The sequence below is a fragment of the Acidianus brierleyi genome, from assembly GCF_003201835.2.
GTDB lineage: Archaea > Thermoproteota > Thermoprotei_A > Sulfolobales > Sulfolobaceae > Aramenus > Aramenus brierleyi.
Window position 1 is genome coordinate 1,992,501 of sequence record NZ_CP029289.2, and the last position, 54,600, is coordinate 2,047,100.

General features: G+C 31.4%; 71 protein-coding genes, 4 tRNA genes, 1 rRNA gene and 1 pseudogene (2 of these 77 running past the window's edge). 33 read left to right on the forward strand and 44 right to left on the reverse strand.

Going from position 1 to position 54,600, the window contains the following annotated elements:
* Nucleotides 1–819, forward strand: a 23S ribosomal RNA gene (locus DFR85_RS26875); it begins 2,230 nt to the left of the window's first position.
* A 278-nt stretch (nucleotides 820–1,097) separates the two neighbouring features.
* On the opposite strand, the gene DFR85_RS26880 is transcribed toward DFR85_RS26875, so the two are convergent.
* Complete coding sequence (locus DFR85_RS26880) at nucleotides 1,098–1,415, reverse strand: winged helix-turn-helix transcriptional regulator (protein WP_246253074.1); 318 nt, start codon at nucleotides 1,413–1,415, stop codon at nucleotides 1,098–1,100.
* A gap of 58 nt (nucleotides 1,416–1,473) precedes the next feature.
* Between DFR85_RS26880 and DFR85_RS26885 the strand changes: the two genes are divergently transcribed.
* Entirely contained in the window at nucleotides 1,474–1,677 is a 204-nt protein-coding gene (locus tag DFR85_RS26885) for a CDGSH iron-sulfur domain-containing protein (protein ID WP_168367203.1), read from the forward strand.
* 479 nt (nucleotides 1,678–2,156) lie between these two features.
* On the opposite strand, the gene DFR85_RS26890 is transcribed toward DFR85_RS26885, so the two are convergent.
* Nucleotides 2,157–2,684 carry an FAD-binding protein gene (locus DFR85_RS26890; RefSeq protein ID WP_110270935.1) on the reverse strand — a complete coding sequence of 176 codons (528 nt, stop codon included), beginning with the start codon at nucleotides 2,682–2,684 and terminating at the stop codon, nucleotides 2,157–2,159.
* Between the two features lie 22 nt (nucleotides 2,685–2,706).
* On the reverse strand, nucleotides 2,707–2,985 hold the full coding sequence (locus tag DFR85_RS26895; RefSeq protein WP_110270936.1) for an FAD-binding protein: 279 nt from the start codon (nucleotides 2,983–2,985) through the stop codon (nucleotides 2,707–2,709).
* A 290-nt stretch (nucleotides 2,986–3,275) separates the two neighbouring features.
* On the opposite strand from DFR85_RS26895, the gene DFR85_RS26900 reads away from it, so the two are divergent.
* On the forward strand, nucleotides 3,276–3,785 hold the full coding sequence (locus tag DFR85_RS26900) for a DUF84 family protein (RefSeq protein ID WP_110270937.1): 510 nt from the start codon (nucleotides 3,276–3,278) through the stop codon (nucleotides 3,783–3,785).
* Between the two features lies 1 nt (nucleotide 3,786).
* Here DFR85_RS26900 and DFR85_RS26905 read toward each other — a convergent pair whose 3' ends face one another.
* Nucleotides 3,787–4,494, reverse strand: a complete 708-nt coding sequence (locus DFR85_RS26905; RefSeq protein WP_210433960.1) for a hypothetical protein — start codon at nucleotides 4,492–4,494, stop codon at nucleotides 3,787–3,789.
* A gap of 652 nt (nucleotides 4,495–5,146) precedes the next feature.
* Here DFR85_RS26905 and DFR85_RS26910 point away from each other — a divergent pair.
* Nucleotides 5,147–6,184, forward strand: a complete 1,038-nt coding sequence (locus tag DFR85_RS26910; protein WP_110270939.1) for an encapsulin — start codon at nucleotides 5,147–5,149, stop codon at nucleotides 6,182–6,184.
* Here DFR85_RS26910 and DFR85_RS26915 read toward each other — a convergent pair.
* The 9 genes from DFR85_RS26915 to DFR85_RS26955 form a co-directional block, all read right to left on the reverse strand.
* Nucleotides 6,176–6,832 (reverse strand): HAD family hydrolase, encoded by a 657-nt coding sequence (locus DFR85_RS26915; RefSeq protein WP_168367205.1) that lies wholly within the window; start codon nucleotides 6,830–6,832, stop codon nucleotides 6,176–6,178. The two genes, DFR85_RS26910 and DFR85_RS26915, sit on opposite strands and share 9 nt — an antisense overlap.
* 29 nt (nucleotides 6,833–6,861) lie before the next feature.
* Nucleotides 6,862–8,241, reverse strand: coding sequence for an MFS transporter (locus DFR85_RS26920; protein WP_168367206.1), 1,380 nt, complete (start codon nucleotides 8,239–8,241; stop codon nucleotides 6,862–6,864).
* 79 nt (nucleotides 8,242–8,320) lie between these two features.
* Entirely contained in the window at nucleotides 8,321–8,998 is a 678-nt protein-coding gene (locus DFR85_RS26925) for a TatD family hydrolase (RefSeq protein WP_110270942.1), read from the reverse strand.
* Nucleotides 8,999–9,006: 8 nt separating this feature from the next.
* On the reverse strand, nucleotides 9,007–9,537 hold the full coding sequence (locus tag DFR85_RS26930) for a hypothetical protein (RefSeq protein ID WP_110270943.1): 531 nt from the start codon (nucleotides 9,535–9,537) through the stop codon (nucleotides 9,007–9,009).
* A gap of 75 nt (nucleotides 9,538–9,612) precedes the next feature.
* Nucleotides 9,613–10,053, reverse strand: coding sequence for a universal stress protein (locus DFR85_RS26935; protein ID WP_110270944.1), 441 nt, complete (start codon nucleotides 10,051–10,053; stop codon nucleotides 9,613–9,615).
* Nucleotides 10,054–10,097: 44 nt separating this feature from the next.
* Nucleotides 10,098–10,631 (reverse strand): hypothetical protein, encoded by a 534-nt coding sequence (locus DFR85_RS26940; protein WP_168367207.1) that lies wholly within the window; start codon nucleotides 10,629–10,631, stop codon nucleotides 10,098–10,100.
* A complete protein-coding gene (gene treH2 / locus DFR85_RS26945) occupies nucleotides 10,631–12,364 on the reverse strand; it encodes an alpha,alpha-trehalase TreH2 (protein ID WP_110270946.1) in 1,734 nt (577 codons plus the stop codon). Before treH2 ends, DFR85_RS26940 begins: the two co-directional genes overlap by 1 nt.
* A complete protein-coding gene (locus tag DFR85_RS26950; RefSeq protein ID WP_110270947.1) occupies nucleotides 12,361–13,683 on the reverse strand; it encodes a glycosyltransferase family 4 protein in 1,323 nt (440 codons plus the stop codon). The genes treH2 and DFR85_RS26950 overlap by 4 nt, the downstream gene beginning before the upstream one ends.
* A 71-nt stretch (nucleotides 13,684–13,754) precedes the next feature.
* Nucleotides 13,755–14,024: a hypothetical protein gene (locus DFR85_RS26955; RefSeq protein WP_110270948.1), complete on the reverse strand. Its 270-nt coding sequence runs from the start codon at nucleotides 14,022–14,024 to the stop codon at nucleotides 13,755–13,757.
* Between the two features lie 237 nt (nucleotides 14,025–14,261).
* Between DFR85_RS26955 and DFR85_RS26960 the strand changes: the two genes are divergently transcribed.
* The 4 genes and pseudogenes from DFR85_RS26960 to DFR85_RS31950 form a co-directional block, all read left to right on the forward strand.
* A complete protein-coding gene (locus tag DFR85_RS26960; protein WP_110270949.1) occupies nucleotides 14,262–14,915 on the forward strand; it encodes a ParA family protein in 654 nt (217 codons plus the stop codon).
* A 35-nt stretch (nucleotides 14,916–14,950) separates the two neighbouring features.
* Nucleotides 14,951–16,201 carry an arginine deiminase family protein gene (locus DFR85_RS26965; protein ID WP_110270950.1) on the forward strand — a complete coding sequence of 417 codons (1,251 nt, stop codon included), beginning with the start codon at nucleotides 14,951–14,953 and terminating at the stop codon, nucleotides 16,199–16,201.
* A gap of 95 nt (nucleotides 16,202–16,296) precedes the next feature.
* The gene (locus tag DFR85_RS26970) at nucleotides 16,297–16,659 is read left to right on the forward strand and encodes a DsrE family protein (RefSeq protein ID WP_110270951.1); all 363 of its coding nucleotides are present in this window, start codon (nucleotides 16,297–16,299) and stop codon (nucleotides 16,657–16,659) included.
* A 65-nt stretch (nucleotides 16,660–16,724) separates the two neighbouring features.
* Nucleotides 16,725–16,832: pseudogene (locus DFR85_RS31950) on the forward strand (putative integrase); the annotation flags it as partial.
* A gap of 31 nt (nucleotides 16,833–16,863) precedes the next feature.
* Here DFR85_RS31950 and DFR85_RS26980 read toward each other — a convergent pair.
* Together DFR85_RS26980 and DFR85_RS26985 are read right to left on the reverse strand one after the other, a co-directional pair.
* A tRNA-Ala gene (locus DFR85_RS26980) sits at nucleotides 16,864–16,936 on the reverse strand.
* Nucleotides 16,937–17,029: 93 nt separating this feature from the next.
* A complete protein-coding gene (locus tag DFR85_RS26985) occupies nucleotides 17,030–18,532 on the reverse strand; it encodes an ammonium transporter (protein ID WP_110270952.1) in 1,503 nt (500 codons plus the stop codon).
* A gap of 407 nt (nucleotides 18,533–18,939) precedes the next feature.
* Between DFR85_RS26985 and DFR85_RS26990 the strand changes: the two genes are divergently transcribed.
* Nucleotides 18,940–19,027, forward strand: a tRNA-Ile gene (locus DFR85_RS26990).
* A 47-nt stretch (nucleotides 19,028–19,074) separates the two neighbouring features.
* A complete protein-coding gene (locus tag DFR85_RS26995; RefSeq protein WP_110271874.1) occupies nucleotides 19,075–21,336 on the forward strand; it encodes an STT3 domain-containing protein in 2,262 nt (753 codons plus the stop codon).
* On the opposite strand, the gene DFR85_RS27000 is transcribed toward DFR85_RS26995, so the two are convergent.
* From DFR85_RS27000 to DFR85_RS27035, 8 genes are all read right to left on the reverse strand, one after another.
* Nucleotides 21,326–21,496, reverse strand: coding sequence for an RNA-protein complex protein Nop10 (locus DFR85_RS27000; RefSeq protein WP_110270953.1), 171 nt, complete (start codon nucleotides 21,494–21,496; stop codon nucleotides 21,326–21,328). The genes DFR85_RS26995 and DFR85_RS27000 overlap by 11 nt on opposite strands.
* A 365-nt stretch (nucleotides 21,497–21,861) precedes the next feature.
* The gene (locus tag DFR85_RS27005) at nucleotides 21,862–22,644 is read right to left on the reverse strand and encodes a translation initiation factor IF-2 subunit alpha (protein ID WP_110270954.1); all 783 of its coding nucleotides are present in this window, start codon (nucleotides 22,642–22,644) and stop codon (nucleotides 21,862–21,864) included.
* Nucleotides 22,645–22,646: 2 nt separating this feature from the next.
* Nucleotides 22,647–22,844, reverse strand: coding sequence for a 30S ribosomal protein S27e (locus DFR85_RS27010; RefSeq protein WP_110270955.1), 198 nt, complete (start codon nucleotides 22,842–22,844; stop codon nucleotides 22,647–22,649).
* Nucleotides 22,841–23,128, reverse strand: a complete 288-nt coding sequence (locus tag DFR85_RS27015; RefSeq protein ID WP_110270956.1) for a 50S ribosomal protein L44e — start codon at nucleotides 23,126–23,128, stop codon at nucleotides 22,841–22,843. The genes DFR85_RS27010 and DFR85_RS27015 overlap by 4 nt, the downstream gene beginning before the upstream one ends.
* A 1-nt stretch (nucleotide 23,129) precedes the next feature.
* Nucleotides 23,130–23,579, reverse strand: coding sequence for a DNA replication protein Gins15 (gene gins15, locus DFR85_RS27020; protein WP_110270957.1), 450 nt, complete (start codon nucleotides 23,577–23,579; stop codon nucleotides 23,130–23,132).
* Nucleotides 23,569–24,555, reverse strand: a complete 987-nt coding sequence (gene priS / locus DFR85_RS27025; protein ID WP_110270958.1) for a DNA primase small subunit PriS — start codon at nucleotides 24,553–24,555, stop codon at nucleotides 23,569–23,571. The genes gins15 and priS overlap by 11 nt, the downstream gene beginning before the upstream one ends.
* Nucleotides 24,521–25,255 carry a DNA polymerase sliding clamp gene (locus DFR85_RS27030; protein ID WP_110270959.1) on the reverse strand — a complete coding sequence of 245 codons (735 nt, stop codon included), beginning with the start codon at nucleotides 25,253–25,255 and terminating at the stop codon, nucleotides 24,521–24,523. Before DFR85_RS27030 ends, priS begins: the two co-directional genes overlap by 35 nt.
* Before the next feature lie 43 nt (nucleotides 25,256–25,298).
* Nucleotides 25,299–26,063 (reverse strand): ATP/GTP-binding protein, encoded by a 765-nt coding sequence (locus tag DFR85_RS27035; RefSeq protein WP_110270960.1) that lies wholly within the window; start codon nucleotides 26,061–26,063, stop codon nucleotides 25,299–25,301.
* Between the two features lie 52 nt (nucleotides 26,064–26,115).
* Between DFR85_RS27035 and prs the strand changes: the two genes are divergently transcribed.
* The 3 genes from prs to DFR85_RS27050 are packed head-to-tail and all read left to right on the forward strand — an operon-like array spanning nucleotide 26,116 to nucleotide 28,780.
* Complete coding sequence (prs, locus tag DFR85_RS27040; RefSeq protein ID WP_110270961.1) at nucleotides 26,116–26,988, forward strand: ribose-phosphate diphosphokinase; 873 nt, start codon at nucleotides 26,116–26,118, stop codon at nucleotides 26,986–26,988.
* Nucleotides 26,985–27,911 carry a TRM11 family SAM-dependent methyltransferase gene (locus DFR85_RS27045; RefSeq protein ID WP_110270962.1) on the forward strand — a complete coding sequence of 309 codons (927 nt, stop codon included), beginning with the start codon at nucleotides 26,985–26,987 and terminating at the stop codon, nucleotides 27,909–27,911. Before prs ends, DFR85_RS27045 begins: the two co-directional genes overlap by 4 nt.
* Complete coding sequence (locus DFR85_RS27050; RefSeq protein WP_110270963.1) at nucleotides 27,908–28,780, forward strand: ribonuclease Z; 873 nt, start codon at nucleotides 27,908–27,910, stop codon at nucleotides 28,778–28,780. Before DFR85_RS27045 ends, DFR85_RS27050 begins: the two co-directional genes overlap by 4 nt.
* Here the strand turns inward: DFR85_RS27050 and DFR85_RS27055 are convergent.
* Both DFR85_RS27055 and DFR85_RS27060 read right to left on the reverse strand, forming a co-directional pair.
* Nucleotides 28,749–29,204: an RNA-binding domain-containing protein gene (locus DFR85_RS27055; protein WP_110270964.1), complete on the reverse strand. Its 456-nt coding sequence runs from the start codon at nucleotides 29,202–29,204 to the stop codon at nucleotides 28,749–28,751. The two genes, DFR85_RS27050 and DFR85_RS27055, sit on opposite strands and share 32 nt — an antisense overlap.
* A complete protein-coding gene (locus DFR85_RS27060; RefSeq protein ID WP_281351090.1) occupies nucleotides 29,201–29,746 on the reverse strand; it encodes an AAA family ATPase in 546 nt (181 codons plus the stop codon). The genes DFR85_RS27055 and DFR85_RS27060 overlap by 4 nt, the downstream gene beginning before the upstream one ends.
* Nucleotides 29,747–29,770: 24 nt before the next feature.
* On the opposite strand from DFR85_RS27060, the gene thpR reads away from it, so the two are divergent.
* From thpR to DFR85_RS27075, 3 genes are read left to right on the forward strand one after another with little or no spacing between them, the layout of a single operon-like run.
* The gene (thpR, locus tag DFR85_RS27065; protein WP_110270966.1) at nucleotides 29,771–30,322 is read left to right on the forward strand and encodes an RNA 2',3'-cyclic phosphodiesterase; all 552 of its coding nucleotides are present in this window, start codon (nucleotides 29,771–29,773) and stop codon (nucleotides 30,320–30,322) included.
* Complete coding sequence (cca, locus tag DFR85_RS27070) at nucleotides 30,288–31,556, forward strand: CCA tRNA nucleotidyltransferase (RefSeq protein ID WP_110270967.1); 1,269 nt, start codon at nucleotides 30,288–30,290, stop codon at nucleotides 31,554–31,556. The genes thpR and cca overlap by 35 nt, the downstream gene beginning before the upstream one ends.
* Complete coding sequence (locus tag DFR85_RS27075) at nucleotides 31,544–32,134, forward strand: serine/threonine protein kinase (RefSeq protein ID WP_110271875.1); 591 nt, start codon at nucleotides 31,544–31,546, stop codon at nucleotides 32,132–32,134. Before cca ends, DFR85_RS27075 begins: the two co-directional genes overlap by 13 nt.
* Here the strand turns inward: DFR85_RS27075 and DFR85_RS27080 are convergent.
* A complete protein-coding gene (locus DFR85_RS27080) occupies nucleotides 32,121–32,330 on the reverse strand; it encodes a glycine--tRNA ligase (protein WP_110271876.1) in 210 nt (69 codons plus the stop codon). The two genes, DFR85_RS27075 and DFR85_RS27080, sit on opposite strands and share 14 nt — an antisense overlap.
* 183 nt (nucleotides 32,331–32,513) lie before the next feature.
* On the opposite strand from DFR85_RS27080, the gene DFR85_RS27085 reads away from it, so the two are divergent.
* Nucleotides 32,514–32,611 (forward strand) — tRNA-Pro (locus DFR85_RS27085).
* Here the strand turns inward: DFR85_RS27085 and DFR85_RS27090 are convergent.
* Nucleotides 32,593–33,267 (reverse strand): ABC transporter permease, encoded by a 675-nt coding sequence (locus tag DFR85_RS27090; protein ID WP_246253075.1) that lies wholly within the window; start codon nucleotides 33,265–33,267, stop codon nucleotides 32,593–32,595. The two genes, DFR85_RS27085 and DFR85_RS27090, sit on opposite strands and share 19 nt — an antisense overlap.
* Between DFR85_RS27090 and DFR85_RS31955 the strand changes: the two genes are divergently transcribed.
* The gene (locus DFR85_RS31955; RefSeq protein WP_246252872.1) at nucleotides 33,200–33,397 is read left to right on the forward strand and encodes a hypothetical protein; all 198 of its coding nucleotides are present in this window, start codon (nucleotides 33,200–33,202) and stop codon (nucleotides 33,395–33,397) included. The genes DFR85_RS27090 and DFR85_RS31955 overlap by 68 nt on opposite strands.
* Here the strand turns inward: DFR85_RS31955 and DFR85_RS27095 are convergent.
* The 4 genes from DFR85_RS27095 to DFR85_RS27110 form a co-directional block, all read right to left on the reverse strand.
* Nucleotides 33,375–34,388 carry an extracellular solute-binding protein gene (locus DFR85_RS27095; RefSeq protein ID WP_110270968.1) on the reverse strand — a complete coding sequence of 338 codons (1,014 nt, stop codon included), beginning with the start codon at nucleotides 34,386–34,388 and terminating at the stop codon, nucleotides 33,375–33,377. The two genes, DFR85_RS31955 and DFR85_RS27095, sit on opposite strands and share 23 nt — an antisense overlap.
* Before the next feature lie 67 nt (nucleotides 34,389–34,455).
* Entirely contained in the window at nucleotides 34,456–35,190 is a 735-nt protein-coding gene (locus tag DFR85_RS27100) for an SDR family NAD(P)-dependent oxidoreductase (protein WP_110270969.1), read from the reverse strand.
* Nucleotides 35,191–35,214: 24 nt separating this feature from the next.
* Nucleotides 35,215–35,505, reverse strand: coding sequence for a hypothetical protein (locus DFR85_RS27105; protein ID WP_110270970.1), 291 nt, complete (start codon nucleotides 35,503–35,505; stop codon nucleotides 35,215–35,217).
* A gap of 15 nt (nucleotides 35,506–35,520) precedes the next feature.
* Nucleotides 35,521–35,606 (reverse strand) — tRNA-Thr (locus DFR85_RS27110).
* Between the two features lie 214 nt (nucleotides 35,607–35,820).
* Here DFR85_RS27110 and DFR85_RS27115 point away from each other — a divergent pair.
* Complete coding sequence (locus tag DFR85_RS27115) at nucleotides 35,821–36,006, forward strand: hypothetical protein (RefSeq protein WP_110270971.1); 186 nt, start codon at nucleotides 35,821–35,823, stop codon at nucleotides 36,004–36,006.
* On the opposite strand, the gene DFR85_RS27120 is transcribed toward DFR85_RS27115, so the two are convergent.
* From DFR85_RS27120 to thrS, 3 genes are read right to left on the reverse strand one after another with little or no spacing between them, the layout of a single operon-like run.
* A complete protein-coding gene (locus tag DFR85_RS27120; RefSeq protein WP_110270972.1) occupies nucleotides 35,992–36,681 on the reverse strand; it encodes a nucleotidyltransferase family protein in 690 nt (229 codons plus the stop codon). The two genes, DFR85_RS27115 and DFR85_RS27120, sit on opposite strands and share 15 nt — an antisense overlap.
* A gap of 25 nt (nucleotides 36,682–36,706) precedes the next feature.
* On the reverse strand, nucleotides 36,707–37,168 hold the full coding sequence (locus tag DFR85_RS27125) for a methylated-DNA--[protein]-cysteine S-methyltransferase (protein ID WP_110270973.1): 462 nt from the start codon (nucleotides 37,166–37,168) through the stop codon (nucleotides 36,707–36,709).
* Nucleotides 37,165–38,787 (reverse strand): threonine--tRNA ligase, encoded by a 1,623-nt coding sequence (thrS, locus tag DFR85_RS27130; RefSeq protein ID WP_110270974.1) that lies wholly within the window; start codon nucleotides 38,785–38,787, stop codon nucleotides 37,165–37,167. Before thrS ends, DFR85_RS27125 begins: the two co-directional genes overlap by 4 nt.
* A 40-nt stretch (nucleotides 38,788–38,827) precedes the next feature.
* Between thrS and DFR85_RS27135 the strand changes: the two genes are divergently transcribed.
* From DFR85_RS27135 to sucD, 4 genes are read left to right on the forward strand one after another with little or no spacing between them, the layout of a single operon-like run.
* A complete protein-coding gene (locus tag DFR85_RS27135) occupies nucleotides 38,828–39,781 on the forward strand; it encodes a UDP-N-acetylglucosamine--N-acetylmuramyl-(pentapeptide) pyrophosphoryl-undecaprenol N-acetylglucosamine transferase (RefSeq protein ID WP_110270975.1) in 954 nt (317 codons plus the stop codon).
* A complete protein-coding gene (locus DFR85_RS27140) occupies nucleotides 39,768–40,424 on the forward strand; it encodes an endonuclease III domain-containing protein (RefSeq protein ID WP_246252873.1) in 657 nt (218 codons plus the stop codon). Before DFR85_RS27135 ends, DFR85_RS27140 begins: the two co-directional genes overlap by 14 nt.
* 2 nt (nucleotides 40,425–40,426) lie before the next feature.
* Nucleotides 40,427–41,434 (forward strand): succinate--CoA ligase subunit beta, encoded by a 1,008-nt coding sequence (locus DFR85_RS27145; protein ID WP_110271878.1) that lies wholly within the window; start codon nucleotides 40,427–40,429, stop codon nucleotides 41,432–41,434.
* Complete coding sequence (gene sucD, locus DFR85_RS27150) at nucleotides 41,434–42,276, forward strand: succinate--CoA ligase subunit alpha (protein WP_110270976.1); 843 nt, start codon at nucleotides 41,434–41,436, stop codon at nucleotides 42,274–42,276. Before DFR85_RS27145 ends, sucD begins: the two co-directional genes overlap by 1 nt.
* Nucleotides 42,277–42,284: 8 nt before the next feature.
* Here the strand turns inward: sucD and DFR85_RS27155 are convergent, their stop codons facing one another.
* Entirely contained in the window at nucleotides 42,285–42,485 is a 201-nt protein-coding gene (locus DFR85_RS27155) for a hypothetical protein (protein ID WP_110270977.1), read from the reverse strand.
* Between the two features lie 243 nt (nucleotides 42,486–42,728).
* Between DFR85_RS27155 and DFR85_RS27160 the strand changes: the two genes are divergently transcribed.
* Together DFR85_RS27160 and DFR85_RS27165 are read left to right on the forward strand one after the other, a co-directional pair.
* On the forward strand, nucleotides 42,729–43,448 hold the full coding sequence (locus tag DFR85_RS27160; RefSeq protein WP_110270978.1) for a purine-nucleoside phosphorylase: 720 nt from the start codon (nucleotides 42,729–42,731) through the stop codon (nucleotides 43,446–43,448).
* A 99-nt stretch (nucleotides 43,449–43,547) separates the two neighbouring features.
* On the forward strand, nucleotides 43,548–44,783 hold the full coding sequence (locus tag DFR85_RS27165; protein ID WP_110270979.1) for an HD domain-containing protein: 1,236 nt from the start codon (nucleotides 43,548–43,550) through the stop codon (nucleotides 44,781–44,783).
* Here DFR85_RS27165 and mvaD read toward each other — a convergent pair.
* Together mvaD and DFR85_RS27175 are read right to left on the reverse strand one after the other, a co-directional pair.
* A complete protein-coding gene (gene mvaD, locus DFR85_RS27170) occupies nucleotides 44,756–45,733 on the reverse strand; it encodes a diphosphomevalonate decarboxylase (protein ID WP_110270980.1) in 978 nt (325 codons plus the stop codon). The genes DFR85_RS27165 and mvaD overlap by 28 nt on opposite strands.
* Nucleotides 45,723–46,673, reverse strand: coding sequence for a GHMP family kinase ATP-binding protein (locus DFR85_RS27175; RefSeq protein WP_110270981.1), 951 nt, complete (start codon nucleotides 46,671–46,673; stop codon nucleotides 45,723–45,725). Before DFR85_RS27175 ends, mvaD begins: the two co-directional genes overlap by 11 nt.
* Before the next feature lie 40 nt (nucleotides 46,674–46,713).
* Here DFR85_RS27175 and DFR85_RS27180 point away from each other — a divergent pair, with 40 nt between their 5' ends.
* From DFR85_RS27180 to DFR85_RS27190, 3 genes are read left to right on the forward strand one after another with little or no spacing between them, the layout of a single operon-like run.
* On the forward strand, nucleotides 46,714–47,307 hold the full coding sequence (locus DFR85_RS27180) for a hypothetical protein (protein WP_110270982.1): 594 nt from the start codon (nucleotides 46,714–46,716) through the stop codon (nucleotides 47,305–47,307).
* Between the two features lie 31 nt (nucleotides 47,308–47,338).
* A complete protein-coding gene (gene sso10a, locus DFR85_RS27185; RefSeq protein ID WP_110270983.1) occupies nucleotides 47,339–47,623 on the forward strand; it encodes an Sso10a family chromatin protein in 285 nt (94 codons plus the stop codon).
* Nucleotides 47,623–48,177 carry a hypothetical protein gene (locus tag DFR85_RS27190; protein WP_110270984.1) on the forward strand — a complete coding sequence of 185 codons (555 nt, stop codon included), beginning with the start codon at nucleotides 47,623–47,625 and terminating at the stop codon, nucleotides 48,175–48,177. The genes sso10a and DFR85_RS27190 overlap by 1 nt, the downstream gene beginning before the upstream one ends.
* Nucleotides 48,178–48,254: 77 nt before the next feature.
* Here the strand turns inward: DFR85_RS27190 and DFR85_RS27195 are convergent, their stop codons facing one another.
* Entirely contained in the window at nucleotides 48,255–48,851 is a 597-nt protein-coding gene (locus DFR85_RS27195; RefSeq protein ID WP_168367208.1) for a 7-cyano-7-deazaguanine synthase, read from the reverse strand.
* 19 nt (nucleotides 48,852–48,870) lie between these two features.
* Between DFR85_RS27195 and DFR85_RS27200 the strand changes: the two genes are divergently transcribed.
* Nucleotides 48,871–49,239, forward strand: coding sequence for a hypothetical protein (locus DFR85_RS27200; RefSeq protein WP_210433961.1), 369 nt, complete (start codon nucleotides 48,871–48,873; stop codon nucleotides 49,237–49,239).
* Between the two features lie 72 nt (nucleotides 49,240–49,311).
* Nucleotides 49,312–49,695, forward strand: a complete 384-nt coding sequence (gene lrs14, locus DFR85_RS27205; protein WP_110270986.1) for an Lrs14 family HTH-type transcriptional regulator — start codon at nucleotides 49,312–49,314, stop codon at nucleotides 49,693–49,695.
* Here lrs14 (DFR85_RS27205) and DFR85_RS27210 read toward each other — a convergent pair.
* Nucleotides 49,676–49,837, reverse strand: coding sequence for a YHS domain-containing protein (locus tag DFR85_RS27210; protein WP_110270987.1), 162 nt, complete (start codon nucleotides 49,835–49,837; stop codon nucleotides 49,676–49,678). The genes lrs14 (DFR85_RS27205) and DFR85_RS27210 overlap by 20 nt on opposite strands.
* A 52-nt stretch (nucleotides 49,838–49,889) precedes the next feature.
* On the opposite strand from DFR85_RS27210, the gene DFR85_RS27215 reads away from it, so the two are divergent.
* A complete protein-coding gene (locus tag DFR85_RS27215) occupies nucleotides 49,890–50,147 on the forward strand; it encodes a sulfurtransferase TusA family protein (RefSeq protein ID WP_110270988.1) in 258 nt (85 codons plus the stop codon).
* On the opposite strand, the gene lrs14 (DFR85_RS27220) is transcribed toward DFR85_RS27215, so the two are convergent.
* Nucleotides 50,133–50,456: an Lrs14 family HTH-type transcriptional regulator gene (gene lrs14 / locus DFR85_RS27220; protein ID WP_110271879.1), complete on the reverse strand. Its 324-nt coding sequence runs from the start codon at nucleotides 50,454–50,456 to the stop codon at nucleotides 50,133–50,135. The genes DFR85_RS27215 and lrs14 (DFR85_RS27220) overlap by 15 nt on opposite strands.
* Before the next feature lie 250 nt (nucleotides 50,457–50,706).
* Here lrs14 (DFR85_RS27220) and DFR85_RS27225 point away from each other — a divergent pair, with 250 nt between their 5' ends.
* Nucleotides 50,707–51,720 carry a histone deacetylase family protein gene (locus DFR85_RS27225; RefSeq protein WP_110270989.1) on the forward strand — a complete coding sequence of 338 codons (1,014 nt, stop codon included), beginning with the start codon at nucleotides 50,707–50,709 and terminating at the stop codon, nucleotides 51,718–51,720.
* Here DFR85_RS27225 and DFR85_RS27230 read toward each other — a convergent pair.
* Entirely contained in the window at nucleotides 51,688–52,944 is a 1,257-nt protein-coding gene (locus tag DFR85_RS27230; protein ID WP_110270990.1) for a DUF1641 domain-containing protein, read from the reverse strand. The two genes, DFR85_RS27225 and DFR85_RS27230, sit on opposite strands and share 33 nt — an antisense overlap.
* A 102-nt stretch (nucleotides 52,945–53,046) precedes the next feature.
* On the opposite strand from DFR85_RS27230, the gene DFR85_RS27235 reads away from it, so the two are divergent.
* On the forward strand, nucleotides 53,047–53,361 hold the full coding sequence (locus DFR85_RS27235; protein ID WP_110270991.1) for a PIN domain-containing protein: 315 nt from the start codon (nucleotides 53,047–53,049) through the stop codon (nucleotides 53,359–53,361).
* Here DFR85_RS27235 and DFR85_RS27240 read toward each other — a convergent pair.
* The 3 genes in view from DFR85_RS27240 to DFR85_RS27250 are tightly spaced (each overlapping or abutting the next) and all read right to left on the reverse strand, a layout consistent with a single transcriptional unit that may run on beyond the window.
* A complete protein-coding gene (locus DFR85_RS27240) occupies nucleotides 53,335–53,895 on the reverse strand; it encodes a thioredoxin family protein (RefSeq protein ID WP_110270992.1) in 561 nt (186 codons plus the stop codon). The genes DFR85_RS27235 and DFR85_RS27240 overlap by 27 nt on opposite strands.
* Nucleotides 53,892–54,233, reverse strand: a complete 342-nt coding sequence (locus DFR85_RS27245; RefSeq protein ID WP_110270993.1) for a hypothetical protein — start codon at nucleotides 54,231–54,233, stop codon at nucleotides 53,892–53,894. The genes DFR85_RS27240 and DFR85_RS27245 overlap by 4 nt, the downstream gene beginning before the upstream one ends.
* Nucleotides 54,223–54,600: the end of a dihydrolipoyl dehydrogenase family protein gene (locus DFR85_RS27250; RefSeq protein ID WP_110270994.1), read on the reverse strand. 954 nt of this gene lie beyond the right edge of the window; the window shows 378 of its 1,332 coding nt (coding positions 955–1,332); the start codon falls outside the window, past its right edge — the gene reads right to left on this strand; the stop codon is at nucleotides 54,223–54,225. Before DFR85_RS27250 ends, DFR85_RS27245 begins: the two co-directional genes overlap by 11 nt.

Consider the following 54,600-nt stretch of genomic DNA (forward strand, 5'->3'; position numbering starts at 1 on the left):
TGGTTCCCGGGCGTCTATGCGTAGAGTAAGTGGGAGGCGTCGAAGCCATCCCTCTGGGGATGGTGGAGCCGAAAGTGAAACACCACTCATAGATGCTCGGGAACCTAACCCCGAAAGGGGAACAACGTCAGGTGGGCAGTTCGGCTGGGGCGGCACTCCCGCGAAAAGATAACACGGGAGCCCAAAGGTCGGCTCAGGTGGTACAGAACGCCGCCGTAGAGTGCAAGGGCAAAAGCCGGCCTGACGAGACCCTTCAAAGTACGGGGTCTCGACGCGAAAGCGCGGCCTAGCGAACGCTCATGCCCCCACACGTGGGGGCTGGGCATGTCAGAAAAGTTACCCCGGGGATAACAGGGTCGTCGCGGGCGAGAGCTCCCATCGACCCCGCGGTTTGCTACATCGATGTCGGCTCTTCCCACCCTGGGGGTGCAGCTGCCCCCAAGGGTAGGGCTGCCCGCCCGTTAAAGGGGAACGTGAGCTGGGTTTAGACCGTCGCGAGACAGGTCGGACTCTAAGGGTTGGAGGTGCAGGTCGCCTGTGGGGAAGGTACTCCTAGTACGAGAGGAACAGGGTACCAGGGCCTCTAGTCTACCGGTTGTCCGGTAGGGCAATGCCGGGCAGCCACGCCCTAAGGGGTAATCGCTGAAAGCATCTAAGCGAGAACCCCTCCCCGAAAAGAGGCGGCCGTGTAGATCTCCGAAAGGGGATCTACGGGAGCCCACCCAAAAAACATGGGGCTGATGGGGTGGGGGTGTAAGTCCCGAGGGCGAAAGTCCGAGGGATTCAGCCCGCCACTCCCAACGGGCAAGCCCATGCAGTCATCCTTAGGTGGTTGGACGTAATTGGTCGTAACTAGCCTCTTACATTTATTTCTCTTTTATTATGTATTATGGGGATTTTAATTACCGGTTATAGTAGGGTTGATTGGATCTAGTAGTATAATGGTTTTGTGTCTAGTTTTTATGTGAAGGTGCATGATTATATAATTCGTATGTAACGGGATATATTTTGAAAAGTTTGAGTAGAATATTTTGCAAGTGCCTAATAATGTTAAATTCTAGTGTTTGATCTTTTTATTTTGGATTTTATAGTAAAATTTATTTAAGATATTTATTTCCCCATTTTTGTATCTCTTCAAAAACTCCTTTTAATTCCTTACTTTTTTCTGTAAGCTCATATTTTACTCTAAAAGGTCTATCACTTATTATGATTCTTTTTACTAAATCGTAAGTTTCTAAGTCTTTTAATGTTGAGGATAATGTCTTTGAGCTGAGTTTAGTTAGTTTTTGTAGTTCATTAAAACCTTTGCCTCCGTCTAGTAAATATCTTAAAACAAGTAACTTTGGTTCGCTTCCTATGATTCTAATAGTTTCTACTATCGGACAGATTGTAGATTCAGGTTTCTTCAAGGTAATCAGATTTAGTTAGGTAAACGGACTATATATATACTTTACTTTCTAAACTTACTTTGCAATGGCTAGGTTAGTAAAACACGATCGTAATAAGCCATATGAAATAAAGGCAGATAATGGACAAGTTTTTTATGTATGTGCTTGTGGACTATCTAAACATAAACCTTTTTGTGATGGTTCACATAAAAGAACCTTAGATGAGGAAGAAGGGATATATATATACGATGAAAATGGAAGAATTAAAGTAGAGAATTTTTATCCGTAAGTGTTTTTCATCATTTTATTCCGTGTTAATTTTTTTATTTAAACTAACTTCTAAAATTTGCAATAGATTTTATTAAAATTCTTCAAATTAATAAATTAATAATTTTATACATTTAAAAACTTTTAGCCTAACTCTTATGTAGATAAATCAAATATTTAAATTAGTGTTTATTTTTCCTGGATTGAGTCTATCTTCTGGATCTACTTTCTGTTTGAAATCAATAATTTTTTCTAATCTATCATTATTGGTGAAATCTATTTTAACAATGTCATTAACTTTGTAGGAATGTAAGTTAACGTTATAGCCTAATTGTGGTAATTTAGTGTAATCGAGTATATAAGTTCGTGAAAATATCTTATTTGAGCTCTTAGTGATTTCAGCGTTGATTAGACATTTAGCTTCTTCTAGAATTCTGGATTTTTTATCTAATTCGTCTAATGAGATATTTAGCGAATTATAATTTACTTTTCTTTTGCTTACTACTGTGATGAGCCTGCAAAACTTGTTATTATGTCCTTTGTTGCATAGCTTTGGCCGTTTTCGTCATATACTCCGTATATTATATTCCATTTGTCCCATGAATACTCTGGGTCTATTTCTTTTGCCATTCCGTAATTTCTTATGCTTAAGAATTCTGTAGAATTTAATATGTTAAAAGCATCGTCTAGTGCTTTAGATAATGAATTAAATGTTTTCTTAACTATATTAATCTTTTTATATTTTCTATTTACTAACCTCATTTTTATCTTTGTAATAATACCCGTAGTTCCTGCAGCTAGAGTTGTTGAAAGTATATTTTTTCCTGTTACTGTATAAAATCCTTTTGGAGTGTAAATTTCTACTTCTATCAAATTGTCCCATAGAGCTCCGTTTTTTAATGCTCCAAATCCATATGCTCCTGTTGCTGCATATCCGCCTAATGTTGACATGTAAAAACTTGTAGGAATTACTGGAATATCATTTATTCCTATTTCGTTAAAATCATTTCCAGGTCTTGAGATGAGCACATCTCCTATTCTTTTAAATCCTTTAAAATTTGTAATGTCTGCAATTATAGTGTTTTATTGGTACAGTTTCTCCTAGCGTGTTAGTTCCGCTTCCTCTTACTATAATGTAGAAATTATATTCTTGAGATAATTCTAACAGCGTTTTTATTTGTTCTTCTGTAGTTATTTTTACTATTGCCTCGGGAACCTTCTTTAGGTCGTATAATGTAGAGGATAAATAACTATAGTCCATAGAATATTTTTCTAATATTTCTTTGTCAGTGTATATTTCGAAATATTTAGATAATATATCTTTTAGCATAACTAGTATATTTCTTCTGATTTTATAAAATGTAAATCTAACCAGTTTGAAGAAAATTATGATAAATTGTTGTAGTTGATGTTGTAATATAAGGAAAACCTTTGGTTATAGTAGGTTAAAGACTTATTCTTGAATTGTGAATAATTTTTTTATTGCTTCATTATATATTCGTTTATAGTTTTCTTAGTATTTTTAAGGAGAAATTATAATATTTCCAAATAATAACTGTTGATAAATATTTTTATAGCTATATACCTTAGATATTTATTCCCTCATGGCTTTTTACTCTTATGAAATTTTATGTAGGTAGTCTTAGTAGGTTAAAGATTATTTCAGTTAAGGAAGTTCTTAAACATTATATGACAAGCTATGAAATAATACCTTTTAATTCTCCTTCTGAAGTTCCTAGAACTCCTTGGAACGATGAGACTCCAACTGGAGCTAGAAATAGGGCTGAAAATATGAGGAAGAAATTCTTGGATAATGAAGGGGTTTACATAGGTTTAGAAAGTGGACTTGTAGAAAGGTTTAATCAAATATATGAGGAGACGTGGTGTGTAATAATTTATAAGGATAAGGAATTTTCAGCATATTCTAGTGGTTTAAGATTGCCAAGACAAGTAGTAGAAAAAATTAAACAAGGTGTTCCTCACAGTAAGATATTGAATCAATTATCAAAACAGCTTAATGCTTCTCCTAAAGATACATGGGGATTATATACTAAGTTTAAATTAAGTAGAAAGGTTGAGATAAAAGAAGCTTTTAGAAATGCTCTAATATTAATGTTAACTAATATTTAATTTATATTTGTATGGCTTTTTCAATTCTATATGCTATTAAACCTCCTATTAGTCCTGCTATCCAAATGAATGCTAAATGAGTATATAAATCAAAATAGACTTTTTGCCAATCTACTACGGCACCGTAAATAAATGGCCTATAAAACGCCTCGTAAATTATAGGGTCTGGAATTCCCCACAATATACCTACAATAGCTCCTTCTATTGCTGCTAAAATCTTTGGATATGTTTTTGATGATATACCGAAAGGCTTCCCGCCTGTGAAAGCTATTATTGCGTCAATAAATAACCCATATGTTAATGCCTCATAAAAAAAGTATAATGGTTCTCCACCAAATCCGTAATGGAATAAGTCTGAAAGGAATGTAAATACTGTGAGAGATACCATGCCTACACCAGTTTTTCTAACTACGCCTGCAATAACGAAGAGTATAATCATTCGTCCCCAAAAGCCTGGGTCAATAAAATATTCTATTCCTTTCGGTTCTACTCTATCTATAAAAGCTCCTAAGTAAAATTCCCAAACTACGCCTGCAGCAGCTCCAATTCCAATATAAACCCAGTCTAATGTAGTAAAATTTTTCAACGCTCTTCTTCTTTTGGCTATTAAAAATACTAATGTAGGTGCTATTATATAATAGGCTAGTATTATTTCCCAAGGGATCTCTCCAGGGAGGTCTATTAGACCTTTAATACCATTAATCATAATTTCAAATTAAAAGTATAATACATAAATGTTTCCTTTATAGTTATAAAATTCTATATAGATTATTAGGACTATATATTATTCTTGTTAATGAGAAAAGTAATTGGCTATTAAATTATAGACGCTTGTTAGATTATTTTTTCCTAAAGAATAAATTAAATCGTTCTATTATATAATATACATAAATTCTCATATTAATAATCTTTTAAAATTGGAAATATTTTATATTAATCTATTATTGCTGTATTAGTATTTAAACATGAAACCTCTAGGATAGTTAATTCTTAATACATTGTTTTATCATGTAAGAAATAGTATATTATGATTACTATAGTTAGAACTAAGTCGTGTTTTCAATTCTGTATAGACTAGCTTAGTTTTCTTATATTTTAACTTTATATAGAGGTGTAAATTCTAAATCTAACGTAAGATTAAAAGTAAGTATAACTTCTCTCTGAGAAAAATTTGAGGCATTCATAAACTATGTTTTCAGTTAAATATTTTATATATTAAATATCGATATTAGCCTATTTTAATATCTTGATATAATAATAGTAAATATATCGATATATCATTTATTATAATAGAAACATATAATTTTTAGCTCTAAAATAAGAAAGATTTTTAATTTTTCAGTGGTAGTAAATTTGAGAATATGTTTTCTTCTGATCCTTCCGTTATCACACGAAAAGAAAAAATGGATAAAGAAGAAGCTGTAAGGGCTATAAGAGGAGCTTTAATGGCTGAATTAGACGCTATAAACTATTATCTTCAACAAGGTAAATTATTTAATCAAGACTTTATTAAGAAAGTTCACGACGATATAGCTAAAGAAGAAATAACTCATTTTGGTGAATTCTTAAGATTACTCTATGAAACTAGTAAGGAAGATTTTGAGTATATGGTTAAGGGCTGGAATGAAGCGTCTAAGTTAATAGGAAGTAATCCTTCATTTCCAATTACTTTATCTTCTACTTTGGAGGAAAAAGCGCAAAAAGAGAATCAAGATATGAATGTTGAATATTTCATAGCTAAGGCTTTAGAAGAGCGTAAAATAAGGAATTATGGTACTATATTAAAATATGGAGATGAGTCTATTTCCATTTATGATCTTGAGGATACTGGAAATAAATTAATTCAAAAGGATAATAGCTCTTTATATAAAATAGAGCATTTGAACGTTGAGTTTGAAATAAGAAGTGATTTATCTATAACAAGAACTATGGATATTATCTATAAGGCTGGATTAAAATATTCTAAATTGGAGGATTTACTTTTGCTTTCTAATCATCCTCTTTCACTTTCTGAAAGAGGAATAAAAGAAAAGCCTTCAGACTGGGAAATTCCGGGTAATATTGCGTTCGATATTATTAAATCAATGGAAACTATAGAAAGTTCTGGTTATTCTGATATTGCAGTAGTAATTTCTCCTTCTCTTTATGCTAAATTATTTAGAGTATATGATAAGACTGGTAGCTATGAAATAGAATTATTAAGGCATTGTTGTGAAATGATTGTTTCTCCATATTTGAGTGGATTAATAGTATTTTCTAAGAAAGGATTTTATATTTTGGAAAACTCGCCAGCAAGTGTAGAATTCTTAGGTAAAGAAGGAGTTTATAGCGATTATCTTATATCCGGTAAAATTTCTCCTTATCTTATTGATTCTAATGCTGCTATGATATTAAAGTAGTTTTTCTATGTCACTTAGAACATATTTTAAATCTTTTTCCTTTTTTACGTTTAAATCAGGATAAAAGTTACACCTATCTAAGAGAATAGAATCTAAAAATGCTCTTTTTGCTCCTATATAATCTACCTCAAATATATCACCTATATGTATAGCTGGATATCCTCCCTTAGATATAGCTAAATAGAATATCTTTGGATTGGGCTTTACATATCCAACTTCACTTGAGATTACCAATGAATCAAAGTATTTCCTTAAGTCAAACTGATCTATGAGCTTATGGATTCCTTTAGTAGCATTGCTAACTAGTACAATCTTGAGTCCTAAAGATCTTATACCTTCTAGAAAGTCTATGGTATCGTCGTAAAGAAAAGCTTCTCCGTCTCTAATGTTAGATTCATTAAGGGATTTTACTAATTTTTCATTTGGTGTAATTCCTAGGAAGTAAAGGAAATCCTTTAAATTTACTGGATTATGACCGTTTTCGTCTGGAAAGTTATTTAATGCCATAGCTTTTACATATGCTCTAAAAACTTTCTTCTTATCGAAATTATATCCATTATCTTTAACTATTTCATGTACTCGTTCGTAAAATACTGGCCTAAAACCTACTAAAGTACTACCAAAATCTACAAAAACAGACTTTATCAAAATATTTCGCCTAATATAAAATAAAAATCTTAACTTTTTATAGCTATTCTTTCTTTACTTGATTCCTCTAAAGGTTTTGCTTTAGTTTCTGGTATACTGAACCATGTTAAAATAGCAGCAATAAACATTAAGATTGCAAAGAACATCATTGCTACTTCTTTACTTATTGAAACGAAAAGTATTGGGAATAGAAATGATGCTATAGCAGCTCCAGTCCTTCCTGATGCTACTGTTATAGCTTGGACTATTCCTCTTACTTTTGTTGGCGCTAGTTCTACTCCTAGCATTCCAGCAGTACTTATTATACCTGGACCAAAACTGCTTGTAAAGTCGTGTAAACCATAAATTATTAGAAGCATTTCAGCAGGTAAGTAGGCTTCACTTGGTAAAAGTATTGCAAATATAGCAAGGAATATTCCTTCTCCTAAAGCTCCTATAGCCTGCAATGGTTTTCTTCCTAGCTTATCTATTCTTGAAATTCCGAATATTTTACCTGGAAATCCGAATATAGCAGTAATTATGAGCGAAAATATAGCAGGATCATATATTCCTATGGATCTTGCAATTAGAGTAGGCCCAAATAGACCATTTGCGTAGCCTGTAAGATCAAAGAGAAACCATAAGATTGCCGCTATTAGGAACACTTTCCCAGAATTTTTAAAATAGGATAGAATAGAACTGCAATCTCTTAAATTTTCTTTTATGTTTTCTTCTTTTCCAGTTATTTCTTTTACTACTTTAGAGAATTTTATATTATCACCTTTTATTCTTAATAAAAATCTTGATGTTTCAGGTACTTTTCTTCTTAGATAAATAACGGATGCGGCGGGTAGTGCACCAGCTGCTAATATTATTCTCCAGAGTACATTAGTTGATACCAGTGGGGAGATGCCTAAGTAAAGTAAAGATGCTGTTACTGCACCTAAGCTCCACATCATTCCAAAACCCAGGGCTATAAGTTTTCCTCTATCCTTAGCGTTTGAATGTTCTGCCATTATCATTGGTGAAAGCACGTAATCTGCTCCAGTTCCTATTCCTACCAAAAATCTAACTAAAGCTAATTCAATTGGAGAAGAGACAAAGGCTTGTAAAGTAGCTCCTATTGTCATTAACGCTACATCTACACCGTAAAATGTTTTCCTTCCTTTATTTGCTAGAATTCCAAAAATTATTGCACCCAATGCTGCACCTATAAATACTGTTCCTGTTAATACACCTAACCATAAGTCATATAGGCGACTTTCTTTCGTTATTCCGAAAGTTCCTAAAACATCTAGTAAGACCAAGCTTATTGATGACAATAAATATCCGTCAGTAAAAACTCCCATTCCTGTAGTAAATAATGCCTTTATATGAAACATATCAAATTTTTTATCATCCAATGGTTTAAATACGTCTTGTAGTTTCATTTTTCTATTAAAAGCTAAAAAATCATACTATTTAAGAATAATCCAAATAATTTATTTAGTAGTATATAACCTATATTTACTATATATTGTAGGCTTTTCTGAAATTATTCTCTATTATTGTATTTAAAGTACGAAGATCAATCTCTTTTATTTTGGAAATAAAGTCTAATGCTAGTATTATATCGGAAGGCTCTAATAATTTTCCTTTATATTCATATCCTCCATCACTTTCAGTTATGATTATATTTAAAGGCGCGTTTTCTAATACTTTTTTGTGTTTTTCTTGAAAAGTTACTGAAGGATTTATTGTTATGAAATATCCAGCTCCTTCAATGTCTTTAATTAGATCGATAGGCCCAGAATACCAATGTATTATTGCCTTTTTTATATTATGTTTTAGAAGTAAATCTAATGTTTCTTTCCATGCGCATAAACCATGAACATTAACTGTTTTATTCTGGGAATTCTCTAAAAAATTTTCGAAATATTTTATTTGTAAATCCTTAGCTGCCTTACTATATTTAAAATCTAAACCTATTTCTCCTATAAAATCTGCTTTGTTAATTAAATGGAGAACGTTATCTATATTTTCCTTGTCCACATTCCATGGATGTATTGCGACACCCTTAAGTATATTTTTATCACTTATCGATAGTGTATTAATAGACGATGAATAATCCATGCTTACAGCTGCTATCTTGAAATTTTCGTACTTTTTCTTTAATAATGAATAGTGGCAATGTGCATCATAATACATACTAAACTTTACGCTTTTATTTTAATAAATGTTGAGAGTTGTAAGTCGAGATTATTGAGCACTTTTTCTGGTAATAATACTTTTTGTAAAGATTTTAACACTGTCGATGGAAATATTTTACCACTTAATCCAATATTAATTCTCATTGTGACTATTGATGTTATTTCCGTCTTATCTGGAATTTTTCTTGGTCTAAATGATATTTCATAAATCAAATTTTTTGAGTTAAAAGTATAATTTATTAAACCTAAATTATAGTTTGGTCCATTAATTTTTCCAAGAATTCCAGTCTTTAAGACGTTTCCGTAAAATTCTCTTGATATAGGTAAAGCTAGAAAGCCTATATTTTCCTTAAGCCTAACTATACCTATTGAGTTATAAATCAAGTCTTTGTTTTGGATTATCCTTAAGGAATCTTCATAATTCAGGTCTAATCTTATAAAATCGGATGAAGTTAAAAAATGCCAGTTATTACTTTTTATATGTTTTAAAAATGATTTTTTATCGTTAAAATCTTTATCACAACATTTATATGCCATAGTTTATGGTACTAAAAATTCATAAAGAAGATTATTTAGAGACATTCTAATGCAGATTTAAATATGACTGCGTTTTTACTTTACGACCATAACTGGTACTTTTGAGTGATTTAGAACTACGCTAGATACGCTTCCTAATATTACTCTCTTAAATCTAGATAATCCTCTACTTCCAATAATTATAAGGTTTATAGAGTTTTTATCTGCAAAATCTAATATAGCAGTAGCAGGATCTCCCTCTATTACTTCACCTATTATATCAACTTCACGCAAGGTTCCTGCACCTTCTTTTTTAGCTATTTCAGTGGCTTCTTCTACATCTTTTCTTACCTTCTTTTCAAGATCTTTTATTGCTGAGAGTGGAGGTAAAACACCAGTATTATAAAATACGCTTTCGTCTATAGCTTCTACAATATAAAGCCTAGAATTGTAAACTTTGGCTAGATCTATTCCTATAGCTAATGCTTTCTTAGCATGTTCTGAACCATCGTACGCTACAAGTATTCTTTCAAACATGTTCTCAAACTCATTCTTATAATAGGAAACTTTAAATTTAACTTCTAGTAATTAAATAAATATTTTTTAACGTACTCTTTAAGTTCTTTTAGCTTAGTTTTAAGGCAAATGTCTATTATAATGTTTTTTATATTCTTCCTATCTTCGCAATTTAAAGATAGCAGTATTGATTCTGCCTCTTCATATCCTCTATTTGTTAATTTGAAATTTTTTATTCCTTGTAAATAACCTAATCTTATTAAATAATATATATGTGATTCAATTCTTGGACTATAAACAAAAATTCTTTTATTCCATCTAAAATAAAATAATCCGTCTTGTACTATATAATTTTTTGACAGATAATCATAAATTAGAAAACTAGATACAAAAAGTGATATTTTATTCATTTCTCTTTCATGGAGAGAAATTAAAATTAGGTCATCTACTTTTATATTATAATCTATTCGTCCTTCTTTAGTTAATTTCTCGAAATCTGAATATACTTTCTTTAAGAGTAAATACATGGATGTGAATGAACCATATTTCTCTACTTCGTCTATAGATTCTTCAAGTAGTTGCTTAGCTCTTGATTCCATTATTTTATCTCCTCAAGTTCTATTAGTGCTAATATTAATCCAGAATGTGGAAAAAGATGTGGAAAATTGCCCATAGGATAACAAGTATCTCTTTCATAATGTTCTGCTATTAGGCCTAAATCTGTTGAACACTCTATAAGGTTATTTATAATGTTCTTTGCATAATCTATTTTTCCAAGTCTTATGTAAACTCTAGCTAACCATGTAGATACTAGAGTAAAAGGATTGCTTACTTCCCCTAAAAAATCGTCCTTGTATCTTAAAAGTAAGCTATTTGAGACTGAAAGTTCTTTTTCTATTCTTTGTAACGTAGAAATAAATCTCGGATCATTTACACTAATGAAATTATATAGTGGTAGTGTAAGTAATGCTGCATCAACTTCTTCGCTTCCATAATATCTTACGAAACTTTTTGTTTTTTCGGAATAACCATTAGCTAGCACGTCTTCTTTAATTTCATCAGCTATTTTTTTCCAATCAGTTTCAATACCTAACATTTCAGCTAGTTTAGATGCTCTATCTACAGCTACCCAATCCATTACTTTTGTATGTACAAAATGCTCATAAATTCCTCTTTGTTCCCATATATCAGTACTTTTATCTTTCCATGAATTTTTAACCCAATTAGCTATTGCATCTACAGCCCACCATACATCCTTTATAAATCCCTCGTCTTTTGTTTCTTTATAATATGTGTATAATCCATGCATATATGCGCCTTCTATATCACTTTGTACTTGCATATAAGCTCCATTACCTATTCTTACTGGTTTGGAATGCTTGTATCCTTCTAACCACGTAAGCTCTTCTTCAGCAGGAGGTGCAGTACCATCTATGCTGTAAAATGGATGATCAAAACTCTTAGACGAGGGATCTATCATAGAAGTTAGAAAACTTAGAATATCCCTTCCTCTGATATATAATCCTGATCTTATTAACGCTTCAGCAGAGTAAGATGCGTCTCTAACCCAAACATATCTGTAATCCCAATTTCTTTCTTTTCCTACTATTTCTGGCAATGAAGTTGTAGGCGACGCTATTACTCCGCCTGAAGGATTATAAGTTAATCCAAGGATTACGGTTAATGATCTATAATATTCTTTTTCGAAATTCCGAATTTTTTTGGCTTTTGAAATCTGTGAGTCCCAATATCTTAATGCTTTGTCTAGTGCTTCATAAGGTCTAGAATAAACAAAGCCTTTCTTACTAAATAATCCATATCTTAGATCTTTGGAATATAATAAATAAAGGAATCCTTTACCTGGATTAAAAATTATTTTGTTTTCTTCAAAAGTATAACTACCATTTAATAGTACTTCTACGCCTTCTCTTGATCTAGGATTTGTAAATATTATTCCTGATTCTAAGAATTGTACTCCTGGCTTTATTAAACTGTATTCAAATAATGGATTTACTTCGGCGTAGAAAGGTATTTCACTGTCATATATTCTTATTATTGCAGGTAAAGATAAGGGCAGGAAATCTATTAATTGGAGTCTTTTTCCATCTTTTACCTTAAATTCGCTTTTTAGAATTAAAGAATTTCCTACATATTCTTTCTTATAAAAATATTCTATTAAAGGTCTAATTGTAAAACTTCCACCATTTTTGTCAAGAATTTTAGAAAAAATTGATGGAGAATCGTATCTAGGACAGGGAAACCAATCTATACTCCCTTCGTTTTCTAATGCAGCAGTAATTCCATTAGATAGGAGTGCGTAGAAATCTATCATTTCTTTCCCCTATAGGAACTTATAGCTTCTTCTAGAACTGAATTAAGTTCGCTTATAGCGTTATCTACTAGGCATTTCTTAACGCTTTCTAATCCCATTTCTCCTAATTTATCCTGATTTTGAATAGCCAATTCTATCTTTTTGGCCATATCTTCATAATCCCCAGGATTGAAAGTATATCCATTTCCTCCTTCTATTATAATTTCACTAGCTCCAGCTCCCTTACTTACTACAACTGGCTTTTTATAGAGCCACCCTTCACATACAGTTAAACCAAAACCTTCAATGTTAGAAGGTAGAGCTACTACATTTGCTCTTTGATATAGAGACATTAGTTCATCATCAGAAACATAACCCGTAAAAATTACTTTGTCCTCTATTTTTAGATCTTTTGTCATATCTTTTAATTTTCTAACCCAATTTCCAGCCTTATTATGACCTAAAGTTTTGCTTGTAAAACTTCCGTCCCCTGCTAAAACTAATTTTACATTCAGATTTTTCACGGCCTTTATAGCTATATCTTGACTTTTAATTGGATCCATTCTAGCTACTACTAGTACTACTTTATCATTGTCTTTTATACCAAATTTTTCTTCTATTTTTCCTACTTCTTCTTTATTCTTACTTTGATAAGCATTAGGATCTATAAATGGATATATTTGTTTGACATTGACTTTTGCTCCCGTTCTTACAAGTCCTTCAATGTCTCTTTTTGTACTAAAAATAACCGAATCAAAACCTTCAAATGATCTTACTAGGAATTCTCGTAATCTATCATCTAAATTTTCAGGCACAAAAGGAATATGATACCATAATACAGCTGGTGCCGAAGGTCCAATAATTCCACCGACTAAAAGTTGTTGGAAATCATTAATAAAATACGCATCAGTATCAGAATAAAATTCTAGAAGTTTTTGTGCAGAAACCCAATTATAAGTAGCATATGCTATATAGTCGTCTCCATTGATTTCATATTTAGATACACCATGGCTTTCATTATATATACCTTCTTTAAACCTTGTATATTTAGCAAGTTGCTCTGGAGGAAGATCTACAAAATGCACTTCGATGTCATTTAATAATGCTGATGGAGGATAACCAGGACCTAATGAAACCCACCTTTTTTTAGTAGATTTTACTCTGTCTAGGAATCCTAACATCATTTTTGATACTCCGCCAACCGATACGTAATATTCGTCTGAAGAGAGTAAAGATAGATCAAGTGGTAATGAGAGAACTCCATATCTTTCTATTATATCTTTGAATGTTACGGTAAATCTTATTGGAGGTGTTTGAGTATTTACAGCAAGGCTATTCATAGGTAAATAGAGAAATCAAAGTTAATAACTTTGAAGATACTTTAACTAAACTTTAAATAATATTTCATTATTCAATCATATTTATTAAATCCCTTAATCAAAATATTTATACTAAACCCTTCTTCTGATAATTTCTTAATTTCCTTTCTTATCTTTACTTTTTTTTCTTTTCTAATTACTAATTTTTCTAGTGTATCTATATCTTGCGATTTTATATATTCTATAATTCTATTTTTACTTAAAGGGAGAATTATTACATCTGAGTTAATATTGTCTATAATCTCCTCTATATTCAACGAAGATTCTACAACATTTAGTTTCCAATTTATTAGCCTTACCATTAAGGAAAATCTTTCTATAATTTAAATAAAGTTTGAATTAGATGAGTTATATGTAAAATCCTTAAAAATTCATATTGGTCATACTTATTTTATAAATAATCTTATATATAAGTATCTTTGATTCAGAGTAAAAAATTTTAGTATTACATGATATTGTGGAGGTCTTGAGTTTATTTTGGTATGGAATTGAGTATCTTAACCAAAAATTTATTTATAATGATTATCTGATAACCTAAAGTGTTTAGGCTTTCAATAGTGGGTGCTAAAGGCGGAGTAGGAAAATCGACATTAGCTTATTACTTGGCCTTAGAATTTAGCAAAAATAAAAAAGTGCTAATAGTATCTATAGACGGTTCTAGAACCCTTAGCGAAATATTTAACGTTAGCGGAAGCTTATTAGATAATACGGATTTTTATTATGAAAAAGGGAACTTGTCGTTTATATCATTCTCTAGCGGAGGAAAAGACGTGAGTATTGATACTGTAGAGAATATTTATTTACAGTATATTATAGGTAAGGATATAGTAATAGTTGATAATCCAGTGCATTTAGGTAAAGATATTATCTTAGAATACTCCGCGTTTTCCAAGATGAGTAACACAAGGAATTATATTTTAGGTGTTTCATCTCCGCAATCGTTCGTAATTACTGCAACAAAGAATTTTTTGAAAGAATATTCTTCTGCACTTTCATCAAATTTTAACGAAATAGGTATAGTTATAAACTTCTTTAAAGGAGACAAAATAGACGAGTTTAAGGTATATACTAGAATATTTACTATTCCATTCATTAAAGAATTATTATATAAAGGATTCTGGAATATTGAAACTCCTAAAGAATTTAAATGTTTATCTAAAACAATTTTAAATATTTTGGAAAATGAAGGCTAAGCTTTTTATTTTATGTAATATATAGTTCTACTTAAATGTTTACTATTAAAGCAGAATGGGATAGGCTTCGAGGAGTTCTTGTTCATGAGCCTGGGATAGAGATGTTTTATGGAGTTCTAGATCCGGAATCATTTCTTTATATGCGTAGGTTTAATTTACAACGAGCTTTGTTAGAGCATAAAAAAATGCAAGATACGTTGAAAGAGTTAGGAGTTACGGTTTACAGGCTTAAGGATGTTATTCTCGATAAGGCAAATTCTGATCAAAAAATTATGGATTATTTAAAGAAATTAGCTTTGGAGTCTATAAGATTTGAAGGAGATGGAGAATTAGAGAAACAGCTACAAGATTTTGAGGAGGATATTAATAAATTAGATCCTGAAAGCCTATTTAATATTGTTTTATTAAAGCCTACTGTGATAACGCATAAAGCGTTAGGAACTTCCGAATCTACTCCAAGGATAATAAATGAGGAACCTTTAGCTAATCTCTATTTCACAAGAGATCAAACTATAGTTACTGATGAAGGTATAGTTTTAGGTAGAATGAGTAAGAGAATAAGAAGAAGGGAAACAATTTTACTTAAATTAGCAATAGAGAGTTTGTCGGAAAACATAATAAAAGAGATTAGCGAACCAGCATTTGCAGAAGGAGGAGATTATATGCCTTTTAAGAATTTTGCAATATTTGGCACAGGAGATAGAACTACCATAGCTGGTGCTATCCAGGTTTCTGATGCTCTTAATTTTAATGAAATAGTAATTGCATATAATCCTGTAATTCAAGCAAACGATTATATGCTTTCGATGCATTTGGATATGTATCTTAATACTCCTATGGAAGGTATAATTGTATCAAATAAGAAAATTTTACAATCTACAAGAGCAGACGTTTATGAGAAAAAGGAAGGTAAATATGTGCTTAAAGAAAGAACAAATCTTTTAGATTTTTTCATTAAAAAGAGATTCGATATTATAGACATAACACTTCTAGAACAAATATCTTACTCTACAAATTTTCTGACAATTAAAAACGGTCAAATTGTAACTCTAGATTCAGAAAAGAATTCTAAATATGTTTTAGAATACGTCAATAGTAGAGGGTATATGGATCTTTCCAATGAAATAAACTTAGAATATACTAAGCTTAAGGAAGATAAAAGATTCTTTCCTAGGAAAAAGGAAATTGATGATTTCGGAATAGACTTTGTAATAGCAGATGTAGGAGAATTAACTGGGGGGTTTGGAGGAATTCATTGTATGACAATGTCATTATATAGAAATTAAAAAATATTAACATATAAACTATTTTTTTATAGAAATATAGATATTTATGACTTTTATATACTTAAGCTTAAAATATATCAATAGATTTTTTACATATGAACGATAAGGTTCTTTTCGTATTCATGACAGGAAGAGAAAATATGGCTAAATTATTAGCTAATATAGGAATGGCCGCTAAGATAAAGAGTGCTGATCCGGGTATAACGGTTGAAATGATTTTCTTAACTCCAGCAGTAGAGTCTTTAAATAAGAAACAAGTTATATTTAAACCGATTCTAGAAACCGTTAAGGAAGCAAAGAAAGTAGGAGTGAAAGTAATAGCTTGTGAAGTAGCTATGAAGAATGTAGGTTTAGATAAGGATGACATAGAGGAAAATTTAGTAGACGAGTTTGCTCCAATAGGTGGTATTTATGTTTTAAATAAAATAAAGGAAGGATACGAAGTTTTAACCATTTAGCTTTTTTATTCTATATAATAAAATTAATATTATTTGTTTTCTATGGGATTTTTATAGTAATTGCTATGTTAAAGAGTAAGAAGTATTATGTTTACTACATAGAGAAGGATAATAAGAATCACATAAAGGAACATTACCTAGCCCCCTTAGATAAGATGATCGAAACTTATCTTAAAATTGGGGGTGTTGGGGTATCCCACACAGTGGACCGGCCGGGATTTGAACCCGGGACCTTTCGGTTGCGAACCGAACGCTCTTCCAGCTGAGCTACCGGCCCACACTTAAATATTAAAGAAGTTAGAATATAAAATATTGACTTATGATGAGCGATGGGCGGCAAGATCTATGATGAAAACCACTGCAGCTCTGATTATTTTTTATCTAGATCCTTTTCTTCAGTTTTTTCCTCAACTTCCTCTTTCTTTGCAGATTCTGGTATGGTTGCTAATAATTCGGAGTAAGCTACTTCACCATGCATTGCGTAATCTCCTATCTGTAAAGTATCTGGTGGCGCTTGCAATGGTATGAATAGTCCTATGAGTTTAAGTAAACCGAAAGTTATTGCAAAATCATAAACTACCACTATAAGAGCTGCAAAGGCCTGTATGCCTAGTTGATACCAATTTCCATATAAAGCTCCAGTTAAACCTGGATCTATATAAGCTGTTACTGCTGGATCTGCAAAAATTCCAGTTAATAGACCGCCTAATATTCCTGCTATGCCATGAGTAGAGAATACTCCTAATGTGTCATCTATTTTTAATTTTGGCTCTAACTTATATAATGCTAACCATGGTATGCTTCCAGATGCTATGCCGATTATTATTGAATATAATCCATTAACATAACCGGCTGCTGGAGTTATTGCTACTAGTCCAGTTATTGCTCCGCTTGTAGCGCCTACTAATGTTGGCTTCTTGAAGAAAGCCATATCCATTAGCATCCATGTTATTGCGCTTGCAGCTGTTGCAATGTTCGTGTTTAATACTGCTATAGCAGCGTCAATAGTAGCACCGCCTGGGTCACCTCCATTAAATCCATCCCAACCTAACCATATTAGTCCAGCACCTGCTAATATTAGAGGCAAGCTATGAGCTTCTAATTTTCTTTCTGATGCTAATCTAGGTCCTACTGCTAATGCTGCAGCTAATGCACCTATTCCTGCATCTACATGAATTACATAACCTCCGCTAAAGTCTACCGCACCCAATTGATTTAGCCATCCACCTGCAAATAACCAGTATGCGACGGGGCTATATACTAATAATGACCAGAAAGGCACAAAAATCATCCATGCTTTAAAGTTCATTCTTTCTAGGACTCCTCCTGCTAGTAAGACTGGAGTTATTGCTGCAAATACGAACTGGAAGAATATATAGGTGGATGTAGGTATATCAACTGGAGAATATCCAGGTCCATATATGGTTTGTGAAGCTTCATATGTTCCAGGCCATGCAGGTAGAGGTGTTCCCAATATACCAAAATGATCTATTACTAAGGTAGGTTTTCCGAAACCGAAGTTATATCCTGCAATCATCCAGATTATTAGTACTGCTGCGAAAGCATAGAAAACCATTAATGCGCTATTAACTGCATATTTCTTTTTAGATAATCCAGCATAGTATAGGGCTACTCCTGGAACGCTTTGAAGTCCTACGAAAGTTGCTGCTGTTAGCATCCACGAATTGCTTCCTAAACTAAGCCAAGACGGAACTGAAGCTGATGGATAATCAGCTGTTCTATTTAATATAGATTGAATTGAACTATTTAATGATTGTATAGCCGACGAGCTTGCTGATATTGAAATTAAACTAAATATAATTGGAAAGAGAAGGATTGAAATAGTTATTAGCTTAATATATTTATTCCCCATTCTCTATCAGAACAAAAAAGATGATAAACTGTTTATAAAGAATTCCATAAATCTGTATAAAAAGTTTTCATTTTTAATGGATTAATTTTTTAATTATACATGATTCTAGATTATAGATTAAACGATTAGATTAAATTTTTTTTAATATATCTAGGTAGTAATATAATTTATTTTTATACATGTATAAACTCTTGGAATCTGATATAAATAAAAGACTCTTTATAATTATAATATAATATACTGTTTTTAACTTATGAATTTCTCAGCTTTATTTGATTACACAAGATTTTACAATACTAAAATCTAATTTATGCGATTTTAATGGTAATATTTATTGCTTGTTCTTTAGTTGTAGGTGTAGAAATTAATAACAAGATTTAAAACAGTTAAAATAAAAATCTTATAACGGGCCCGTAGCTTAGCATGGCTAGAGCGCCCGGCTGATATAGTCTTGCAGAAACCGGGAGGTCGAGGGTTCAAATCCCTCCGGGCCCACACGTTTTTGGAATAAGCTTATAAAAAGGAAATAAGAGAAAATGGTTATGCAATCAATTAAGAGCGTTTCTCGCGTTCTGAGGAAAACTACTCTTACTGATATGATATTAGTGTCATCTATAGCTTTAGTTTCAATATTAATAAGAGCCATAAGCGCAGATTATCCTTTAACTATTAATGGATTTGATTCCTGGTATCTATTTTATAACGCAGTCATGATAGCTCAAGCTCATGGAAATTGGTATGCCGTACCTCCAGATGTCCATGCATGGTATCCATGGGGCTTCTTTATAGAATTAGATGATACAATAGGTTTACCATTTATTGTTGCATTACTTTCATTACCCTTTTCCTCCTATGGGACTAACGCAGTTTATACAGTAACTATATTTATGGATATTGCGTTAGCAGGTCTAGGAGTTGCTGCAGCATACTTAGCTGTAGATGGTATAACTAAAAGTAGAGTTGGAGCATTAATAGCAGCTATAGTTGTAGCAGTATCCCCAGCATTAACATATAAGAATATCATAGGCGGTTTGCCAAAAGATTCATGGGGAGGTGTTTTTGTTCTTTTTACTATATATTTATTAAATTATGCCATAGAAAAGAAAAAGCCACTATACGGAGCTATAGCTGGAGTTCCACTATTTTTAGCTGAAATATCATGGGGAGGATATACATATATAGATCTAAGCTTAATAGTAGCAGCTTTTGTGCTAATATTACTAAATAGGAATGATATTAACACAGCCAAGTCGTTCACACTAATGGGTGTAGTTACTGCTTTTTTAACCTCTTTTGCTCCAAACAATATAGGCTTTATGTCTGGATTAGCACATGGTTTTTCCTTACTATTAGTAGGACTATTGCTTTTTGCTGATCTATATCTAAAAGAAATAATTCCTAAGGAGTTATCAGATGCTAGACCTATGGTTTTAACTTCTATACTAGTTTTGATATTTGTTTTAGCTATAGTAGGTCTCTCATTTTTAGGAATTACTCCAATACCTGCTAGATATTATGCTATAGTAGATCCATTCTACCAGTTTACAGTACCGATAGATAGAACAGTAGCTGAATATATACCCCAATCAATATCATCCATGATTCAAGATTTTGGCGTCTCGTTATTTATAGCCATAATTGGAATATACTATATATTAAAAAGTGGAAATCTTTCAGCGTTATGGTTAATGATACTTGGAGTAGTAAGTATATATGGAACATCTGAACAACCATATTTATTTAATTATACTGCGTATATGGTAGCGCCATTAGCTGGAATAGGTATATTCTTTATAATATCTAAATTAAAGGATGTTGGAAGTAGGCTAATTCCTATAATGCTATTAGCTTTAGTTGGAATATCACTGGTAGGTGATGCTGCTTCAGCTATAATGGCAAGTAATGAACCTAATGCTATAGTGACTTCAGCTAGTCCATATCCTGTCTTGAATTATGCATGGGTAAACGCATTAGATTGGGTAAATAGTAATACTCCTCCTCATTCGTTTATATTAAGCTGGTGGGATTATGGATATTGGGATGAAGTAATAGGAAATAGAAGCGTTATTGATGAAAACAACACTCTTAACGGAACTCAGATAAAACTTATGGCAGAAATGTTTCTTAATAATGAAAGCTTTGCGGCAAATGTTTTAGAAAATGATTTTCATATAAAGCCATATAATGGTAGCCCAAATCAAGTCCCAGCATATATTCTAGCTTATGACGCAGTAACATTAGCATATTCTTCAGGCTCAAGCTCCTTTAGTTTAGACGCATATATAGGGTACCCAGTAGATATGGGAGGGCCATTTTTAGGATATACAACAAGCTTAGGCGATATAGGAAAAGCTATGGGCGCAATGACCATAATAGCTGGATATCCAATCAGTGAGTACATAAATAGTACATTAGTTTCTCAACAGATATCGGCAATAAACAGTACTTATGGAGCTAACCCAGCTACTGCTTCTGAAGCACAGACATTAGAAAGCTATATAGCGAATTCTTATGTCATGGCTTGGACATCTAAGGCATACCAATCCCTTATTGTGCAAATGTTTATTGAAGCTTTACAAGACGAAGGTTTTCAAGTAGTTGCGCCATTTACTACATCATTTTCAACAACAGGAATAAGCGGTGGAAAAATACTTCCTCCAGTACATTTAGATTATTTCCAGCCAGTACATATAGCATTATATCCATTATATGAGAGCAGAGCTTACGGTTATATAGTGTATATAATGGTAATGGTATATGAGTTTACACAGCCTGGATATGTTATACCAAACTCTAGCAGTTAAGTTTTCTTCCTTTTTTCATTTCTAGTCTATATTTTACGAATTTATCTTCTGGAGAAAACCTTGGTGGATGAGGTACTATAGTTTTGGATCCACATATTGGGCAATTATCTTTAAGAGTATATGTTCCGTCAATAGGGCATTTTCTTAATTTCCATTTCATAACCTTACGTACTATGAGTTTAAATTAAAAAACTAATTTTTATCTTCTTAGCTATTGGCTATATATTTTCCTATTACCTTGAGCTTTTTCGTAGATGAATTTTCAGCCAGCGTCGCTTTAAATAATTAGTAGTTCCAGCAAGTCCTTGACTTGTAATTTCTTATTTATACTCTCTATAATGACTAAGAACTTTATGGGCGTTCTATATAGGAAGTACTAATGAAATAGCGATAAATTATCTATAAAAACGCTATAAAGACTCTCTTAGAAAAGTATTATTTTCAATTTTATAAATTTTATATATAAAAATCATGTAGTGCATCATTATTTATAATTTCTTTTTATTACATAATTTAAAAAATTTACTATTTTGCATTTCCAAATTCTAGTCCTTCATCTGAAGCTAATGTTTTAATATTTTCTACTATTTCAGATAAGTTTTTAGCTACTTCCTTAGGTTCACTACCTAGAACTTCTATTCTATATCTAGGAGCACCAATACTATATACCTTTACTGTTACATTTTCCTCTTTAGGTAACGCTTCGGAAAACACTTTTTTTATCTTCTCTACGCCTAGTGGATCTGTGGTCCTTAAGATTATTATTGTTGATTCTTTATATTTGCGTTCTTCAGAATGTTTAGAAGCTTCCTCTATTAACGGCTTTATCCATATTTCTGGGACTCCAGCTTCCAGTAGAACTTTTTCGCCCTCTTTGCTTGCTTTTTGCATTGCTTCGAAAACATCGCCGTATTTGTCTTCTAGTTTCCATGCTACTTGTTCCCATGCTTCCTTTTCCGTTTTACCAAGCTTTTTAGAAACTATCTCTAAAATTTTATCAGTCTTTTGGATCTTTTTCCATTCAGCATTCTTCTTTCTTTTTTCGTCATCAGTAACTTTTTTCAATGATACGTCTACTGTACCTTTTCTTCTATCTATTCGTATTACTTTAACAACTATTTTTCGTCCTTCCTTTATTACGTCTCTAATATTCTTTACCCATCTTGTACTTATTTCACTCCAAGGTAAGAATGCTTGCAAACCTCCATATTCATCTAGAGTTACATAACTACCATAATCAAAAATCTGCTTTACTGTTGCTATTAGAATGTCTCCTTCTCTTGGTAATGGATGCTTATTGTATATCATTTTTAACTCATATCTCTAATAATTTCGCCTACTATTTTTGCTTTACCTCCAGTAGGATAAGTTATTTGTGTACCGCATGATAGGCATCTTACTGGAAAAGATGCATGGCTGAAAATAACTTGCTCATTTCCACAGTTTGGGCATTTAACTCTTACGAATTTAGTCTTTGGTTCTGGGATTAAAACTCTAAGCTTCTTCATTTAATCACCTCAGCTAATTCTAGTTTTTTAACTCTTATTCCATGTTTCATTATCGTGTATCCACATTTTTGACATTTGAACATTAAGACTTGCTTCTTTGTAACTTTAGCAAAACGTTTTTGTTCTGGTTTTCTTTTGCTTCCATATCCTAGATTCTTCCTATCGTATCTTCTTTGTCCTTCAGATAAGGTTCTTCTTTTTCCAGATTTATACAATGTTACGCTATGCTCTGTGTGAGTTTTACATCGTGGGCAATACATCTTTACAAGCTTAGGAACTTTCATATCAGTAATTTACTAATTTATAGGGGATTATATATTCTGCTGTCCATAATGAAATAGCAACTTTTATTGGTAAAAATATTATATCACCTGGATTTAGTACTTTATCCTTTATATTAATTTGTTTTGATACTTTACACATTATTCTATCTTTATTAAATACTATATTTCCAGTTAAAATTGATATATAAATATCCTTTAATTTTGAAAGAAAATCAAATACAAACGAGTCAAAATCAGAGCTTTTCAATTCATTTTCTATATATTTCCCTATTCTAACTTCAAAGATAGATTCTGCTATATCCTCATAAATTTTAATTTCTTTTTTATGAATTTCATCATTATACCTTAATCTAAGTTTTCTAAGTATTTCTATATCTTTAGATAAATTGTCCAAAGATATAGACGACAAATTTTCATTTTTTAATTCTTCAGCTAAAATTTCATCTAACATACAAAGTCACTTCTCCAAGATTTTTTAACGTGGAATATATTGCTATAGACGTTTCAAGTTTTATAGGAGTATTTTTATAAAACTTTATTTTATTACCTAAGAGATTAAACTCTCCACTAATAAAGGGCTTGAAGACTGAAAATCCTGTAAAAGGAGAAAGATCTTTATTAAATGAAAACTTGAGTATGTCATCAATTTGTTTTACTATTAACCCTGATTTCCCATGTAAAGATCCAGGAATTCTGATTAATCTTTTAGTATCGATAGTTACTTGCTCATCTATTTCTACACCTTTTTTGTTCTTAGCCAATCTTCCGGGCCATCCAGGATCGCAAGGCTTGCCCTGATATTTAGGAACATTAAAACCCATTACGTATTCAGATATTTCCTTTCTAGCGTCAGAATTTAATAGTGCACAGTCTCCAGAACATTCTATGATAACGTGAAATCCCCTATTACCAGAAAAATATATTTTAGGCTTAAAATCAAAATCTTCTTTCAATATATCTACAAGGTCTATTGTTTTATCTTTTGTTATATTAATACATTCTTCAGTTATTTCCATATATTCTATAGTTTGAGATCCATCTTTTGGACATTTATCTCCAGAAACGTAATCACCGCAGACTGGACAAAAATTGAATTTTCTTACGTTGCAGAAATGATCAGCGTCTAAATCAAATTGTATATCAGCTCCCATCCATCCCTTTTCTTCCATATCTTTTGCCGAAGGCATTTGATATTTTGCTGAAGAGTAAAAGAGATGTAAAGGCAACGTTTTAGTTATAAATGATCTGAGCTCTATCTCATTGTTAAATGATAAATGTCTGACATACGTAGGAGAATCAAAAGGTTGAAAAGCAAATTCTCTAAGTTCCATATCAAAAGGTAATTCTAAATTAGCCTTTTCATAATATTCCCTAAATAAAGTCTTAACTAAATTATTCAACCCTTGGTGCAATGTAAAAATCACCATAACCTCCTTGAGGTAGCTCAAAGTGAAGCTTCAATGGTAATTGCGATCCAAAAAGAAGTTGTACTGTATCTGAGGGTTTTCTCATCTTAGTTGTATTTAAGATATATTCTATGCCATAATTACCGGTAGCGTCACTTCCTTCAGACTCTATTAAGCCTCCATTATCTACAGATAACTCTATCTTAGAAGATCCCATATCTCCAGTAACTTCAAAATAAAGTTTACCTCCTTCTGAACTTATAGTTATAGAGTCACCTAAATTAGCTAAGCTTTCTATAACGTCAGCAAATGTTACTGTTAACAGTTTTGCCTTAAATGGAAATTCTAAATTTATAGAAGGATTTTGTTGCTCTTGTGTTGTCAAGATAGGTAAAGAGAATATTCTTTCAAAATCGTCATTAATATCTATTTTTATTTTTTCTTGCGCAGTCTCTATTATTACTGAATCGTTTTTTCCTACTCTTCTCATTACTCCATTAATATCCTCAAGACTTACTCCATATGTTTCCTTTTCCTCAGATTCAAATTCTTCAAAATAAGCAGAAGGTAAAAATATGTCAATAAATACTACTCGCGAAGGATCTATGCCAGATACCTTTATTCCGTCTTTTGTGCTTATTATTGTTGCATCATCCATGAAGTCTCCTAATGTCTTAAAAATGTACGAAATTGCTGATGCATCGACTGCCTTAAATTTCATGATTTTATATAACAATTTTAAAGAGTATAAAGTTTAGGGGTCTTTATAATCTAGGGCTATTTTCTTCTGTCAGATAATCTTCTCCTCCAGCTAGTATTCTCTGTATTATTGCGTAAAGTTCATCGAATCCTATATTCTTTGTTGCAGAAACTGGTATTGGCGGATTATCTAGATTTTCTACAATAGTTCTTACTAACTCAAATGAGTAATCATCTACTACTCCTAATTCATCTATTAATTCTTCACCTTCTCCCCATGATGATATCTTAGCGGACTCTTTTTCATTTAATAAATCAATCTTTGATAACGCATCTATTTGAGGTAAGTTTAATCTGAATTTTATTGCACTTGATAGTAGCAATAAGGATACATAACTTCTTGCTTCTTTAGCTAAAAATGAATCCATAAGAAAGACGTTTACTGCTTTATTCTCTCCAGATATTAAAGAAGATATTATTCTTCCAGTATCCCTATACGCAAAGAGTTCAACTTGACCTGGTGTATCAACTAGCACATAATTTGCTTCTATATTATCTATGTCTTTTTTTATTTCTGCAGCCTTTGTAAGCACTAAATCTATAGATGCTATTAATGAGGAATTTGGACCTAGATTATATTTTTCCATAACTTCCAATGCATCAACATAATCTCTTATGTCAAAATCTGGCGCATAAGGTAATTGTTCTACTGCAGGATCTAAATTTATAACTGCGGTATCTAATCCTAATTGAAGAAGATAATCTTGAAATTCCTTTACCATTGTAGTCTTTCCAGCACCGGCTGTTCCAGTGAAGAATATAAAGTACATAATGTCTATTCTCGACTTTTAATCTTAAAAACTTCTTTGAAAAACTATAGATATGATTATAGTAGGAGGACCGGCAGCAAACGGTATTGATGAGAAAATTTCTAAGATTTTAAAGTACGATCTCGTTAAGGTTGAGCATAAGATATTTCCTGATGGAGAATCGTATATAAGATTTCCAAAATCTTTGGAAAACGAAGAAGTAGCTATTGTTCAATCTACGTATTATCCTCAAGATAAGCATCTGATTGAGTTATTTCTAATGATAGAGACAGCAAGAGATATGGGGGCATCTAAAGTTTCCGCAATTGTTCCATATTTAGCTTATTTAAGACAAGATAGACGATTTAAAGATGGAGAATCTCTCAGTATAAAAACTGTCTTAGGAATATTAAACGATGTTGGATGTGACAGTTTAATAGTAGTAGAACCTCATAAGATAGACGCATTAAAATACTTCAATGGTGAAATAAAGATAATTGATCCAATACCTGCGCTAGCTAGAGAAATTAGGAAAGAAGTAGAAAATCCTTTTGTATTGGCTCCGGATAGAGGTGCCTTAAATAGAGCAGAAAGATTGGCTAAAGAACTTAATGCACCATTTACACATATAGAGAAAGAAAGAGATAGAACTACAGGGGAAGTAAGAATTAAAGAATTGCCAACAGATAATTTTACTGGTAAAGATGTAATTTTAATAGATGACATAATAAGTACTGGTGGTACACTGGAATTGGCGTCTATTACGTCGTACAAATTAGGTGCAAAAAAAGTAATAGCTGCGGCTGCTCATACTTTATTAGTTAATAATGCTTTAGATAGACTGAAAAAAGCTGGTGTTAAAGACATTATTGGGACTAATTCCGTAAAAGTCGAAGCAGAAATTAAAATTGCAGATATATCTGATCTAATAGCTGTAAAGCTATGAAATATGCGTTGCTTAGTGCTGAAGAATTATTCGTTTCGATGGCAGAAATCTCGTCCTTAGTAAAATCTAAAATATCGTTTTTTACTGGAGTAGCAATATTTAATGATTATAATGCAAGTATTGCTAAACATTCTTCTACAATTAAGTATTCTGGAGAACTTGTTTCAATATCGGATAATCCAGAAGATATTATAGAAAAGATAAAAGGAGAATGTTTTTCGGTTAAGCCGAATATCATAATGAATTCTCAAAAAGATAAATTTAATGAGATATATAACAAAATATTAGATAGTATAAAGCTATCAAGAAAATGTAAGATATTAGATCTAATATTTACGGATGGGGTTATTATAGCTGGCATTAGAGAAGATGAAAGGGATACAAAAAGCTTGAATATGCACGCTAAGAAACCTTTTTCTCAATCTGGTACTATGGATTCTTATACTTCTCGATTATTGGTTAATCTTGCTAGCCCTAAGAAGCAAGTTTTAGATCCCTTTGTAGGTGTCGGTTCAATACTTTTAGAAGCCGCATGGATCGGGTATACATGCATAGGAAGCGACATAGATAAAAAAATGATAGATAAAACTAGATATAATCTGAATTACTTTGGTTATAATTGTGAAATTTTAGAGTCTTCTGCAACTAATTTGCCTTATAGAGAAGTAGAAAGTATAGTAACCGATCCACCTTATGGAAGATCTTCTAGTGCTAAAGGAGAAAAACTAGATAAATTATACGAAGATTTTTTCTTTGAATCAGCTAATAGTTTGAAAAAAGGCGGAAAGTTAGTTTTTGCTTCAGACTCTACTAGGGATTGGAGGGACAAAATAAAATCTAGTGGACTTAAAGTCCAAGCTGTTCACTTTATTTATTTGCATAAAAGTTTGAGTAGGGCTATTTATGTGGTGATAAAACCTTGATCGAAATTTATTTTTTAGGTACAGGTGGAGGAGCTCCTTCAAAAAGAAAATTACCTGCATATCTTATAAGGCGAAATGGATTTAGTGCTCTCTTTGATTGTGGAGAAGGCACACAAATAACAATGATAGATCATGGAATAAGCATTATGTCTATTAAATTAATAGCTATAACTCATTTGCACGCTGATCATGTTATGGGAGTTCCTTCTATTATTCAAACTATGGCAATGTATAGTAGAACTGATAAGCTTTATATAATGGGTCCAAGAAAAATTCAAGAATTTCTTAAAGCTAGTTTTGAAGGAACGTATTTTTGCCCTTCTTTTCCTATAGAGTTCATTGATCAATACGAAGATAATGAGATAACTATAAGACCTTTTAAAACAAAGCACGTTATTCCATCTCAAGGATATATTTTTCAGGAAAAAGAGAAAGTGAATATAGATAAGGAAAGAATTCAAAGAGATGGTATTAAAGACTGGAGAATAATAAAAGATTTAAAATCTGGAAAAGAAGTAAAAATTGGAAATAGAATCCTTAGGCCAGAAGATTATCTTATTAAAAAAGAAGGATATAAGATATCATATACTGGAGATACTTCAGGTTATGATAATGTAATAAAATCCGTGAAGGATTCGGATCTACTTTTGCATGATTCAACATTCTTAGATGATATAAATGCTGAAGAATATGGACATTCTACAGTTTCCATCGCTGCAAGAATTGCTCTAGACGCTAATGTAAAAAGACTTGGTTTAATACATATTAGTGGAAGATATGAAAATCTGTGTATTTTTGAAGAAATATCAAGAAAAATTTTTGAAAAATCTTTTGTACCTAAAGATCTTTCATATTATCTTTTTCGTTAGGTATAGGATTCTCCCAAAGAGGTTGGCCTTTTGACGTTTTTGGTGCTAGCCAATCTATTACTTTCATAGGCTCTTTATATTCTATAGTTACTATTATTGGACCTAAAGGAGATTCTTTTTCTTCATCTATAAAGGATATTATTCCAACACTTGCGGCTTGTTTATGAAGCATAAAAGTTATTGTATCGTCTTCTATTCCCTTAATTAAGTATTTTCTTGCTACATCTAGAATTCTTTCCTCTCGTAATATCTTATGAAATTTTTTTAAGCTAGCCAAAGAGTATGCTTCTTCTATCAGTAGCTTATTTAATTCTCTTTCCTCGATGATAATTTTCTCGTAGTCAAAGAAAGTTGCTATAGCGACTTTTATCTTATCTTCATCCTCTGATGGCCTTATTTCAGCCATCACGGTAATTTTAGTCATCTCAAAATCCTTTCTATAATATCTGTAGACTTCTTCTTAAATTCCTCTACTGTAGAATCGTTTACTACTACATAATCAGCCATTGCAATAACTCCGCCTATACCCAGAGAAATTTCATCAAGATCTCTTTTCCTTAAAATATTTACGTCTGTAGAGTCATCGGCTCTCATACGTGCAGTCATTCTACTATATCTTAACTGTGGCGATGCATGAATAGCGACAATTAAAGGTTCACCTATTCTCTTAAACTCTTCTACCTCCGCTAAGCTCCTTACTCCCTCAAAAGCTATTTTAGTAGTAGATTGAGTTATTTCTTCTATAGATAATCTTGCGACAACTCCGTCTCCATATATTTCTCTTATTCTTTTTGCATAATCCATTAATCTTTCTCCATATTTAGCGTCTTTTTCGTATCTTTTTCTTAGAGCGTCACCCATAGATATTACTGTGAAACCTTTTTCTTTCAATAAATTTGCAAAGAGAGTTTTTCCTGAACCTGGCATTCCTGTTATAAGAATTACTTTAATTATTGACCACCTAATTTTTTTGTTTAGAGGTTTAAAAGCATGAGGCTATTTATAGCTGTAGAAATTAAACAAATTCCTACTATTTTATCATTGATTAATAGTATAAAACAAACTAATGCTGACGTAAAGTTAGTTGATCCAGAGAATATACATTTAACATTAGCGTTTCTTGGAGAAGTGGAAGATTTGAAGTTGAGCAGAATTGAAGACTCAATGAATTCTGTAAAATTCTCTAAATTCAATATAGTTCTACGTGGTACTGGCGCATTTCCTAGTATATCTAGACCAAGAGTTGTATGGATAGGAATAGAGAAAGGTTTCAATAATATGAAAGATATAAGGGCACAATTAGTGAGTAATCTTAAGTTGAATGGTATAAAACCAGAGGATGATAAGGAATTTGTACCTCACATCACAATAGGTAGAGTTAAGGGTCCTAGAAATTTATCTGAACTAAGTAGTTTTATAATAAAAAATGCTAATGAGTTATATGGAGAAATGGAAGTAAACGAGATAAAACTGTTTAAAAGCACATTAACGCCCAAGGGTCCTATATATGAAGTCTTATACGCAATTAGAGCAAATAATTAATGAGGTACTAAGTAGAATAAAACCTACGGAGGAAGATGAGGAAAAAGTTCTAGAGAAAGCAAACGAAGTTATAGCTCATTTAAAGGGATTTGATGTACAGATACACGGTTCATTTAGAAAAGGAACGTGGTTAAAAGATGATGCAGATGTTGATGTTTTTGTATTTTTTCCCAAGAATGTAGGAAAAGAATATTTAGAAAAAGACGCTTTAAAGATTCTTAAAGATAGGCTTTCAGATTTTGATATAACTATAGCCTATGCAGAACATCCTTATTTAATAGTTAATAACAAAGGAATCGAAATAGATATAGTTCCAGGAATTAAAGTGGAAAGTGGAGATAAAGCTATAACTGCTGTAGATAGGACACCTTTTCATACGGAATTTATTTCTACACATCTTACCGAATCTCAAAAAGATGATGTAAGAGTCTTAAAAAGATTTATGAAAGGAATTGGTGTATATGGTGCAGAGATTAAAATACAAGGTTTTTCAGGCTACGTTAATGAACTTTTGATAGTAAAATATGGCAGTTTTTTAAATGTTGTAGAGAACGCAAAAAAATGGAAAGTACCAGTATTAATAGACCTGGTTAAACCACAGAAAAATTTTGATGCTCCAGTAATTATTCCTGATCCTGTAGATCCCAAGAGAAATGCAGCAGCTGCGGTTTCATTAAATAGTCTGGCAAAATTTGTTATAGCATGTAATTATTTTTCTAAGAATCCATCTATTTCGTTCTTTTACCCTCCAGAATCTCCTTCCGATATAATAAAGGGTGATATATTAGTTACCAAGATCTATATAAAAGAGAGAGCAGTTGAAGATCTCTTATGGGGTCAGATCTATAAAAATATAGATAAAATTAGGAACGAATTACGCGTATCTGGATTTAATGTAATGGATATAAAGGCTTATGGTAACTCTGAAATTGTTACTATAGCTATACAACTAGAATCTAAAAATATAGGGAAATACTATGTAAATCATGGCCCATTATTTTATATGATGAACGCTGTTGAAAAATTCATAAAGGATAATACAAATGTTTGGGTAGGTGAAGATGGAAGATTATATTCATTAAAAGAAAGGAAAGAAACTAACGCTGAAGAAATAGTTAAGAACTCGATATCGCTAAAATATACTTACAAATTAGAACAATACTGGTTAGAAAAGGAGCCAAGTGAACCATGTCTGAAAGAGTTTTTGAGAAAGACTCCAAGCTGGTTGATATAAAGTATTTTATTTATCCTAGTTACGATTACGATATTTACAGGGAACTCTTGGAAAACGGAATAAAGTATGCGTACTCTTTTGGCGATCTAAACTTAGGTAAGGTTAAAGTTATAGGTAAGGGCAAAACAGGCATAGTTGCCTTAATATCAAGTAATAGAGTAATTAAAATAAGACGAAGTGATTCACCTAAAGAAACGCTGGAATTAGAAGCTAAAATTCAGCAACGCGCATTTCCTTCGTCACCTAAAATATATCATTACGGTAAAAATTTTATAATAATGGATTATATAGAAGGTCGCAAACTTAGAAGGAATGACAGATCATATCTAATAGATTTACTTAAAAGAGCTAAGTACCTTGAAGATGTTTACATTGAACATATGGAGTTATCAAGACCCTGGAGCAATGTTATTGTTAGTACTGAAAGAACATATATAATAGATTATGATTCTGCGTCTTTCAAAGAGAAACCATATAATGTAACCAAAATTCTTTCTGCTTTTAAATTGAATGATATAGCTAAAGAATATAAATTGGGAAAGTTGGATTTTGATAAAATAATTTCTATTTTGTCATAGGATAGATTTTCTTTTTTAACGAAATTTTGATCTCTCCAACGTTAGGAATTCCCAAAGGATGGCCACATTTAGGGCATCTACCACCATAAATTGATTTTATCTCTGACGGCGTTCTCACTCCATAAAAGTCTTGTCCAACTTTCTCAAATTTATATAATTCATATCCACAATTTTTACATCTGTACTTTACAGGAATTTTTTCCACCTATTAAAGAACATGGAATAGATACGTTTTATAAATTCCACCCGTTTTACCAAATAACGTATTATGGGGTATGATGTAGTTTTTATAATTTAAAAGGGAGAGAGAGTAGGCCGAAAGTAAAAATATTATGATACGCATAACTTTTAAATGTAAGAGATCCTTTTTCTATTATACGGGGCCGTAGTCTAGCATGGACTAGGATGCCAGCCTGGGGATAAATTCCCTAGCCACCAGAACGCTGGTGGTCCCGGGTTCAAATCCCGGCGGCCCCACCTATTTTTCGTTGAATTATTCTTATGCTTAATAGCAAAACTATGCCTATAGTAATCATTATTGCTGATGCAGTAACTGCTACTTTAGGTCCATAATATCCAAAGTACTCATAGATTAAAATTGGTGCAGGAGTTACACCGTTAAATGGCGGATTTAAAACGTAGTAAGCAATAATAGCTATAGATCCAAACTCACTCATTGCTCTAGACATGGCTATTAGCAAAGAAGTTATCATTCCTTTATAAGACATCGGCATAACAACTGAAAATAATGTTCTAAGTTCTCCTGCACCTAAGCTTCTGGCATAATTTTCGTGCGATCTAGGTAATGAATCAAAAAATCCTTTAAGACTTTGTATGTAAATTGGTGCGGAAACGATAACCAGTGCAGCAGTTAAGCCAGGGTATGAATCAAAGAAATTTATTCCTAATTTTTCTAGAAAAATACCTATAGGAGTATAAGGACTATCTAAGAATACTAATGCTACACCAACTATAGGATGAGGAATAGATGCAGGAACATTTGCTAGAGAATCAGCTAAGAAATCATTATTTCTAGAAAGGTAATACGATAGTGGTGTAAATAGAATGAAATCTACAAAGACTGCAGTAGCAGAAGAAATTAATGTAAGAATCACACCATCAATAAAAGACATAGAAAACGCTTGGGGGGACTTAAATACAAAAAATCCCATATATATTAAAATAAGCACCGGAACTGCTAAAATTAGAGATAAAAAAATTCCTAATAACTTTAGGATGCTCATAACGATCCTGCTATCTTAAGATATCCTTCTGAAATTAATTTTGCTATTTGTGGTGGTACAGCGGTTGAATTAAATAATAATGCTGGATGTAATGGAGTTAGTCCATATTTACTTAATAAAGTAGAATTTTCTATTGTAAATGTTACGAACTGTAAAGCTTCTTGATAATTATTAGTAACCTTCGGTATAGTTATAAAGAGGTATATTGGTTCTCCATGTACTATTCCAGTATTTAGTTTGTAAGTAAAGTTATAATAGAAGTTAGAGTCAGCTACACAACCTAGGTTTAATTTATTTGGTAATGATATATATTCTAAGTGTTTTGCTATTGCAGCAGATTTATATATGAAAAGGAAATTTATATGCCCTGTGTCTAAAGCTGAAACGAAATCAGCAGCATTCGGTTCTGTGACATTTCCCTTATTATAGAGCATCCTATTGAAATAATATGTTTCATTATGATGATACAAATATCCTGCTATCTCTAAGATTATCCAAGCTCTAAAACCGGCTGGGTCAACGTTGGGATTAGATATTCCTACGCTAACCTTTCCGCTAGTTAGTACCTGGAAAAATGCAGACCAGTTACCTGAGTTAGCGTAATTAAGTGCTTCTTTAGCGTAATTATTGTTTATACTTGTATTAGTATATGCTATGGCCATATGGTCTGCTACGAAGGCTATAGCCCAACCTGGATTATCTTTTCCTAAATCTGTTACAGCTCCTAGCGCTACTGGTGTAAAAACGGTAACTCCAGATTTATTTCCTTCAATGCAAATTTCATGAGCTAATCCGAAGGATCCTCCTCCTTTTGGTGTAAGAACTGGTATTCCATATTTAGACCTAAAAGCGTTTAATAGTGTTTGAGCTTCTGCAGTATATGCATCGGCACTCCATACGGATATGGGAGTTGCGGTCTTTGTTGTCGTCTTAGGATATAATTCATATATGGCAATTCCCATTAAAATTATAACAATGACTATTATACCTATTAAAGCTGTCTTATTCATTGTTAATAAAGAATATATAATAGTTAAAAATATTTCTATCCTATAATATATAAGTATAGATTTATTTCTAACTAAACCATTTACTTACTATTCTGTAAGTTATTGATTGCATTACGTTAGATAATTTAAGAAAATAAGGCTCTATTTTAAGTCTAGAAGGGACATAAATCTCTCTTTTCCCAGTCTTTATACTTTTTATTACCGCATTAGCAACCTTTTCTGGTTCTACTGAAAACTTATCAAACGAGTTTTTAACTCCATTAAAGGACGGATGCGAAGTAAAGTTAGTCCTTACTGGACCAGGATATATACCAGATACTTTTACTCCGTATTTTCTAGCTTCTGCCCATAGACCATTAGTAAAACTGGCTAATGCTGCCTTTGTAGCAGAATAGACTAAAAGTTTAGGAGAAGATACATATGCCGCTTCAGAAATGATATTTACTATATTACCCTTTTTTCTTTCTATCATAGATGGTAATAAAAATTTTGTAAAATAAATTGTACCCAGAAAATTTGTTCTAACCATATATTCTTCTTCATCTAATGACGTTTCTTTGAATGAACCATATATTCCAAATCCAGCATTATTAACAATTACGTCTACAAAAGAAAATTCACCCAAAATTTTATCAACTATATCTTTTACTGCAATTTTATCAGAAACGTCTACTTTAAATTTTATATCTCCAAAATCAGGTTCAGATCTTGATATAGAAACGATTGTGTATCCATAATTTTTTAATTTTAACGCGGTGCACTTACCTATTCCTTTAGAAGCACCAGTTATTATTGCTATCATTTGAAATTTCTAAGAATAGTAAAGTTAAGAACTTTTTTCCAATTTTAGGACACTATTTAAATCATTTATCTTCCTTACTTTGTTCTCAATGACAATGGCATAAAGGATATTATTTATAAAGATTTTATATTTACACTTTGTTTTTTTGATTTTTATTTTTAAAATTGAGAATTTAGGTCCTACCATCTCAAATTCCCATTCCTCAGGAATAATATCTCCTCCATTTTCTTCACATACATTGAAAGCTTCTATTTCCGATTCTTTTACTAATCTAATAATATCATCACAATCTGATAAATTATAAGGCCTTTCCATTCTAATTCACTTTAAAGCCGCGGCCGGGATTTGAACCCGGGACCTCTGCCTGCCCAGAAATTTACCAGGGCAGCGCTCCAGCCACGCTGAGCTACCGCGGCAATTAAAAATCTTACATAAAAGCATTTAAAGTTTTTACTCTGATAAGTATAGCTAAGAATATTTTATATATTCGTCGTAAATAATAAGAGCCATAAATGAGTTCAATTACAGTTTCTTTAAAAAGACCTAGGTTAAGGATACGCAAGCTATTTTAGAATTTTTAGTTTTTATTTCCTCTCTAGTTTTTAAAAGCTCATGTACGAATGAGGAAAAATGGATGATTTAAAACTAGTAAGAATAATAATTGATATATTACAAGATAACATGCCAGAAGACTGTGCAGAAATAATGGAAAAATACTACGAAATGATACTTAAAGATATTAAAGATAGGGGTTTGAATTACACTTTAAGAAAGTGGTTTTATAAAGACGATGAAGAGGTTTTACTGATCCAATGAACCTAACGCGTCATTTATCTCTAGTGAAGCTTCTTCCACATCTTTAATGGAGTCTATAGAACGCCAGTATGCGTTTTCAAATTTCATTCCCTTTAAAAGACCTTTAGAAGCTAATTGAGGAAAAGTAGTTTTTTCCATATCTCCTTTTTCTGGCAAATATTCGAATATTCTTGAAGTAAATAAGTATATTCCTGCATTTATCCAAAAGTCTTTTAGAATTGGTTTTTCTACAAATTTACTTATTTTATCATCAGAAGTTTCTACTACCCCATAAGGACTTCTTAGAGGCACAAGAGATATAGTAGCTACTGCATTTTCACATGATAATTTACTTACATTAATATTTGTTATTATATCTCCATTAATTACAATAAATTTCTCGTCCACTATTTCTTTAGCTTTATATATAGCTCCTCCAGTACCTAAAGGTTCATTTTCAGTTATGTGAATGAAATTTACTCCTAATCTGCTTTCATTTTCAGTTAACCAGTTAATTAAAGCCTCTTTTTTGTATCCTTCTAGAACTACAAAAGTTTTTATTCCCATTTTTTTTAGCCATAATACTTGCCATTCTATTATAGGTCTATTTGCAATCTCAACTAATGGTTTTGGTTTATCATCAGTTAATGGTCTTAATCTTTTTCCAAAACCGCCTGCTAAAATAACAGCTTTCATTACATACTAAAGATTTTTCAAAATTTTAAACATTTTCGGGATATTTTATACCTTCAATTTCAAGTAATTTTCTTTTTATTTCTACGCCTCTAGAATAACCTCCTATATTCTTTTCTCCTACAATTCTATGACAAGGTATTATTAACAAAACTGGATTCTTGGAAAGTGCAACTCCTACTGCTCTTGGAGAACTATCTATTGCTAACGCTATTTCTTTATATGTTTTTATTCTTCCCCACGGTACTTTCATAGTTTCTTTAAATACTCTTAATCTAAATTGGTTAACATTTAGCGATAAAGGTTCTTTAAGATCGACTTTTTCTCCTTCAAAATATTTGTCTAATTTATAGAAAAAGTCTGTAAACAATGAATTATCTAAAGATTCTTTTTCTATACACTCACAGAAATCTAGCATCAAAAAGCCTTTTTCATCTTTTGCTACTGTTATAGGACCTAGAGGACTCCTATATAGTCCATAAAATATCATTTAAGTAACTCAACTGCGGAGTTATTTAAATCTCTGTTTAATATCTCCTTTGATAATGCATTAATGAACTTTTCAGAATCCACGTTTCTTATTTCTATGTTACCTCTAGCTCTTATAGTTATTTTATTCTCAGAAGCTTCTCTTTTTCCAACAATTATTATGTAAGGTACACCATCATCATAGGCTCTTTTTATTCTCTTTGCTAATGTATCTTCAGTATCAAGTTCTGCTCTAATCCTAAGAGACATTAACTTGTTAAATATACTTTCTGCGTAATTTTTAACATCTTCATTAATAGGTAATACTCTAACTTGAACAGGGGAAATCCATGTTGGGAGCTTTCCTTTGTAATGTTCTAATAATATTGCCATTATTCTTTCTAAAGATCCATAAATAGCCCTATGTACCATTACTGGTCTTTTCTTATTACCATCTTTATCAACGTATTCTAATTTAAATCTCTCCGGAAGATTAAAATCTACTTGTATAGTAGATAATTGCCACCATCTCCCTAGACTATCTCTTATATCGAAATCTATTTTAGGACCATAAAAAGCTCCTTCTTTTTCTTTTAATATGTAGTTTAATTTTAGCTCTCCTAGTGCATCAGATAAACTTTTAGTAGCTTTTTCCCATTGTTCCTCAGTTCCTATACTCTCGTCCGGTCTAGTACTTAAATTAATTCTAACATCGTCTCCCTTAAATCCTAATTTTGCTAAAACTTCCAGTGTCTTTTTAACCAAATTTTTAATTTCGTCCTTTAACTGATCTTCTCTCAAAAATATATGTCCATCATCTTGCGTAAAGCCTCTAATCCTAAGAAGTCCATATAATTCGCCTTTTTTCTCCCATCTATATACATTTCCAAACTCTGAGAACCTTATAGGAAGATCTTTATAACTTCTAGATTTAGATTTGTATATTAGTATATGGGCTGGGCAGTTCATAGGCTTTATTCCGAGTTCGTCGTCATCATGTTCAAATATAAGCATTTTATCCTTATACATTTCGTAATGGCCACTTATTTTCCAAAGTATGGTTCTATACACATGAGTAGTATAAACTTCTTGATATCCCATTGAATTGTTTATTTCTCTCATGTATTCTATTAACTCATTTCTTATTAACTGTCCTTTAGGATGATAGAGAACTAATCCAGGTCCAGCCTCGTCAGGAAAACTGAATAAATCCATTTTCTCTCCAAGAATTCTATGATCAGTTTCAGAAGCCTTCTCAAACCAATTCAAATAATCTTTAAGTTGTTCTTCAGTTTCGAAAGCTACTCCTCTTATTCTTACATATTGCTTATCTGGAGTTGGATGATGTACTGAAATATTAAGAATTTCAAAAAATTTAGGATTACCGGAAGGTTTTACATCAGAATCTATATTTATTTTGAATTTTCCATAAATTACATTATTACCTTGTAATTCAAAATTATAGTCCTTATATAGCGCATATTTTTTTGCTTCTTCAAGACTAATGGAATTATCAGATTCTATATCTACATAAAAATCTCTTTCACCTAAACCCACATCTACAGCTTTTTTATTATCATTTAACAAATTAATGGCTATTATTATTCCGCCCTTAAGCCATAAAGCCTTATACTCTTCCATACTAGGCTTTATATTTTCTAGATTATAATAGTTTTAGTTAATGGCTGATATATTAATAATTGCTAGTGGCGGCGGTCATACTGGTTTTGCTAGAGCTGTAGCAGAAAATATTGAAAGAAAAGTAGACTTTGTAATTCCTAAAGGAGACGAAATTTCTAAAAAAATGCTAAATCAGTATGCTTCAAAATTTTATGAAGTTGAGAAAGGACGAGGTCCATTTGATAATTCGTTTAGTTCATTACTTAAATTTCTAAGAGCAATGGTTGAAAGTTCCAAAATAAGAAAATATGATATTATATTAGCTACTGGTTCTAATCATTCTATTTTTCCATCATTTTTTCAATATATTAAGGGAGCTAAGGTTTTCGCTATCGAAAGTCAAGATAGAATTATCACTAAGGGTAAAGCTATAAATATAATTTCAAAATATTCAAAGGCTGTCTTTCTCCATTGGAAAGAACAAAAGAGTTTATACAAAAAAGGAATAGTAGTAGGTCCTATAGTTGAAAATCCACATTATAATCCCTCAGACAACGGATACATTCTGGTTACAGCTGGAACTGAAGGGTTCCCAAGATTATTTGAAAAGATCTCCACTATTAACCTAAAAAATGTAATAATACAAACCGGTAAGATAGATCCAAATTTATATTCGAACAAGGTTCTAAAAGCGTTTAATTTTGATCCTGATTTAGAGAAATATATTGCGAATTCGTCTTTAATAATTACACATCAAGGTAAGACAGCTATGGAAGCTGTTGTAATGTACAAAAAACCAACTATTATCGTATACAATAAAACTCTAGTAAGAGCCGCTACTAGAGAAGATACTAGACTATACGCAAAAATTCTGGGAGCAATGTTTCTAGACGATCCATTAGACTGGAAATCAAACGATGAATTATTATATTATATAGAGAATCCAAGAAAGCCTAATTATTTCACGTCTGGAGCGCATGAGTTAGTAAAGGTAATGTTGAATGAATATAATTGACATCTTGGAAAATAATAAGGATATAATTATAAAAATGGGTTGGATAGTTAGTGAGCCTTACTCGTATAAATGGTGGGGTGGGCTTGATTCAGCCGATAAAATTGCAATATCCGCATTTCTTGTTCAATTAACTAAATGGGAAACTGTCAAGAAAGTAATTGATGATTTAAGTAATAGAAATTTAGATAAAATAGATAATATTGCAAATATTTCAATTGAGGAATTAGATAATATAATTAAACCAGTAAATTTTCATAAAACTAAGGCTATACGACTTAAAAAATTTGCTAATAAAGCAATAGAAATGGGTGGATTAAGTAATTTACTAAGAATCGAGAATAGAGAATTGCTAATATCATTAGATGGTATAGGAGACGAAACAGCAGATTCTCTTCTACTCTTCGCTGGGAACAATGCAGTTTTGCCTTCTACTGAATACTTAAAAAGAGTTTTAGAAAGAATTTATGGTAAAAAATTCACAAAAAAAGGAGCAAAAGAATTTGCTGAGAAATTAATTGAAAAAGATCTATATAAGTATAAACTTTTTCATGCAGGAATAGTAAGTGTAGGCAAGGCTTATTGCAGGTTAACTAAGCCTAAATGTGAAGAATGCATTTTTAAAGGAGTGTGCAAATATATTTAATTATGAAACTTTATGAATTTGAAGGTAAATATCTTTTTTCGGAGGTAGGTATAAAAATACCTAGAGGAGTATTAACTTCTGAACATATAGATTGGAAAGGCAAAGCTGTAGTGAAGTCACAGATTTTAGAAGGAGCTAGAGGAAAAAGAGGTTTAGTAAAAATTACAGACGACGTAAATTCAGCAATAGATGAGCTAAAAAAACTAGGAATTGAGAAATTTCTAGTAGAAGAATATATACCGCATACTAAGGAGTTATATGTTTCAGCAATACTTGATCGAGATTCTGGAAATCCTATGATAGTTGCTTCTCCTAGTGGTGGGATAGATATAGAAAGTTCTAAAGATATTATTAAGAGGGATATCCCAATAGAACGTGGAATAAGACCTTTCGATGTTCTACCATTAGAGAAATATCTTGGCGTAAATGGATTATATGGCGTAATAAATGGATTATATAAAATAGTAGTAGAATACGACGCAGAATTAGCAGAAATTAATCCATTAGCAATAACTAATGAAGGACCTGTAGCATTAGACTCAAAAGTTATACTAGACGATAACTCATTATTTAAACATGAAGATTTACTTAAAAAGCTTGGAAGGAGTTATACTCCAGACTCTTATGTAGAGCTTGATGGCGATATAGGAATAATAGGAAACGGGGCTGGACTCACCATGGCTACAATGGATCTAGTAAAAATTTTTGGCGGAGATCCAGCAGATTTTATGGATGTAGGTGGAGGAGCTAATTCAGAGAGAGTTAAATATTGTGTAGAAAAAGTAGGAGGTAATGAAAAAGTAAAGAAAATTATTATAAATATTTATGGTGGAATAACTAGGTGTGATGACGTAGCGCGGGGCATAGTAGAGGCATATAAAAAAGTAAAGAAACCAATATATGTAAGATTAGTAGGAACCAATGAAAATGAAGGATGGAATATTCTAAAGGAAAATGGAATCAATGTTTATACTAATGCATTAGACGCAGTGAGGGATGCCCTACGTTAATAGATAAGAATACTAAGGTTCTTGTTCAAGGAATAACTGGAAAGGAAGGCTCGTTCCACACTTCGCAAATGTTAAAGTATGGCACTAAGATAGTTGCTGGCGTTACCCCTGGTAAAGGCGGAACATACGTCAATAATATTCCGGTTTATGATACTGTAGAAGATGCTGTAAAAGAGCACGATATTGATGCTAGTATAATTTTTGTGCCTGCTAGATTTGCAGTAGATGCTATATATGAGGCAGTTGACAATGGCATAAAGTTAATAGTAGTAATTACTGAGCACATACCAATTATAGATGTTTCTAGAGCTATAAAGTACGCTAGGGCTCATGGGAGCAGAGTAATAGGGCCAAACTGCCCTGGAATAATAGTACCAGAAGAAAGTTTAGTAGGTATAATGCCTTATAGAGCTTTTAGAAAAGGTAAAATAGGAATAGTATCCAGATCAGGAACGTTGACTTATGAGGTAGCTGATATTTTAAGAGATTACGGGCAGTCTACTGTAATAGGGATAGGTGGAGATCCTATAATAGGTACTCCTATGCAAGAGGCAATTAAATTATTTGATGAAGATCCAAATACTGAGAAAATTGTAATGATAGGTGAAATAGGAGGAACAATGGAAGAGGAAGTCGCTAATATGAAGAAAAAAGGTATGATAAAAAAGGATATAATAGCCTATATAGCAGGAAGCACTGCGCCCAAAGAAAAAAGAATGGGACATGCTGGTGCGGTAGTATATATGGGTTTAGGTACATATGAGAGTAAAATCTCAGCATTTAAGGACGCTGGAATAAAAATAGCTATTACGCCATATGACATTAAAAATCTTGTTTCTTAAAAATATTTTTATTCTGAATTTCTTGGTTTTATTGTTATTGTTCCAGAATCCTCGTCAACTTCTAGCATATATTTAGTTCCAAATTTTTCTACCATAGACTTTGGTATGTATAGATTCAATGGTAATGTATAGTATTCGTATTCGTATACTTTACCTCTAACTGATTTTTTTCCTACTAGTCTTTTGGCTTCTACTTCTCTCTCTTTCATAAGATAAGCTACTCACTTACTCTTTTTAAAACTTTTCCATTGATGTGCTTTAAAAACTTTCAAACAAATTAATTTTACTTAGATATATTTAAATTTCTTAGTTAGAGAACAGATATAATAGATTATAATAATTTCGAATATTTTTAATGTTAATTCCATTAATTTAGTCTTCTGAATAAAGAGCCAAAAATTAGTAATAGCGTTTTAGTAAACATTTATATCTAAGCGTTTTAGTAGGTTTATGTGAATCCTGTACATATATTAGCAAAAAAAGGGGAAATAGCTGAAAAAATACTATTTGTAGGTGACCCCGGACGTGCAACATTGTTAGCTAATATTTTACAAGATCCTAAATTAGTAAATCAAAACAGAGGTTTTCTTGTATATACTGGATCTTATAAAGGTAACATAGTAAGTATAGCAACACATGGCATAGGAGGCCCTTCTGCAGCGATAGTTTTGGAGGAACTTATGATGCTAGGAGGTAAGATTTTTATAAGATACGGTACGACTGGTGCATTAGTTCCAGAAATAAACTTAGGAGAATATATAATTCCTACTGGAGCGTCATATAATCAAGGTGGATTATTTTACCAATATCTTAAAGATCAGGCATGTATAGGCGCTACTCCAGATTTTGAACTCATGTCGAACATAGTAAAGACGTTTTCTATGAGTAATTTAAAGTATCATCTAGGTAATGTCTTTAGCAGTGATGCCTTTTATGCCGAAGATGAAGAATTTGTAAAAAGATGGTCGTCAAGAGGAAATATTGCTGTAGAGATGGAATGCGCAACATTGTTTACCTTAGGTAAAATTAAAAGTGCCAAAATTGCTGCAGTTTTAGTAGTCAGCGATAACTTGGCTAAAGGTGGACAATGGATCTCTAAAGAAGAATTAGAAAAAAGTGTAATGGATGGAGCAAAAGCTATTTTAGACGCATTAGTTAGTTATTCTAATTAAGGATTGAAAAATAACCTTTGATTAAACTATCGATTTAATTATTTTTAAGTTCCTTACTTTGCAAAAATAATTTTAAGTAGAATCGTAATGTAATTAAAAATGAAATTAATTAGAGATCCTATTCATGGCTATATTAGAATATCTGATAAATTATTGCAGATTATATCGTCTCCTCTATTTCAGCGTTTAAGATACATTAAACAAACAGGATTAGCATACTTAGTATATCCAGGGATGAATCATACTAGATTTGAACATAGTATAGGTGTTATGCATCTAGCTAAAGAGTTTACAAGATTTATAAACGAAAATTCCAACATAGACTTTGTCAATGATGATTTTATAGAATTGATAGGATTGGCTGGATTACTTCATGATATTGGTCATATGCCATTTTCACATACTTTTGAGAATGCATTAATCTTGGCTAAAGATGTTTATGGAATGAATGTATATGAAGAAGGTAAGAAAACTCATGTAAAGATAGGCGAAAAAATTATTGGAGAATATCTAAACGATTTGATTGATAACAATTTCTCAGAATCTGTTAGTGATCCAGTAAAATTTTTGCAAAAAGTTATGAACGAAACTCCTGAGACGAAAGAAGAGAAATTTGCTACGTTAATAATTTCAAACTTTGTTGATGCAGATAGGGGAGATTATCTATTACGTGACTCTTATTATGCTGGCGTAAGTTACGGTGAATTCGATGTAGAAAGACTAAAAAGATTCTTAGTATTTATAGATGGTAAAATAGCCATTTTGAGTAAAGCTGTTCCGATAGTAGAGCAATTCCTATTGTCTAGAATGTATATGTATGAAAACGTTTATTTTCATAGTGTAGTAGGATTATATAATGCCATAATATCTCATGCTATTGTAAAAATTTTGGAAAAAGGCATAAGTATTCCAGACAGTGAAGAGGACTTTAAGAAATTTACAGACTATTTCATAATTTCCAATTTATATGATATTAATAATAAATTTAGAGATGCTATTTTATTTAGAAAAGGTTTTATGAGAGTTAAGAAAGATATTATAGGCCAATGTTTTGATGAGTTCAGTAATTTAAAACAAGAACTATATAAAGACATGAGAGAATCTAATGGACTTTTTATTTATCACGAGTTTAATGATGTTCCATATTATGAAGAGAAAGATGACGCAGTTTTTGTATTTGATGGAAACGAAGTAAATAAATTAACTTCGATATCTTTAATTGCCAGATCTTTAAAGGAGATAAAAAAGGCAATAATAGGTTTCCATTACTCTGAAAAAAATAAGGCAGAAAAATATATTAAAAAACTTCAATCATGTAATACTATTGGCCCATGACCTACTTTTGATACTATGATTTTTTCAACATTTATACTCTTAAGGAAATCTAGAACTACGTCAGCGTATTGTTGTAAAGTAATAATATGTGCATTTTGTCCTGCATCAAATGTATATGCGGCTTTCCCATAATCCTGTATCCATCTCATTATTTCCAGATCTTTGTCATTAAGATAAAAAAAAGAAGGCCAGGAATCCAGAATTACTGCATGCATACTATTGCTGTGCCTCATAGTTAGTTCAAAGAATTTTTTCTCGTTTTTCTCTTTTATACTATTAATAACCTCTGGAATTGTTCTTTCTATAAATTCTAGTCTACACTTCATTAGGGTAGAAGAATTTACGCTTGTTTGCATTCCTAACCTAGAGGAAATTTTCTTTTTTTGAGTGCTAATTATTGCTATTATGTCCACTAAATCTTCCCAATAATTTTCAGGGAAAATCTGATAACAGAAAGAATCTTCACCAGAATCTTTAACTCCTTTTTCCCAAAATGCAAATCCACCAACTGTACTTCTACATGCACTTCCTGAACCAATTCTAGCTATTATGGATAGATCCTTTTGAGTCAGATTTAAATTAAGGGCACTATTTGCGGCATATACTAAGGCTGCTATGCCAGCTGCAGAAGACGCTAGACCGGAAGATTCCGGAAAATTCGTTGTTGAATTAACAAGCGCATAAATTTTTTTTCCATATATGTTTCTAAATATGTTAAGAACTTTTGTTGCATAATCTTGTTTTTCCTTTATTCCTAATTCTTTTCCATTTATTATTATTTTATCCTCATTAAAATTACTATCAAAGACTACCTTTGTTTTTGCATATATTCCATCCAATGATATTGAAATTGAGGAATTTAAAGGTAAATTAAGCTCAGAATTTCTTTTACCCCAGTATTTTACTATGGCTATATTTGATGGCGCTATTGCTTCTCCTTCAAGAATCAATTTTTAGACCCTCGTCTTCTGCTATTTCTATTATTTTTATACCTTTGATTTCCCATGCCTTTTTAACATTATCTAAATTATCGCCAATAGCAAATATTATATCACCCCCTCCAGCTCCTGGCATTATAGACGTCCATGCTCCTTCTCTTTTTGCTATACTAATCAATTCCTTATCCTGTCTGGATTGTAATTTTATTCCAATAATATCTTCTGCTATAAAATTTAAAAAGTTCCATGCCAAATCAACATGGACACATGCCTCATCTATTTTGCCAAGTTTTAACAACTTTATAGCAGTTTCATTTTCAATGTTTAGCTCATCTATAACTTCTTTGAATCTGGGATCTTTTTCCTTCTTAACGAACTCTTTAACTAAATCAACAGTATTAGAACTTCTTCCGGTAAAACCTAGAATCATCATATATTTCCCTATTTTTAATTTCTCATAATAAAAATCCATTTTATTTATATCAGTAAATCTTTTATATATTATACTTCCGTACATTGCTGAAGCTATATCAAATCCACTACCGATTCCTTTTTGTCTTATAAAATTAGCTTTTTGTGCTAACTTGTGTATTTCGTCTAAATCTAACTTATTTGTAATTTTATGATATATACATGCAGTCAATGCTACAGTAGCAGCTGATGAACTTCCTAATCCAGTCTTTTTATTATTAATCTCAAAATCCTTATCATTTATAAGTTTCACATGAACTTTTGGGAAAAAGCCAAACTTTTCTACAATGACTTTTTTTACGCTAGATATAAGTTCGTTTCCATTTTCATAGTAATTTCCATACGATGTTTCAAAAAACGTTCTTTCAGAATCAATAACCTCGCATCTAACTCTTTTATTTATAGATATTACATGAGAAATTCCTCCAAAAACTACTGCATAGCTTCCAATCCAAAGAACCTTCCCTGGAGCACTTATCATCTAGGTGATCTTATTATACTCAAGTTAATATTTATCGATAATGAGATTCCTTAATAAAAAGAAAAGACTAGTATTGGAGTTAATAGCTCAAGGAGGTCCTGCAGGTTTAACATTACAAGAAATTAAAAACTCATTTTCTTACATTATTTCCGATTCTTCTCTAAGTAATATCTTGGAAAATCTATATTTTTCTGAGTATATAAATATTTTGAGAGATGGTACAGAAATTAGATATATAGCTAGTAATGAAGTTAGAAATTCATTGATAGCCCTGGAAATGCAGAAATATAAGATAACAAAATTTTTGGAAAATGTAAAAAAAAGGTCTGAAGAATTAAGTAAGCAAGATAGGAAAGTACAATTGGAAGAACTAACTAAATTAACACAAGAAGGTTTAAATTTAATTTCTATAGGTCTTTTTACTTTAATTAAAGACAAGCCAGAAGTTACTATACCAGATTATTTGGAGTTAATTGAAATCTTAAATAAGGAATTTTTCTCTAAGACTTTGTCTCTATTAAATAATAATATGTCTCAGGAAGAACTTGAAAAATTTTTATTGTTAGTATCTAAGTTTAAAGGAGAAAAAGAGGCTGAAATTATAAAGATGACATTAAACAATGTTAAAAAATAAATTTATATAGACACGTGCAAATATTAAACATATGAAATCGAAGAGAGACCAGATCGACATTATAGTTGATATGTTAGAGGTAATTGACGAAGGAATGGGCAGTAAGTCAGGAATAATGAAAAATGCTAATTTGAGTAATACTATTACGGAAAAGTATATAAATATATTAAAAAATAAAGGATTAATAGATTACGTAGACGGCAGATATGTTGTTACAGAAAAAGGAAAGAATATATTACAAAGACTTAGGAAACTTAGGGAGCTAGAAGTAGAAATAGCAGAGCTTTTTAATTCAGTATCTAAAGAATTATCTTAATGGGTCAAATTGGTATAGTGCAAACATTTGATGCATTATTTCTGATCGAATTTGTAACAATTTATTATCTACTTAATAGGAAAGTTTCTAATTTGAAGATAAATAAGGACACTATAAAGCAATTACTTTTATTAAATACATTCAAGTCTATTGTTGATTTCATAGCCTCAGATGAGATAGTTGAACAAGGAATTATAGGATCTACATTAGATATTAAGGATAAACAATTTATGAGATTCATGGAAGATAAAATAAAGAAAATTAGTGCTGATGTAAGAATTTTAAGCAATTCTATATATTTATTAGAGAACTTTGAAGAGAAATCCAATAAAATGATAAGCTACTGTAATGATATTAAGTACATGGTACTTTCATCAATGCTAATGTTAGCCATTACACTAATTCCATTTGGTGATAATTTTATTATTTTAACTCTAGGCTTCGTAATAGGTTTAGAAATAATAGGAATGTATTATAGCATATTGGCTTTGATATTGTATCGTGAGATTAAAAATGATTATACTAAGATTATAAGTAAAAATACGAATAAATAATAAATCATCCTTATTTATTAACTTTAATAACAAAAATCAGAATGAGTAAGAAAATTTTTTGCTCAATTAGTCATTATCTAGAAAAGATATCTAGTAGGGTCTTCTAATTTAGCTTCTTTAAATGCCATTTTCCTTAACTCGCATTGCCTACATTTTCCGCAATGATATTTTCCGCCAAGAAGACATGAATACGTATTAACAGGATCTAAACCTTTTGATACGCCTATTTTAAGAACCATCGCTTTACTTAGATTTAGGAACGGCATTATGACATGTATACCCAGCGTTTCTCCTAGATTTTTAAATTCTTTAAGAATTTCTGGCTTGTTAGTTTCATATATACACTCATCGCTTACGGTAGAAAATATTACCTCGTCGTAACCTTTTTCTTTAGCAAATGTTAATGCTATGCTAAGGAGTATAATGTTCCTATGACTAATAGGTTCATGTGGTCTTAACCAGTTATCCGAATAGAAAGCTTTACCAAGCTCTCGTATATTCACATATATTAACTTTTTATTTAGATTTTCACAATTTAGTTTGGCATATTTATATTGCATTGATGCAGATTTTTGGCCATAATTTACATAAAGACAGTCGTAGTCTTTATCCTTATAGTAATATGCCGCGCTAGACGAGTCTAGGCCACCAGATATTAGCAATAGGCTTTTCACGCTTATTTAAATACTCATTATAAAAAATAAATTTATGGCAAGTATTGAGAATGAAGCCAAGAAAATTGCATCTACGTACGCAAGATGGCTTAGAGATCCAGAAGATGCTCTATTTGGATCAACTGGGAAAGGAGTAGTCTTGTTAATTTACTCGAAGTTAAAAGAAGCTAAATCAAAATCTCAGATAATTCAAATTCTCGATTTATCTCAATATAATATGAAAACCTCTACATTTAATGATATGACAAGGTTCTTGAATGATCTTAAAAATAAAATATCAACAATGAATGATGAGGACGCCATAAGATTTACATTAGAAGTTTTTAGGTATTTTCAAATAGCTCTAGCTACTAAACTGGAAGATATGAGAAAAGGAGTCTGGGCATAGATTAAATCGATTTTTGCTAAAATAAGCAAAGATTTATATATTTGTTTTTTCCATATATTATGCTAGATAAGCATGGAAGTAGAAAAATTAAAAGCAAGACTTCCTTCAGGGAAAGAAGTAGGATTAATAGAAGCTCTAAGCTTCTGTTATGACGTGTCCGATACCGATTTTGTAGTTTTAAAGACTTTGATAAATTCTGGGGAGAAAACAGAGGACGAACTAGCTAGTGTATTAAAGCTAAGCAAAGCCTCCATTAATAGATCTGTAAATAAATTAATATCAATAGGATTTGTTGAGAGAGTTAAGGACCAAAATTCTAAAGGAGGTAGGCCAAGATATATATACAAGCCATTAGATGTTAATTCACTTACAGAAAAGATATCTAAAGATTTCGAGTATTGTGCTAAACTATTTGGAGAGATTACGCCTAAAGAGCTTACTTCTTCTCACACTTAGCTATAAATCTCTCTGGTTCTCTAGAAAAAGCTATTTGACATATTTCTGTATCAAAATAGTACATAATTTCATTGTATACAGTTTTATAAGGTGTACATTCAGCTTCAAAAAGCTTGTTGCAAACTGGACATACGACTTTCATAATGTATTCTACTTAAAGTAAAGTTTTTTAATTTTTTGACTTTCATTAGAATATGGAAGAACTTAATCTAGTTGGAAGAGAATGTCCAGAGCCTTTTTTGAAAGTTGCAGCAAAACTAATGCAGATGAAGGAAGGTACATTAAGAATAATCTTTAGTGATCCAAAATGCGATGAAATGATACTACAAGCTGTTGAATTAATGGATTGTAAAATACTTGAACATAGTAAAAACGGAGAAACTTTTGTATTAACATTAGAGAAAAAAATGGGAGAAAATAAAATGAAAAAAGTAAATTTAAGTGGCTGCTGAACTTATCTTTCTTCCGCATTCTACTAAGTCTTTCTTAATTTTATCCCATAAATTGTTTGGAATAGCATATTCAAATTTTGGTCGGCCTATTCTTTTTTCTTCTGGCTTTATTCTTATTACTAATCCTACATCTATTAATTTTTTTAAGCTATTTTCTACTGTTGTTTTGCTAAATTTCATAATGTCTGCTAATTCTACAGATGTAACAGGTCTATTTAATTCCATAAGTTTAAAAAGGCAATCAACATCTGTATCACCTAGCTTATAGCAACATTTTATGCTATGCTTTTTTTCTTTATCGTTTATCATTGACTCCATATTTAATTATATAGAAATCATATTTAAAAACTTTATTAGTTTTTTTATTTTTTATTAATAAGAGGTTCTCGGGAAAATTTTATTTGATATTATTTAATCAATGTGAAAATCATGATACATAATCGACAATATCTCTTTTTACTGACTTAATTTAAGGTAGATCTATTTATTTTTCATATTGTTTTCTAGATAACATAAGAATATTTAAGATATATATTCTATTAATTCAAAAATATAATATATGAGTTTAGCGATTATATGGGACGAAAGATTTACTAATATCTCTTTTTCTCATCCTATGATAAGAGATATATCTAAGGAGCGAATTAAGAGATTTTGGGAGCTTCTAAAAGACGAGCCTGGAATAGTATTCGTAAAGCCAGATTTAGCTACTAGAAAAGATCTTGAGTTAGTTCATACGACAGATTATATAAATAAACTGGAGAAAGCTAGTGAAGATCCATATATAGGGTTTTTAGATTCTGGGGATACGACACATTACCCTGGAATGTTTAACGATATCTTATTGATAGTAGGATCTAGTATAACAGCAATAAAATACTCCAATTTTTTTGATAAAATATATATACCACTTGGAGGGTTTCATCATGCTTTACCTAATCAAGCTATGGGCTTCTGTCCAGTAAACGACATTGGAATAGCTACAAAAATACTTTTAGAAAAAGGAGAAAGAATAGCCATAGTAGATGTAGACGCTCATCATGGAAACGGATTACAATATCTATTTTATAATAAATCTATATTAAAAATTAATATATTCGCGTATGACGGAAAATTTTTCCCTGGTACTGGACATTATAGCGAGAGAGGATTAGGAGAAGGCAAAGGTCTTAATTATAATATTGCTATGCCATTAGGTTCGGCAGACGACAGTTTTTACGAAGCATTAAGAATTTTAGATAAAGTTAGTGAATTTAACCCAACATATATTATAGTCTTAGCTGGAGTAGATGGACATAAAGAAGATAATTTGAAGTCATTAAATTTAACTACGAACTCGTTCAATCTTCTTGGATATAGAATAAATAGAATATCTAAAGAGCTTCATTCCAAAGTTATTTCATACGGAGGAGGAGGATACGGTAATTATTCTGCATTATGCATGCGAGAATTTGTGAGAGGATTAAAAGGTATTAGAGAAAAAATAGAGAAAGATACTGAAGATATAGAAAAAACAAAATATGTTAAAAGACTAGTTTCCTTACTCTCTGAAGGCTTTCCCAGTAGCTTTTAGTAATGATGTCATCATTCCAAGCGCATATGCAGAATCCTTATCTGAGGTTATTCTTAATAATCCCATAGTACCTACAGGTTTAACGTTAGGCAAATCGTTTGTCCATATTTTTAAGGCTTTGCTAAACTTCTCCATCATAGTGACCATTGTATCTACTAATTGAGGATCTGACATTACGTCTATTAATTTCATCATTCTATCCATTGTCCCATTTCTCTGAAGTTCAGCAAACTTCTCCATCATTGTTATCATCGAATCAAAATCTAACTGTGAAATAATTTTTACAGTTTTTTCATCGGTTAGTTTCTTTATCATAGGCATTGCAGATTCAGTAGCTGATAGTAATCCTTCTACATCAACTTGTTGAATTAATTTCACTGTTCTGTCACTTGTTAATTTCTTCATTATAGGAGTCATAGCTTCTAGTGCTGATAGTGTTGAATCTATGTCTATTTGCTGTATTATGTTAAGTGCTCTGTCACTTGTTAGTTTTTCTATTAATGGCCATAATGCTTGTATTTTTGGTAATTGATCCATGCCAAAAGAAATTAGAGCGTTAACTAAGTCTGCTTTTTGTGCAGTATCAATTAATGAAAGCCCTTGTTCCATAAGGTTTATTAAATTATCTAGTTGACCTTTTTTCTGCATCTCATTTAACATTGATGCTAATCTATTAAGAGACGGTGTCATTGTTTCGGCAGTAGCTAATAATGTGTCTATATCAAGGCTTTGAATTATCTTTAATGTTTTTTCGCTAGTTAATTTAGAAAGTAAAGGAGTTAACTTAGATGTATAATCAAGTAAAGCATCGTAGTCTATACTTTCGAGAATTTTTAGCGCTTTTTCGCTTGTCATTCTTTGCATTACTGGAGTTAATTTTTCTAGTGCTGATAGTGTTGAATCTATGTCTATTTGCTGTATTATGTTAAGTGCTCTGTCACTTGTTAGTTTTTCTATTAATGGCCATAATGCTTGTATTTTTGGTAATTGATCCATGCCAAAAGAAATTATAGTATTCATTAAATCGGCTTTTTGTATAGCGTCTGCTATTGATATAGCTTGATCTGTTAAATTTAACATAAAATCTAATTCTCCTTTTTTATCTAAATCCTCTAATTTATCAGTAAGTTTTTCAATAGTTGGTAATGCATCTACTAGCTTGTTTATCTTTTGTAAATTCTCTGGTTTTAAGAGAGTTTCTAAAGGATCTTCATTTTCTGCCATATTATTTCCCTTATACTCTTTTAATTTTTTAGATTAAATAACCTTTATGAACGTTAAAAGGTTTTGAGTTAACGTTTTAAATTTTTATAATGAGGGATCACTGTGATATTAGTAATCTCTCCTTCAGCATTTAATAAGATAGATGAAATAATCAAAAAATTCAATAGTGATAAAATTATAATAACAACTTATGGGGTAAGTTATGCATTATCTAATAATATTAATATAGATAAAATATTAGATTTAGGAATAAAAGTCATGGCATATTCTCATAAACCTTATCAAGTTTCTAACCTTTCAATTACTGAGTCTGAGGCTATCCTAGTAGCTAGAGATTTAAAAGCTACACTCATAGCAAGTGACACGAAAATAAAAGAGGAAGCTGAAAAATTAGGCATTAGCGTTATCCTTATTTGAAGACTTGGCTAACATTTTTAATAATATATTTGGAGGAAAACTACCTGGCAACTCTATCTTATCGTTTAGAACTATTTTAGGTACACTTAGTACTCTATATTTTTCTCCAAGTTCAGCGTAAGTTGTAATATCTATGATTTCAAGACTTATCTTTTCATTTATGATTGGTAATTGATATAATAGTTCTGCAGCTATTGGACATTTTGTACAGTCTGGAGTTACAAATAACTTTATATTTCCAGAAATTGTTACCGCTATATCTCTTTCTGAAGGCTCTAACTGAACTTTATTATTAGATATTCGTACAAGAGCGTTTAGAAATGGCCATAATTCATTTATTTCAGGAATACCATAGTAAGAGAAGAAAATTCTGTCATTTTTTCTAACTATTATTAAAGGTTTTTTGCATTCTATTTTCCTTAATTCTATATTACCGTCAAGAAAATATGATATAAAATCATCTGCATCACAATACTCTAAAGTTATTTCATGAATTGCAGTAAGATATTGCCTAATAATTTGCTCATAACTCATAAGAAATACCTCAAGCTCTCTATTCCTTCCATAGATTTGATTAGCTTTCTTTCAAGATCTTCTCTATTATTAAATTTTTTTATTATATCCAATTCTGAGCCATTAATTGTATACTCAACAGGAGATCCAAGACCTTGAACTAATCTAGAAGCTCTAGCATATTTTATTCCCATGTTCACTAAATCATCAAGGCTTTCGTTTCCAGTAGGTAAAGGAACTGGAAAGATTATGGAAAGGTTATCAATATAAAATTCATAATCTCCCATATTAATCCTAAGTCTATCTTCTTCTTTTTTAATGCTAAATCCTTTTTTATTTATATAATCTTCAAGACTCATTTTTCATACCCTTAAATCTATCTACATCTAAATTATAGAAACTTCTCGCACAATTAATAATTGCTTCAGAAAGTGATGGGTGAATAAAAGACGAAAAAATTAAATCTTTTATATTCATTTTTTCTCTTATTGCTAAGGATAATATATTTATTAATTCCTCTGCTATATTCGATACTATTTCGCCATATACTATTTTTCCAGAATTATCTATACCTATTTTAGCATATCCTTCTCTAAATCCACTTATTGTAGCTCTGGTAGTAGCTGTTATGGGGAACTTATTTATTTTTGATACATCGCTGATATTTCCTACAATACCAATTTGAGGATCAGTGTAAATTACTTGTGGGATTGAATTGTAATCTAT

Coding starts and splice junctions, on each gene's coding strand:
- DFR85_RS26885 (WP_168367203.1), top strand. CDS start 1,474: ATGGCTAGGTTAGTAAAACACGATCGTAATAAGCCATATGAAATAAAG.
- DFR85_RS26895 (WP_110270936.1), bottom strand. CDS start 2,985: ATGCTAAAAGATATATTATCTAAATATTTCGAAATATACACTGACAAA.
- DFR85_RS26900 (WP_110270937.1), top strand. CDS start 3,276: ATGAAATTTTATGTAGGTAGTCTTAGTAGGTTAAAGATTATTTCAGTT.
- DFR85_RS26910 (WP_110270939.1), top strand. CDS start 5,147: ATGTTTTCTTCTGATCCTTCCGTTATCACACGAAAAGAAAAAATGGAT.
- DFR85_RS26920 (WP_168367206.1), bottom strand. CDS start 8,241: ATGAAACTACAAGACGTATTTAAACCATTGGATGATAAAAAATTTGAT.
- DFR85_RS26925 (WP_110270942.1), bottom strand. CDS start 8,998: ATGTATTATGATGCACATTGCCACTATTCATTATTAAAGAAAAAGTAC.
- DFR85_RS26930 (WP_110270943.1), bottom strand. CDS start 9,537: ATGGCATATAAATGTTGTGATAAAGATTTTAACGATAAAAAATCATTT.
- DFR85_RS26935 (WP_110270944.1), bottom strand. CDS start 10,053: ATGTTTGAAAGAATACTTGTAGCGTACGATGGTTCAGAACATGCTAAG.
- DFR85_RS26940 (WP_168367207.1), bottom strand. CDS start 10,631: ATGGAATCAAGAGCTAAGCAACTACTTGAAGAATCTATAGACGAAGTA.
- treH2 (WP_110270946.1), bottom strand. CDS start 12,364: ATGATAGATTTCTACGCACTCCTATCTAATGGAATTACTGCTGCATTA.
- DFR85_RS26950 (WP_110270947.1), bottom strand. CDS start 13,683: ATGAATAGCCTTGCTGTAAATACTCAAACACCTCCAATAAGATTTACC.
- DFR85_RS26955 (WP_110270948.1), bottom strand. CDS start 14,024: ATGGTAAGGCTAATAAATTGGAAACTAAATGTTGTAGAATCTTCGTTG.
- DFR85_RS26965 (WP_110270950.1), top strand. CDS start 14,951: ATGTTTACTATTAAAGCAGAATGGGATAGGCTTCGAGGAGTTCTTGTT.
- DFR85_RS26970 (WP_110270951.1), top strand. CDS start 16,297: ATGAACGATAAGGTTCTTTTCGTATTCATGACAGGAAGAGAAAATATG.
- DFR85_RS26985 (WP_110270952.1), bottom strand. CDS start 18,532: ATGGGGAATAAATATATTAAGCTAATAACTATTTCAATCCTTCTCTTT.
- DFR85_RS26995 (WP_110271874.1), top strand. CDS start 19,075: ATGCAATCAATTAAGAGCGTTTCTCGCGTTCTGAGGAAAACTACTCTT.
- DFR85_RS27000 (WP_110270953.1), bottom strand. CDS start 21,496: ATGAAATGGAAATTAAGAAAATGCCCTATTGACGGAACATATACTCTT.
- DFR85_RS27005 (WP_110270954.1), bottom strand. CDS start 22,644: ATGATATACAATAAGCATCCATTACCAAGAGAAGGAGACATTCTAATA.
- DFR85_RS27010 (WP_110270955.1), bottom strand. CDS start 22,844: ATGAAGAAGCTTAGAGTTTTAATCCCAGAACCAAAGACTAAATTCGTA.
- DFR85_RS27015 (WP_110270956.1), bottom strand. CDS start 23,128: ATGAAAGTTCCTAAGCTTGTAAAGATGTATTGCCCACGATGTAAAACT.
- gins15 (WP_110270957.1), bottom strand. CDS start 23,579: ATGTTAGATGAAATTTTAGCTGAAGAATTAAAAAATGAAAATTTGTCG.
- priS (WP_110270958.1), bottom strand. CDS start 24,555: ATGGTGATTTTTACATTGCACCAAGGGTTGAATAATTTAGTTAAGACT.
- DFR85_RS27030 (WP_110270959.1), bottom strand. CDS start 25,255: ATGAAATTTAAGGCAGTCGATGCATCAGCAATTTCGTACATTTTTAAG.
- DFR85_RS27035 (WP_110270960.1), bottom strand. CDS start 26,063: ATGTACTTTATATTCTTCACTGGAACAGCCGGTGCTGGAAAGACTACA.
- prs (WP_110270961.1), top strand. CDS start 26,116: ATGATTATAGTAGGAGGACCGGCAGCAAACGGTATTGATGAGAAAATT.
- DFR85_RS27045 (WP_110270962.1), top strand. CDS start 26,985: ATGAAATATGCGTTGCTTAGTGCTGAAGAATTATTCGTTTCGATGGCA.
- DFR85_RS27055 (WP_110270964.1), bottom strand. CDS start 29,204: ATGACTAAAATTACCGTGATGGCTGAAATAAGGCCATCAGAGGATGAA.
- thpR (WP_110270966.1), top strand. CDS start 29,771: ATGAGGCTATTTATAGCTGTAGAAATTAAACAAATTCCTACTATTTTA.
- cca (WP_110270967.1), top strand. CDS start 30,288: ATGAAGTCTTATACGCAATTAGAGCAAATAATTAATGAGGTACTAAGT.
- DFR85_RS31955 (WP_246252872.1), top strand. CDS start 33,200: ATGAAATCTACAAAGACTGCAGTAGCAGAAGAAATTAATGTAAGAATC.
- DFR85_RS27090 (WP_246253075.1), bottom strand. CDS start 33,267: ATGTCTTTTATTGATGGTGTGATTCTTACATTAATTTCTTCTGCTACT.
- DFR85_RS27095 (WP_110270968.1), bottom strand. CDS start 34,388: ATGAATAAGACAGCTTTAATAGGTATAATAGTCATTGTTATAATTTTA.
- DFR85_RS27100 (WP_110270969.1), bottom strand. CDS start 35,190: ATGATAGCAATAATAACTGGTGCTTCTAAAGGAATAGGTAAGTGCACC.
- DFR85_RS27105 (WP_110270970.1), bottom strand. CDS start 35,505: ATGGAAAGGCCTTATAATTTATCAGATTGTGATGATATTATTAGATTA.
- DFR85_RS27115 (WP_110270971.1), top strand. CDS start 35,821: ATGGATGATTTAAAACTAGTAAGAATAATAATTGATATATTACAAGAT.
- DFR85_RS27120 (WP_110270972.1), bottom strand. CDS start 36,681: ATGAAAGCTGTTATTTTAGCAGGCGGTTTTGGAAAAAGATTAAGACCA.
- DFR85_RS27125 (WP_110270973.1), bottom strand. CDS start 37,168: ATGATATTTTATGGACTATATAGGAGTCCTCTAGGTCCTATAACAGTA.
- thrS (WP_110270974.1), bottom strand. CDS start 38,787: ATGGAAGAGTATAAGGCTTTATGGCTTAAGGGCGGAATAATAATAGCC.
- DFR85_RS27135 (WP_110270975.1), top strand. CDS start 38,828: ATGGCTGATATATTAATAATTGCTAGTGGCGGCGGTCATACTGGTTTT.
- DFR85_RS27140 (WP_246252873.1), top strand. CDS start 39,768: ATGAATATAATTGACATCTTGGAAAATAATAAGGATATAATTATAAAA.
- DFR85_RS27145 (WP_110271878.1), top strand. CDS start 40,427: ATGAAACTTTATGAATTTGAAGGTAAATATCTTTTTTCGGAGGTAGGT.
- DFR85_RS27155 (WP_110270977.1), bottom strand. CDS start 42,485: ATGAAAGAGAGAGAAGTAGAAGCCAAAAGACTAGTAGGAAAAAAATCA.
- DFR85_RS27165 (WP_110270979.1), top strand. CDS start 43,548: ATGAAATTAATTAGAGATCCTATTCATGGCTATATTAGAATATCTGAT.
- DFR85_RS27175 (WP_110270981.1), bottom strand. CDS start 46,673: ATGATAAGTGCTCCAGGGAAGGTTCTTTGGATTGGAAGCTATGCAGTA.
- DFR85_RS27180 (WP_110270982.1), top strand. CDS start 46,714: ATGAGATTCCTTAATAAAAAGAAAAGACTAGTATTGGAGTTAATAGCT.
- sso10a (WP_110270983.1), top strand. CDS start 47,339: ATGAAATCGAAGAGAGACCAGATCGACATTATAGTTGATATGTTAGAG.
- DFR85_RS27190 (WP_110270984.1), top strand. CDS start 47,623: ATGGGTCAAATTGGTATAGTGCAAACATTTGATGCATTATTTCTGATC.
- lrs14 (WP_110270986.1), top strand. CDS start 49,312: ATGGAAGTAGAAAAATTAAAAGCAAGACTTCCTTCAGGGAAAGAAGTA.
- DFR85_RS27210 (WP_110270987.1), bottom strand. CDS start 49,837: ATGAAAGTCGTATGTCCAGTTTGCAACAAGCTTTTTGAAGCTGAATGT.
- DFR85_RS27215 (WP_110270988.1), top strand. CDS start 49,890: ATGGAAGAACTTAATCTAGTTGGAAGAGAATGTCCAGAGCCTTTTTTG.
- lrs14 (WP_110271879.1), bottom strand. CDS start 50,456: ATGATAAACGATAAAGAAAAAAAGCATAGCATAAAATGTTGCTATAAG.
- DFR85_RS27225 (WP_110270989.1), top strand. CDS start 50,707: ATGAGTTTAGCGATTATATGGGACGAAAGATTTACTAATATCTCTTTT.
- DFR85_RS27230 (WP_110270990.1), bottom strand. CDS start 52,944: ATGGCAGAAAATGAAGATCCTTTAGAAACTCTCTTAAAACCAGAGAAT.
- DFR85_RS27240 (WP_110270992.1), bottom strand. CDS start 53,895: ATGAGTTATGAGCAAATTATTAGGCAATATCTTACTGCAATTCATGAA.
- DFR85_RS27245 (WP_110270993.1), bottom strand. CDS start 54,233: ATGAGTCTTGAAGATTATATAAATAAAAAAGGATTTAGCATTAAAAAA.